This window comes from Marinomonas sp. AWM4_232 (assembly GCF_056158325.1).
Map to the genome: position 1 here is coordinate 1631716 of NZ_JBSWTA010000001.1, position 57671 is coordinate 1689386.

General features: G+C 46.9%; 49 protein-coding genes, 1 tRNA gene, 1 pseudogene and 2 riboswitches (2 of these 53 only partly in view). Of the genes and pseudogenes, 25 read left to right on the top strand and 26 right to left on the bottom strand.

All coding sequences use genetic code 11. The features are described from left to right. Together ACXAC1_RS07740 and ACXAC1_RS07745 are read left to right on the top strand one after the other, a co-directional pair. A protein-coding gene (locus tag ACXAC1_RS07740) for a DNA cytosine methyltransferase (protein ID WP_475060580.1) crosses the window boundary here: on the top strand, positions 1–161 show its 3' end. Its footprint begins 1006 nt before the window's first position; 161 of the gene's 1167 nt are visible here — the last part of the coding sequence; its start codon lies beyond the left edge, outside the window; it ends in the stop codon at positions 159–161. Positions 162–183: 22 nt separating this feature from the next. Next, a complete protein-coding gene (locus ACXAC1_RS07745) occupies positions 184–1794 on the top strand; it encodes a TIGR02391 family protein (RefSeq protein WP_475060582.1) in 1611 nt (536 codons plus the stop codon). 49 nt (positions 1795–1843) lie between these two features. On the opposite strand, the gene ACXAC1_RS07750 is transcribed toward ACXAC1_RS07745, so the two are convergent. Then, a complete protein-coding gene (locus ACXAC1_RS07750) occupies positions 1844–2710 on the bottom strand; it encodes a YicC/YloC family endoribonuclease (protein ID WP_475060584.1) in 867 nt (288 codons plus the stop codon). A gap of 133 nt (positions 2711–2843) precedes the next feature. On the opposite strand from ACXAC1_RS07750, the gene rph reads away from it, so the two are divergent. Both rph and ACXAC1_RS07760 read left to right on the top strand, forming a co-directional pair. Continuing rightward, positions 2844–3566: a ribonuclease PH gene (gene rph, locus ACXAC1_RS07755; RefSeq protein ID WP_228190748.1), complete on the top strand. Its 723-nt coding sequence runs from the start codon at positions 2844–2846 to the stop codon at positions 3564–3566. A 161-nt stretch (positions 3567–3727) separates the two neighbouring features. Next, positions 3728–4228 carry a hypothetical protein gene (locus tag ACXAC1_RS07760; protein WP_475060586.1) on the top strand — a complete coding sequence of 167 codons (501 nt, stop codon included), beginning with the start codon at positions 3728–3730 and terminating at the stop codon, positions 4226–4228. Positions 4229–4298: 70 nt separating this feature from the next. On the opposite strand, the gene ACXAC1_RS07765 is transcribed toward ACXAC1_RS07760, so the two are convergent. The 6 genes from ACXAC1_RS07765 to ACXAC1_RS07790 all read right to left on the bottom strand — a co-directional run bounded on the left by ACXAC1_RS07765 (position 4299) and on the right by ACXAC1_RS07790 (position 10757). Beyond that, positions 4299–4487 (bottom strand): YgaP family membrane protein, encoded by a 189-nt coding sequence (locus ACXAC1_RS07765; RefSeq protein ID WP_475060589.1) that lies wholly within the window; start codon positions 4485–4487, stop codon positions 4299–4301. A 154-nt stretch (positions 4488–4641) separates the two neighbouring features. Then, a complete protein-coding gene (gene ushA / locus ACXAC1_RS07770; RefSeq protein ID WP_475060591.1) occupies positions 4642–6255 on the bottom strand; it encodes a bifunctional UDP-sugar hydrolase/5'-nucleotidase UshA in 1614 nt (537 codons plus the stop codon). Positions 6256–6450: 195 nt separating this feature from the next. Beyond that, on the bottom strand, positions 6451–7560 hold the full coding sequence (locus tag ACXAC1_RS07775) for an ABC transporter ATP-binding protein (protein ID WP_228190751.1): 1110 nt from the start codon (positions 7558–7560) through the stop codon (positions 6451–6453). Between the two features lie 76 nt (positions 7561–7636). Continuing rightward, on the bottom strand, positions 7637–8518 hold the full coding sequence (locus tag ACXAC1_RS07780) for a carbohydrate ABC transporter permease (protein ID WP_199462726.1): 882 nt from the start codon (positions 8516–8518) through the stop codon (positions 7637–7639). Continuing rightward, positions 8511–9440: a carbohydrate ABC transporter permease gene (locus ACXAC1_RS07785; RefSeq protein WP_475060593.1), complete on the bottom strand. Its 930-nt coding sequence runs from the start codon at positions 9438–9440 to the stop codon at positions 8511–8513. Before ACXAC1_RS07785 ends, ACXAC1_RS07780 begins: the two co-directional genes overlap by 8 nt. 69 nt (positions 9441–9509) lie before the next feature. Next, complete coding sequence (locus ACXAC1_RS07790) at positions 9510–10757, bottom strand: ABC transporter substrate-binding protein (protein WP_133561743.1); 1248 nt, start codon at positions 10755–10757, stop codon at positions 9510–9512. A gap of 264 nt (positions 10758–11021) precedes the next feature. Between ACXAC1_RS07790 and ACXAC1_RS07795 the strand changes: the two genes are divergently transcribed. Genes ACXAC1_RS07795 through ACXAC1_RS07805 form a run of 3 tightly spaced genes read left to right on the top strand, consistent with a single transcriptional unit; the run spans position 11022 to position 14743 of the window. Beyond that, entirely contained in the window at positions 11022–12599 is a 1578-nt protein-coding gene (locus ACXAC1_RS07795; RefSeq protein ID WP_475060595.1) for a sensor histidine kinase, read from the top strand. Between the two features lie 22 nt (positions 12600–12621). Continuing rightward, the gene (locus ACXAC1_RS07800) at positions 12622–13011 is read left to right on the top strand and encodes a response regulator (protein ID WP_475060597.1); all 390 of its coding nucleotides are present in this window, start codon (positions 12622–12624) and stop codon (positions 13009–13011) included. A gap of 13 nt (positions 13012–13024) precedes the next feature. Beyond that, on the top strand, positions 13025–14743 hold the full coding sequence (locus tag ACXAC1_RS07805; RefSeq protein WP_475060599.1) for a putative bifunctional diguanylate cyclase/phosphodiesterase: 1719 nt from the start codon (positions 13025–13027) through the stop codon (positions 14741–14743). On the opposite strand, the gene ACXAC1_RS07810 is transcribed toward ACXAC1_RS07805, so the two are convergent. Beyond that, positions 14723–16189 (bottom strand): ATP-binding protein, encoded by a 1467-nt coding sequence (locus ACXAC1_RS07810; RefSeq protein WP_475060601.1) that lies wholly within the window; start codon positions 16187–16189, stop codon positions 14723–14725. The genes ACXAC1_RS07805 and ACXAC1_RS07810 overlap by 21 nt on opposite strands. After that, positions 16149–16910, bottom strand: coding sequence for a response regulator (locus ACXAC1_RS07815; RefSeq protein ID WP_475060604.1), 762 nt, complete (start codon positions 16908–16910; stop codon positions 16149–16151). The genes ACXAC1_RS07810 and ACXAC1_RS07815 overlap by 41 nt, the downstream gene beginning before the upstream one ends. 182 nt (positions 16911–17092) lie before the next feature. Here ACXAC1_RS07815 and ACXAC1_RS07820 point away from each other — a divergent pair, with 182 nt between their 5' ends. The 7 genes from ACXAC1_RS07820 (at position 17093) to ACXAC1_RS07850 (ending at position 26029) form a co-directional block, all read left to right on the top strand. Beyond that, entirely contained in the window at positions 17093–18061 is a 969-nt protein-coding gene (locus tag ACXAC1_RS07820; RefSeq protein ID WP_475060606.1) for a carbohydrate kinase family protein, read from the top strand. Positions 18062–18421: 360 nt separating this feature from the next. Then, the gene (locus ACXAC1_RS07825) at positions 18422–19783 is read left to right on the top strand and encodes an ABC transporter substrate-binding protein (RefSeq protein WP_475060608.1); all 1362 of its coding nucleotides are present in this window, start codon (positions 18422–18424) and stop codon (positions 19781–19783) included. Between the two features lie 130 nt (positions 19784–19913). Further along, complete coding sequence (locus ACXAC1_RS07830) at positions 19914–20924, top strand: carbohydrate ABC transporter permease (protein ID WP_133561757.1); 1011 nt, start codon at positions 19914–19916, stop codon at positions 20922–20924. A 2-nt stretch (positions 20925–20926) separates the two neighbouring features. After that, complete coding sequence (locus ACXAC1_RS07835) at positions 20927–22063, top strand: carbohydrate ABC transporter permease (protein ID WP_475060611.1); 1137 nt, start codon at positions 20927–20929, stop codon at positions 22061–22063. 104 nt (positions 22064–22167) lie between these two features. Then, positions 22168–23265 (top strand): ABC transporter ATP-binding protein, encoded by a 1098-nt coding sequence (locus tag ACXAC1_RS07840; protein ID WP_475060613.1) that lies wholly within the window; start codon positions 22168–22170, stop codon positions 23263–23265. Positions 23266–23296: 31 nt separating this feature from the next. After that, entirely contained in the window at positions 23297–24916 is a 1620-nt protein-coding gene (locus tag ACXAC1_RS07845; protein ID WP_475060616.1) for an alpha-glucosidase family protein, read from the top strand. Between the two features lie 42 nt (positions 24917–24958). Further along, a complete protein-coding gene (locus ACXAC1_RS07850) occupies positions 24959–26029 on the top strand; it encodes a LacI family DNA-binding transcriptional regulator (protein ID WP_475060619.1) in 1071 nt (356 codons plus the stop codon). Here the strand turns inward: ACXAC1_RS07850 and ACXAC1_RS07855 are convergent. The 12 genes from ACXAC1_RS07855 to ACXAC1_RS07910 form a co-directional block, all read right to left on the bottom strand. After that, entirely contained in the window at positions 26010–26708 is a 699-nt protein-coding gene (locus tag ACXAC1_RS07855; RefSeq protein WP_475060622.1) for a 3'-5' exonuclease, read from the bottom strand. The two genes, ACXAC1_RS07850 and ACXAC1_RS07855, sit on opposite strands and share 20 nt — an antisense overlap. A 9-nt stretch (positions 26709–26717) precedes the next feature. Continuing rightward, a complete protein-coding gene (locus ACXAC1_RS07860) occupies positions 26718–28571 on the bottom strand; it encodes a DUF294 nucleotidyltransferase-like domain-containing protein (RefSeq protein WP_475060625.1) in 1854 nt (617 codons plus the stop codon). Between the two features lie 12 nt (positions 28572–28583). Next, the gene (locus ACXAC1_RS07865; RefSeq protein WP_475060628.1) at positions 28584–29147 is read right to left on the bottom strand and encodes a TMEM165/GDT1 family protein; all 564 of its coding nucleotides are present in this window, start codon (positions 29145–29147) and stop codon (positions 28584–28586) included. A gap of 83 nt (positions 29148–29230) precedes the next feature. Beyond that, positions 29231–29328, bottom strand: a riboswitch (yybP-ykoY riboswitch). A gap of 85 nt (positions 29329–29413) precedes the next feature. Next, positions 29414–30997, bottom strand: a complete 1584-nt coding sequence (locus ACXAC1_RS07870; protein WP_475060630.1) for a BCCT family transporter — start codon at positions 30995–30997, stop codon at positions 29414–29416. 258 nt (positions 30998–31255) lie between these two features. Next, positions 31256–32425 (bottom strand): radical SAM family heme chaperone HemW, encoded by a 1170-nt coding sequence (hemW, locus tag ACXAC1_RS07875; protein WP_475060632.1) that lies wholly within the window; start codon positions 32423–32425, stop codon positions 31256–31258. After that, on the bottom strand, positions 32422–33027 hold the full coding sequence (gene rdgB / locus ACXAC1_RS07880; protein WP_475060635.1) for an RdgB/HAM1 family non-canonical purine NTP pyrophosphatase: 606 nt from the start codon (positions 33025–33027) through the stop codon (positions 32422–32424). The genes hemW and rdgB overlap by 4 nt, the downstream gene beginning before the upstream one ends. 10 nt (positions 33028–33037) lie before the next feature. Continuing rightward, on the bottom strand, positions 33038–33469 hold the full coding sequence (locus ACXAC1_RS07885; RefSeq protein WP_475060637.1) for a DUF4426 domain-containing protein: 432 nt from the start codon (positions 33467–33469) through the stop codon (positions 33038–33040). 15 nt (positions 33470–33484) lie between these two features. Continuing rightward, positions 33485–34075 carry a methionine biosynthesis protein MetW gene (metW, locus tag ACXAC1_RS07890; protein WP_475060639.1) on the bottom strand — a complete coding sequence of 197 codons (591 nt, stop codon included), beginning with the start codon at positions 34073–34075 and terminating at the stop codon, positions 33485–33487. Further along, positions 34076–35233, bottom strand: a complete 1158-nt coding sequence (metX, locus tag ACXAC1_RS07895) for a homoserine O-succinyltransferase MetX (protein ID WP_475060641.1) — start codon at positions 35231–35233, stop codon at positions 34076–34078. Between the two features lie 151 nt (positions 35234–35384). Beyond that, positions 35385–37277 carry a methyl-accepting chemotaxis protein gene (locus tag ACXAC1_RS07900; protein WP_475060644.1) on the bottom strand — a complete coding sequence of 631 codons (1893 nt, stop codon included), beginning with the start codon at positions 37275–37277 and terminating at the stop codon, positions 35385–35387. A gap of 94 nt (positions 37278–37371) precedes the next feature. Further along, positions 37372–37971 (bottom strand): 16S rRNA (guanine(966)-N(2))-methyltransferase RsmD, encoded by a 600-nt coding sequence (rsmD, locus tag ACXAC1_RS07905; RefSeq protein WP_475060646.1) that lies wholly within the window; start codon positions 37969–37971, stop codon positions 37372–37374. Beyond that, positions 37968–39254, bottom strand: a complete 1287-nt coding sequence (locus tag ACXAC1_RS07910) for a hypothetical protein (RefSeq protein WP_475060649.1) — start codon at positions 39252–39254, stop codon at positions 37968–37970. The genes rsmD and ACXAC1_RS07910 overlap by 4 nt, the downstream gene beginning before the upstream one ends. Positions 39255–39434: 180 nt before the next feature. On the opposite strand from ACXAC1_RS07910, the gene ftsY reads away from it, so the two are divergent. The 4 genes from ftsY to rpoH all read left to right on the top strand — a co-directional run bounded on the left by ftsY (position 39435) and on the right by rpoH (position 43471). Then, the gene (ftsY, locus tag ACXAC1_RS07915) at positions 39435–40745 is read left to right on the top strand and encodes a signal recognition particle-docking protein FtsY (protein WP_475060651.1); all 1311 of its coding nucleotides are present in this window, start codon (positions 39435–39437) and stop codon (positions 40743–40745) included. Between the two features lie 38 nt (positions 40746–40783). Continuing rightward, positions 40784–41455, top strand: a complete 672-nt coding sequence (ftsE, locus tag ACXAC1_RS07920; RefSeq protein WP_133561793.1) for a cell division ATP-binding protein FtsE — start codon at positions 40784–40786, stop codon at positions 41453–41455. Next, the gene (ftsX, locus tag ACXAC1_RS07925; protein ID WP_475060654.1) at positions 41456–42475 is read left to right on the top strand and encodes a permease-like cell division protein FtsX; all 1020 of its coding nucleotides are present in this window, start codon (positions 41456–41458) and stop codon (positions 42473–42475) included. Between the two features lie 129 nt (positions 42476–42604). Then, on the top strand, positions 42605–43471 hold the full coding sequence (gene rpoH / locus ACXAC1_RS07930; protein WP_475060657.1) for an RNA polymerase sigma factor RpoH: 867 nt from the start codon (positions 42605–42607) through the stop codon (positions 43469–43471). A gap of 160 nt (positions 43472–43631) precedes the next feature. Here the strand turns inward: rpoH and ACXAC1_RS07935 are convergent, their stop codons facing one another. From ACXAC1_RS07935 to metK, 5 genes are all read right to left on the bottom strand, one after another. Next, the gene (locus ACXAC1_RS07935; RefSeq protein WP_475060659.1) at positions 43632–44495 is read right to left on the bottom strand and encodes an energy transducer TonB; all 864 of its coding nucleotides are present in this window, start codon (positions 44493–44495) and stop codon (positions 43632–43634) included. A gap of 7 nt (positions 44496–44502) precedes the next feature. Next, positions 44503–45456: a glutathione synthase gene (gshB, locus tag ACXAC1_RS07940; protein WP_228190775.1), complete on the bottom strand. Its 954-nt coding sequence runs from the start codon at positions 45454–45456 to the stop codon at positions 44503–44505. A 159-nt stretch (positions 45457–45615) separates the two neighbouring features. Beyond that, a complete protein-coding gene (locus tag ACXAC1_RS07945; RefSeq protein ID WP_475060661.1) occupies positions 45616–47292 on the bottom strand; it encodes a TolC family outer membrane protein in 1677 nt (558 codons plus the stop codon). Between the two features lie 140 nt (positions 47293–47432). Further along, a complete protein-coding gene (locus tag ACXAC1_RS07950; protein ID WP_475060664.1) occupies positions 47433–48164 on the bottom strand; it encodes a 16S rRNA (uracil(1498)-N(3))-methyltransferase in 732 nt (243 codons plus the stop codon). Between the two features lie 51 nt (positions 48165–48215). After that, on the bottom strand, positions 48216–49379 hold the full coding sequence (gene metK, locus ACXAC1_RS07955) for a methionine adenosyltransferase (protein WP_475060666.1): 1164 nt from the start codon (positions 49377–49379) through the stop codon (positions 48216–48218). A 76-nt stretch (positions 49380–49455) separates the two neighbouring features. Next, positions 49456–49531: riboswitch (SAM riboswitch) on the bottom strand. Between the two features lie 211 nt (positions 49532–49742). On the opposite strand from metK, the pseudogene tkt reads away from it, so the two are divergent. From tkt to ACXAC1_RS07990, 7 genes and pseudogenes are all read left to right on the top strand, one after another. Continuing rightward, a pseudogene (gene tkt / locus ACXAC1_RS07960) lies at positions 49743–51743 on the top strand (transketolase). A gap of 68 nt (positions 51744–51811) precedes the next feature. Beyond that, complete coding sequence (locus ACXAC1_RS07965) at positions 51812–52846, top strand: type I glyceraldehyde-3-phosphate dehydrogenase (RefSeq protein WP_475060669.1); 1035 nt, start codon at positions 51812–51814, stop codon at positions 52844–52846. A gap of 29 nt (positions 52847–52875) precedes the next feature. Next, positions 52876–54039, top strand: coding sequence for a phosphoglycerate kinase (locus tag ACXAC1_RS07970; protein ID WP_475060671.1), 1164 nt, complete (start codon positions 52876–52878; stop codon positions 54037–54039). Between the two features lie 246 nt (positions 54040–54285). Further along, on the top strand, positions 54286–55353 hold the full coding sequence (fba, locus tag ACXAC1_RS07975) for a class II fructose-bisphosphate aldolase (protein ID WP_475060674.1): 1068 nt from the start codon (positions 54286–54288) through the stop codon (positions 55351–55353). Between the two features lie 90 nt (positions 55354–55443). After that, positions 55444–55528, top strand: a tRNA-Leu gene (locus tag ACXAC1_RS07980). A 115-nt stretch (positions 55529–55643) separates the two neighbouring features. Then, complete coding sequence (locus ACXAC1_RS07985; RefSeq protein ID WP_475060677.1) at positions 55644–56765, top strand: type 1 periplasmic-binding domain-containing protein; 1122 nt, start codon at positions 55644–55646, stop codon at positions 56763–56765. Between the two features lie 194 nt (positions 56766–56959). Then, positions 56960–57671, top strand: the 5' portion of a protein-coding gene (locus tag ACXAC1_RS07990) for a PAS domain-containing protein (protein ID WP_475060680.1). Its footprint extends 1631 nt past the window's final position; 712 of the gene's 2343 nt are visible here — the first part of the coding sequence; its start codon is at positions 56960–56962; its stop codon lies off the right edge, out of view.

Here is a 57671-nt window from a genome sequence, read left to right on the forward strand (position 1 = left end):
GTATTAGTTTAAGGCATGCTGCTAGGCTACAAACATTTCCAGATGACTATGTATTTTCTGGTGGATCGATGGCGATAGCGAAACAAATAGGTAACGCTGTACCAGAAAAATTAGGTAGAAAGCTTATTACAGAGATTGTAAGGCTGTTGAGCGCTTATTAAGTTAGTGTAGCACGGAGAAATTATGGATTATGAGCTGAAATTTGATCCAAGGACTATAGAACATTTAGGGGTGAAGATGTATTCCACTTTACCGCCAGCTTTAGGAGAAATAATATCAAATGCTTATGATGCAGATGCTGACTCGGTCAAAATTAAGTTTCATGAAGTAAACAAAAAACCTATCTCCATCATTATTGAAGATGATGGGCATGGGATGAGTGAACTGGATATTCAGAGTAAGTTTCTTGTCATTGGTCGAAACAGAAGGGACGATGATGGTGACACTCCCTCTAGAAAGCATGGACGTTTGCCTACAGGCAAGAAAGGGCTTGGTAAACTTGCTTTGTTCGGCCTAGCTAAAACCATAACTGTAGATACTGTAAGGGCAGGATTCAGAAATCGATTTGTATTGGATTGGGAATCATTGCTCTCCTCAGATGGTGTTTATAACCCTCGTATTGAAATTGAAAATCAGCCAACAGATAAAGCTAATGGAACCGTTATAAAGCTCTCGGACTTAAAGCGTAAAACTTCTTTCGATTTAGAGGCTGTAGCTGATAGTTTGTCAAAGATATTTATAATTGACTCGTCATTTGCTATTACGTTGCAGTCCGCTACTGGCGAGGAATTGTCTGTTGGGAATGAAAGAAAGTATAAGCAAATAGAACAGCAGTTCACATGGACAGATCAAGATATTCTAAAGGATGGGGAAGAATATTTTGGCAAGATTAAACTAAATCTAATTACTTCAAAGACTCCTATACCTCCTAGTTCAGGGCTTCGAGGCGTAACTCTGTTCTCACGGGGTAAATTAGTCAACGCTCCTGAATACTTTTCTGAGAGTACTTCTAGTCACTTTTTTCAATATTTAACTGGGTGGATTCAAGCCGATTTTATAGACCTATTAAATGAAGATGTTATTTCAACGAATAGGCAAGCAATAAATTGGGACAACCCAGAAATGGAAAAGCTAAGGTCGTATTTGTCCTCAGTTATTGCATTAGTAAATCGAGAGTGGAGAAAAAAGAGAGAAGAGAAGAAAGAGTCTGATTTTAGAAAAAATACTGGTATAGATAAGGAAAAATGGTTTTCTACTATGTCTAGTGAAGTTAGAAAGCCTCTTGAAAAGATTGTAGATACAATGGCCAAAAATGAAGAGGTATCTTCTACTTATGCTCCAGTAATTACTGCTTTATATGAAATTGTGCCTGAGTATCCTGATCTACACTGGAGGCATTTACATGACGATATTAGAGAACGCATAAAACCGTATTATCAACATGAGCAGTTTGCAGAGGCCGCTGATCAAGGGACAAAAATATATGCGCAAAAGCTAAGAAATTTGAGTGGATCTTCTGCTGATGGAACAAAACTCTCTAGTGTATTTGGTGGTGATAGCCCGAAAATAAAAGTTGCAGACCTTTCAACGGAAAGTGGTTACAACATACAACAAGGACAGTTACACCTTACAAATGGAGTTATGGCTGGTTTTAGAAACCCTATTAATCATGGGCCAATAGATGAGTTAGTGCCTAGTACATTTACGCAATTAGATTGTTTGAATATATTGTCTTTGATTTCTTACTTATCTGGACGACTTAACTATAGTCTAGAAGATGAGGACTCAGATTAAGAATAGATTGGCTGAATAGGGTGACTATCCAGCCAATAATGAGATAAAACTACTCAATATTCTGAATTTGCTCGCGCATTTGCTCAATCAAGACTTTCAACTCAACAGCGCTGTTCGTTGTCTCTACAACAATCGATTTAGACGACAGCGTGTTGGCTTCGCGGTTTAGCTCTTGCATTAGGAAGTCTAGGCGGCGGCCGATTGGACCTTTTTCTTTTAGCTGGCGGCGTACTTCTTTGGTATGGGTCGCTAGGCGGTCCACTTCTTCAGCGACGTCGGCTTTTTGCGCCAGCATAACGATTTCCGCTTCGACGCGCATTGGGTCTAGCTCGACTTTGGCAGCTTCTAGCTTATCCAGTAGGTTTTGTTTTTGCGCGGCGATGATGGTCGGTAGTTTCTCTTTTACATCGGCAACGATGGCGTCGATGCTGTTTAGGCGCTCTTCGATGATGGCGTTGAGTTGCTCGCCTTCGCGCTGACGTACACTGATCATGTCGTCTAGGGCTTTGTTGAACAAAGCGATTACCGCTTTTTTCACTTCGTCGGCATCGGCGCTTTCATCGCTTAGAATGCCTGGCCATTGTAGGATTTGCAGTGGTGATGGGGTCTTGATGCCATCAAACCAAGTGCCTAGCTCTTTCACGGCGTTAGCCAGTGCTTGGGCGTTTTCAGCGTTGATGTTAAGGCCTTTCGCCGCGGTGTCTTCGGCGTAGAAGCGTAGCTGGCATTCCACTTTACCGCGGTTTAGCTTTTTACGTAGGCTGTCACGGAAGCCAAATTCCAATTCACGGAATTGTTCCGGTAGGCGGAAGTGTGGCTCAAGGTAACGTTGGTTTACTGAGCGGATTTCCCAGCTGATGGTGCCCCAGTCGTATACGGCTTCTTGGCGCGAGAACGCGGTCATGCTTGCAGTCATGTTGATTCCTAACAGCGAAATAAAAGATGCGGTTAGTGTAACCTAAGACTGACTTTCCCGTCAGGATGGGCAGTCATTTTTGCCAAGGTTCGTTATAATCCCCACTTTAGAAACGAATAACAGTGAGACTTTTATGCGTCCAAGCGGTAGAGCAGCAGATCAATTACGTCCAATGAAGTTTACGCGTAACTTTACAAAGCACGCGGAAGGTTCCGTATTAGTGGAATGCGGTGATACCAAGGTGATTTGTACGGCAACGGTTGTGCAAGGCGTACCACGTTTCTTGAAAGGCAAGGGCCAAGGCTGGATCACAGCAGAATACGGCATGTTGCCACGCTCGACCCACAGCCGTATGGACCGTGAAGCAGCGCGCGGCAAACAAGGTGGCCGTACGGTTGAGATTCAACGTTTGATCGGGCGTTCTTTGCGTGCCGCTTTGGATCTGAAAAAGCTGGGTGAATACACGATCACGATTGACTGTGATGTGATTCAAGCCGACGGTGGCACCCGTACGGCGTCGATCTCTGGTGGTTTCGTTGCTCTAGCGGACGCAGTGAAAACACTGGTAGAAAGCAAGAAGATCAAAGAAAACCCAATCGTGTCGCAGATCGCAGCGATCTCTGTGGGCGTTTACCAAGGTACGCCAGTATTGGATTTGGATTACCCAGAAGACTCTAGCGCGGAAACGGACATGAATGTGATCATGAACGATAAAGGCGGCTTTATCGAGATTCAAGGCACAGCAGAAGGCGAAGCGTTCAGCGATGAGCATATGATGGGCATGCTGTCTGTGGCGCGTAAAGGCATCAGCGAAATCATGGAAATGCAGCGTGAAGCCCTGTTTCAAGAAGCTTAATCTATCGCTAGATAGGTAATCAAAGGGAGTGATATTCGCTCCCTTTTTTGTGCCTGTGAAATGCGCTCATGAACCGAATTGTTATTTGAATTGCGTTAACTTGTACGTTTTTTGATCGCTTGATTGTGCCATGCTTAATCCTTAAAAAACGGAGGCACGCAATGAACAATAAGAAAAAACTCGCGCTGATCGTTGGGCTGGGGTTCTCTCTGCCTGTGTTATCAGACTCTGGTTTAACAGGAAATTGGCAAATCGCTAATATGGACCAAGCGTCCAAAGACACAGCGGCTGCTATTGAAGGTGTCGTGAAAGAGATGAACTTCTTTGTTCGCGGTATTGCTCGTTCTCGATTAGAAGAAGAGGCGCAAGCGTGTCCAGAATGGCGTATTAAACGTGTCGAGCAATCTTTCTCTTGGCAATGTGAAGAGGGGGCGATGTGGACAGTAAATACCCAAGGTGACACCGCGTTAAAAGGCGACGACGGAAGGGATATTCGGGCGACGTTCACCCAGCTAGGAGACAGCGTTTCAGTGACGTTACGCTCTGAACGAGGTGTACGTACTCACCAGTGGCAGCGACAAGCAGACGGGGTGATGTATCGCTCTATTTTAGAGTCTGAGAAGCTACCTAAGCCCCTCGAATGGTCTCTTCAATATCGATAATCGCTTCACCATCACACATTAAAAAAAGCGAGCCGAAGCTCGCTTTTTATAAGACTGACTGCTACCTGTTTTATTTTAACTTGCAGGTGTTGATGCCGAGCAGTGTGTACAGGCCGCAGAAGTTAAAAATGCCCGTCGCGAGAATAATAATACCCACATATCCCCACATACCGACGACTCCGAAAAACGCCAGTGCGATCAGCGCTACACCCAAAACAATACGCAGTACTTTATCTAAACCACCTACATTTGATTTCATAACCGCTTCCTCTAGAAGTGTTGTTTATGAGAAAAGTATAAAGAGTCATTTAATATTAGGTAAGTCTAATTTTGTGTATTGCTGACTTGGATCAAAAAAGCCAAAGCGCCTTAGAGTGCGCTTTGGCTTTGTTATCGAGGCTTGAACGTTCGTATTATCGAATGATCGCGCCTGTTGGTTTGTAGTTGTTGATCATGATTGGCGAGTAATCTTTGATGTACTCAACCAGCACGTCAGCGTCTACGTAACCTGAGTTCACGTAGTTTTTATGATCAGTGACTTTCGGGTAGCCGTCGCCACCGGTTGCTGTAAAGCTGTTCATGGCAATACGGTATGTTTTGCCTGCTTCTAGTGCTTTGCCGCCGACTTTGATATTGGTCGCTTTACCGTCCATTAATACCAAAGACACGCCTTGGAATTGAGCAAAGGCACCAGAGCCTGCTTCTTTAGCCGCTGCTGCAGACAGGTAATCAGTCAGCTCTTCTGCTGTTAGATCAACGTAAGCTAGAGCGTTACCAAATGGCTGAACCTGTAATACGGATTTGTAAGTGATGTCGCCTGCTGGAATATCATCACGGATACCGCCAGAGTTCATGACCGCGACGTCTGCGTTCACTTTCTTCATCATGGCCGCGGCAATAAGGTTACCAAGGTTGGTTTCTTGTGAACGGACAATGCCACGTTCGCCGACCAATTTACCGTCGGTGAAGCCAATTTTGACCCCCAGTTTTTCTTGGCCGATGTCTTGGTAAGGCTGCAACATAGACAGCATGGTTGGGTCTTGGGCGATTTCTTTATCGATGAAAACACGCTCACTGGAACCGTCGGCTTTCTTCACTTTTTTCTTCAGGTTAACTGGGATCAGTTCGTAGTCTGACGCGACGATCATGCCGTCTTTAATGGTCATATCAAGACGACCCACGTATTTACCCCATTCGTGGGCTTGAAGAATCAAAGTGCCGCTCTGTACGTCAGGCTCAAACAGCGGGTTTTGCGAGTGGCCACCCACGATCACATCAATACCCGGAACGGTGCGCGCTAACGTCACATCACCTGGAGCATTACCACCATGGTTGCCGTTATCGTAGTGGCCCATATGGGTGACCGCGACGATCAGGTCCGCTTTCTTTTCTAGTACTGGAATCAGGTCTTGCGCCACTTCGATCGGTGACTTGATAGTCAGGCCGTCTAGGTATTCAGGGTTACCTATTTTAGCCGTATCGTCGGTAGTGAAGCCGACAACGGCTACACGTAGGTCATCAACAGTGAAGATCTTGTAAGCATCAAATAATGGCTTGCCCGTCTTATTGTCGATGATGTTAGCAGATAAGAATGGGAAGCCTGCCCATTCATGCTGTTGCTTCAATACGGTCAGAGGGTTATCAAACTCATGGTTACCTAGAGCCATGGCATCGTACTGCAGCATGTTCATGCCTTTAAAGTCTGGCTCGGCATCTTGTAAATCGGATTCAGGCACACCGGTGTTGATATCACCACCTGACAATAGCAGGGTATTGCCGTCTTCTAACATAACCTCTTCACGAATGTTGTCGATCAAGGTTTTACGAGCCGCCATACCGTACTCGCCATTACTGTTTTGCCAGAAACGACCGTGGTGGTCATTGGTGTGTAGGATGGTTAGGTGATATTCCTTGCCTTCTTGCCACATTGGGCTGGAAGCCATTTCGCTGTTCATGGTTGAACAGCCAGCCAAAGCGATCACAACACCTGATAAGGCGAGTGGCGCAATCAATCGATGTGCGTTCATTCTTTTGTCCTTTGCGTGAGTTTGTATTATTCAAGATTCCAACATGAGACGGGCGCTCACTTGTAAAACAATGTAACCCAACAAGATGACAACTGCGAGACCAAACCTGACCTTATGTACAAAAATGTCTTAAGCAGGCAAAAAAAAAGCCGGCTTGCGCCGGCGAAAAGTTCTGTGAGTCTTACCTACAAAACGTTAGTTATCAATACGTTGACCGTTGTCTTTGTCGAAGGCAACGGCTTTTGATGTATCAAACATCATCGCAATCGCTTCCCCTGCACGAGCTGGGTAAGCAGGGTTACAACGACAGTTCACTTCCGCGTTTTGAATGCGTGTCAGTACCATTGTGTCGGCACCCATTGGCTCTGTTACTTCCACATCAATGTCTGCTGTGACAACGAACTCTTTGCCTTCTTTGTGTGGCTGTGGCTCGGTGATCATCTCTGGACGAAGGCCCAGTAGGATTTCTTTGCCAACGTGTGCTTTGAGGCTGTCTGGTTTCGGGAAAGGCACAACGGTTGGTGTAGCCGCTTGTAGCTCCAGTGCGTATGAACCGTTTTGCTCAACCACTTTTGCTGGGATGAAGTTCATCGCTGGTGAACCCATGAAACCTGCCACGAACAAGTTCGTTGGGTTGTCGTAGATTTCTTGTGGTGTACCCAGTTGCTGTACTTCACCGTCTTTCATCACCGCGATGCGATCCGCCAGGGTCATCGCTTCGATCTGATCGTGGGTTACGTAGACGATCGTGGTACCAAGCTTCTGGTGCAGCTTCTTGATTTCAGTACGCATTTCCACACGAAGTTTCGCGTCTAGGTTCGATAGTGGTTCGTCGAATAGGTACATCTTAGGACGACGCGCTAGGGCACGGCCCATGGCCACACGCTGACGCTGACCACCGGATAGTTGCGCTGGTTTACGCTTCAACAGGTGACCGATTTGTAGCATCTCTGCAACGCGTTCCACTTCCGCTTCACGCTCTTCTTTTGGCACTTTACGCATTTCCAAACCGAATGAGATGTTCTCAGCAACGGTCATGTTTGGGTATAGGGCGTAAGACTGGAACACCATCGCGATGTCACGGTCTTTTGGGCTTGCGTAAGTAACGTCGTTATCACCGATTAGGATGCGACCTTCAGATACGTCTTCTAGACCGGCAATCGAGTTCATCAGAGTCGATTTACCACAACCAGAAGGACCGACCAAAATTAGGAATTCACCTGCTTCAATCGAGATGTTAATGCCTTTTAGGATTTCCGTTTGGCCGTAGCGTTTTTTTACATTATCAATCGTTAAACTTGCCATGATTCTTTCTCCAAATTCTTTCACTGGCCGGCGGATGTTGTCGCCGGCCGTCAACCTTTAAATTGAACCTTAAGACTTAGCCTTTCACTGCGCCCGCTGTTAGACCGCGAACGAAGTATTTACCCGCTAAGATGTAAACCACCAATGTTGGTAGGGCGGCGATGATGGCAGCAGCCATGTCGACGTTGTATTCCTTACCACCGAAGCTGGTGTTTACAAGGTTGTTAAGAGCTACCGTCACAGGTTGTGTGTCGAAGCCAGAGAACGCCACGCCAAATAGGAAGTCGTTCCAGATTTGCGTGAACTGCCAAATAACCGTTACGACGATGATTGGCGTCGATACCGGCAAGATAATACGGTAGAAGATAGTGAAGAAGCCGGCACCGTCTAGACGTGCTGCTTTCACAAGTTCTACTGGAATAGACTGGTAGAAGTTACGGAAGAACAATGTGGTAAATGCCACACCGTACACCACGTGTACCATGACCAAGCCAGTTGTCGTGTTCGCAATGCCCAACCAACCCAGAGTACGCGCCATTGGTAATAGGATTACTTGGAATGGGATGAAACAGCCCACTAGCAATGCTGCGAAGAACACATCGCTGCCTTTGAATTTCCAGTGCGAAATCACATAGCCGTTTAAAGCACCCAGCAAGGTAGAGATGGCAACGGCAGGGATAACGATCTGGAACGAGTTAAAGAAGTACGGCGCCATACCTTCACACTGGCTACCTGTGCACGCACCACTCCATGCCTTAGACCACGCATCAAAGTTCAGTGAGCTTGGCAGCGACAGCAATGTGCCGGAGCGGATTTCTTCTACGTCTTTAAGAGACGTTAACAGCATGACTAAGAAAGGCGCTAGGTAAACAGCTGCCATGCCTAAAAGGCAGACATATAGCGCGATACGAAGCACTTTATCTAACGTAGAGGTTTGGCGTTTTGCTACATTACTCATGACGCTCACCTCGTAATTCTGAGTACAAGTAAGGAACTAGGATGGCCAATACACAGCCCAACATTACCATCGCAGACGCGGCACCTAAGCCGATTTGGCTACGTGTGAAGGCGTGTGCGTACATGAAGTTTGCTGGTAGGTCTGATGAATAACCTGGACCACCATTGGTCAATGCGGCTACCAAGTCGAATGACTTGATCGCGATGTGCGATAGGATAACCAAGGCACTGAAGAATACCGGTTTTAGCGATGGCAAAATGATACGACGGTAGGTCGTAATGGTGCTTGCGCCATCTAGCTGTGCTGCTTTAATCATTTCACTGTCAACACCACGAAGGCCCGCTAGGAACAACGCCATGACGAAGCCTGATGCTTGCCATACCGCTGCGATGACCAAACAGTACACCACCATGTCAGGGTCAGATAACCAATTGAAACGGAAATCTTCAAAGCCCAACTCGATCATCATTTTTTCGATACCGTTGGTTGGGTTTAATAACCACTTCCAAGCGGTACCCGTTACGATGAATGAGATCGCCATTGGGTAAAGGTAAATCGTACGGATCGCCCCTTCTGCGCGGATTTTCTGGTCCAAGAAAATGGCCAGCATGACACCAAGAAATAGACAGATCAGAATGAATAGGCCGCCAAAGACACCCAAGTTTGATAGGGCTACCATCCAGCGATCATTCATGAACAAACGCTCGTATTGATCAAAGCCTACGAACTTATACGTTGGCAGCATACGAGAGTTGGTGAAAGAGAGTACGGCGGTCCATATCATGTAGCCGTAAATACACACGATGGCAGCAATAACCGTCGGTGCCATAACAATTTTGGGCATCCAATCAGCCAAACTTAGGCGTGCAGGACGACCAGCTGGAGTCGCTCCAGACCCAGCGTTGGCGGCATTTTTATTCATAATGGGTGCTTCTACTTAAGGGGGAGAAGAGAGGCTAACCTATTGGTTAGCCTCGTTTTTTAACACAAATTACATGCTTGCTTTAACAGCACGAGCTAGACGGTCAACGGCTTCTTCAGCAGTCATAGAGTCGCTGTTGTAGAAGTTAGTGACAACGTCGTAAATCGCACCTTGTACCATTGAGCTTACGGCCATGCCGTGCGCCATACTTGGTACTAGATCACCTGTTGTTGAGCTTGCTAGGAAGGCATCCATAGAAGCGTGTGCACAAGTGTCGAACTTATCACGAGGCATGTTTAGACGAGCAGGAATCGAGCCTTTGTTCAGGTTGAACGTTTCTTGGAAAGTTGGTTCAAGCATTAGCTTAGCAAGATCTTGCTGAGCACCTTGAGCGCTTTCGTCATCCACTTGGAACATTGCTAGAGAGTCGATGTTGAAAGTGAATTGGCCGCTTGTGCCTGGCGCTGCGTAACAAACGTAATCGATACCCGCTTTCTTGCCCGCTGCTGTGAATTCACCTTTCGCCCAGTCACCCATGATTTGCATTGCTGCATCACCATTGATCACCATAGACGTAGCGATGTTCCAGTCACGACCAGAGAAACCTGGGTCAACGTATTCGCGTGTTTTCTTGAATGTCTTGAATACATCGATCATGTCTGCGCCACGAAGTGTCGCATCATCAAGACCGACGAATGCTGCGCTGTAGAACTGAGAGCCTTTTGCCAAAGCGATGGCTTCGAACAAAGTAGCGTCTTGCCAAGCTTGACCACCGTGAGCAAGTGGCGTGAAGCCTGCTGCTTTGATTTTGTCTGCTGCTTCAAAGAATTGCTCCCAAGTGCTTGGGATTGAAGCGCCGGCTTTTTTGAAGATTTCAGGGTTCGCCCATAGCCAGTTTACGCGGTGTACGTTAACTGGAGCCGCTACGTAGTGGCCATCATATTTCATGACATCACTAACAACCTGAGGAAGAACAACGTCCCACTGGCCTTTTTCAGCAACAGCATCAAGATTGGTTAGGAAACCTAGGTCACCCCATTCTTGAATAGTAGGGCCTTTGATTTGGGCAGCCGCAGGTGGATTACCAGCGATTGCGCGAGATTTTAGAACGGTCATTGCAGATTCACCGCCGCCACCAGCAACAGCGAAGTCTTTCCAAGTGTGGCCTTGCTCTGTCATCAACTCTTTAAGAACGTTGATAGACTTCGCTTCGCCACCGGATGTCCACCAGTGTAGAACTTCTACTTCACCTGCATGAGCTGTCGCCGCAGCAACAGAAATGGCAAGACTAGACAAACCTAATGCAATTTTCTTCATGATTAGTAACCCTTGTTATTGTTATGGGACTTTCTGACTAACGTTTTATTTAATCTAGGTTATGTGCATAAAAAATGCTCACCTTAGACGGAGTAAATGTAGCAAACCTTATGCACGCAGGTCGTAAAGTAGAGCAACCAATTGTATCAAAGTCTTGCAAAGGTAAGATTTGTAACACTTCTTATGCTGCCTTAGTGACTCAAGAATCTTCATCTATACTCACATAAATGTGTCCGTCTAAGAATATGATGCCAAGGGGGCGCCATGAGCACGCCAATTCAGACAGGGGTCGATGTATTTTTCCTCATTTGCTACAGCGCATTGCTCTGGTGGCTTTGGCGTCTGAGCCGTGCTGAGTCGCGTCAATCCGATGTAACCTCCCTGCAAGGCATTTCGCTTGTATTAGTGATTTTATCTGTGACGGATGTGTTGCTGGGTACCACTCGCTACGGACAATTTGATTCGCTGTTAAACACCCTGACTGCCGGTATGGGGATGGTCTACATTGTAGGCGCCTGTTTAGTGGCTTTATTTGTGTTGATTAATAAGAGTGACCGACAGCGCTCCCAAGCACTGCAGGACAACAACTTGCGTTTGAAACAAGAGGTTGGAAGGCGTCAGGCGGTAGAGGAAAAGTTGCGCCAAGTGTCAGACTCCCTTGAGAACGAGGTTGCGCAACGTACCCGCGAGCTAGAAGACATCAAAGACCGTCTAGAGCAAGAAGTGTTAGCGACGGAGCAGGCTAACAAACGCATGACCAGTATTTTTGATGCGGCGCCCAATGGCATGTTGGTTGTAAACAAAGAGGGCGTCATTACCCAAGCAAATTCCATGGTGGCGTCGATTTTCCGGTGTGCGATAGACGATTTAATTGGTCAGTCGGTGGAGCAGTTAGTTCCTAATGAAATTCGCCACCAGCATGTGGCAGACCGACAAGAGTTCCAAGGTAAACCGTCCAAACGCAAAATGGGGGCCCGACGAGATCTCTTTGGAGCGCGGTTTGACGGTTCCTATGTGCCATTAGAGGTCGGGCTGCACCCCGTTGCACTGGATGGAGGGACTGAGATTGTGGCTGCGGTGGTTGATATCAGCGAACGCAAAGCCTACGAAAAGCGTATTCATGAGCGCAACGAAGCCCTTGAAACGTCCAACCGTGAGTTACAAGAGTTTGCGTTTATTGCTTCGCACGATTTACGGGAGCCGTTGCGTAAAATCATTTCCTTCTCGACCTTGTTACAAGAGGGTGAATACGGCGAGTTTAACGAAGAAGGGAAAGTGTTCTCAGGTTATATCGTTAATGCTGCCCAGCGCATGCGTGATTTGCTAACAGACTTGCTGATGTACAGTCGTGTGACCTCAAAAGCGAATCCATTTAAGAATGTCCAGATGAACCCTTTGGTTGAGGAAGTGCTGGATGACTTGCAGCTTGTTATTGATGAAACACAGGCACACATCGATGTCGCTGCGTTGCCAAACGCAGTTGCCGATCAGGTCCAGTTACGGCAGCTGTTTCAAAACTTAATTGGCAACAGTCTCAAATATCATGACGCTGACAGGCCACCACGTATTTCCATTTCTGGTAGTGAAGACGATTACTTTGTACGTTATGAAATAACAGATAACGGTATTGGCTTTAATCAGCAGTACTCGGAGCAAGTGTTTGAAATCTTCAAACGCTTACACGATAAACAGTCGTTCTCTGGCACCGGAATGGGGTTAGCAATTTGCCGCAAAATTGTGCAACGTCATGGTGGTACGATTGTGGCGAGTTCTACTGAAAACGTGGGTACGACCATGTACATTGAACTATCAAAACAGGTTACAAACGATGAGCAGTCATAACGACACATCAATGAGAATATTGATGTTAGATGATGACCCAGAAGATGCCTATTTAGTGAAAACCGCCATTAAAAGAATACCCTTGCCGCTGTCTTTTGAGTACTTTCAAACCAGTGAAGCGTTTTCCTTGTATTTGCAACAAGCTGTCTTGGAAAACGTCGAGGGGGAAGTCATAGTATTGCTATTAGATTTAAATATGCCCTGTAAAGATGGGTTAGATTGGTTAGAGGAACTTCGCTCAGATAGTTGCTATGAATCGCTCATCATAGTGGTTTTCTCAACTGCTAGCATGGCGGAAGATAGGTCAAAAAGTCTTGCATTAGGAGCCAACGACCATTTAGGCAAACCGGATACTGTTCAGGAGTTAGCCCATAGACTGACGGATTTATATCACCGCTGGATTGGACAATGAAGGTAGGGTAAAGATGGAGAAAGTGAGTTTATCAATTTTGGTCATTGAGGATGACTTGGAAGATTTCATTCTTTTGCGAACGTATTTGTCTCGAGCAACCCGTTCCCAGTTTGAGTTAAGCCATGCTCAGAGCTTCCAAGACGCCATGAAATACTTAGTCGAACAGTCGTTTGATATTATTTTGGCGGACTATTTTCTGGATGGCCACACAGCGACGGACTTGTTCAAAAATGTGAAGCTGATCGGCATTGATACCCCTATTGTCGTGCTAACAGGTATGGCTGCCACCGAGCTAGATGATGTGCTTATGCAGCTAGGCGCCTCGGACTTTATCCCGAAAGATGAACTCACCACAGCATTGTTAGAACGCAGTATACGTCATGCGATTGAACGCAAACGTGCGGAACAACAAATTTCCCAATTGATTAAGCGGGATCCTCTAACGGGTCTGGGGAATCGCTTAATTTTCGAAGAACATGCCGAACTTGCCATTGCTCGTGCCAAGCGCAATAAATCCAGTTTAGCGGTTGCCTTCTTAGACTTAGATCGTTTTAAAAATGTGAACGATACCTTGGGTCATCATGTGGGAGATTTATTACTCACATTGGTTGGGAAACGTATACAAGATGCGATTCGCGCCAGTGATTTTGTCGCGCGTATTGGTGGGGATGAATTCACATTGCTGCTAGATAATGTGCAGGATGTGGACAGCCTCAATGCCATTGCCAATAAAGTGCTAGCAGAAGTTACACGCCATGCAGTGCTAGATTGTAAGCACCTCGAAGTGTCGGCCAGCATGGGCATCGCTTTATACCCTGATCAAGGGGACAGTGTGTCTGAGTTAATGCGTAAAGCAGACATGGCCTTATACGAAAGTAAAAAGCAGGAAGGTAGCTGCCACCATATGGTGTTTAGTGACAGTTTACAGGCGCGTTTGCAAAAGGAAACACGAGTTGAAAATGGTCTGCACCAAGCGTTGGCTAATAATGAATTTGAACTGCATTACCAACCGATTGTTGAGCTAGATACACAACGAATCCAGGGGGTAGAAGCTCTGATTCGTTGGCGTCAGGCGGATGGGAAGTTATTACTACCAGGAGAATTTATTGAAGAGGTCAATCGTGTCGGCCTGATGGGGGCTTTGGGGGAGTGGGTCTTAGCAACGGCTTGTAAGCAGTTGCGAGCCTGGTTGGACAATGGTATTGATCTCACCATGTCTATCAACGTCTCTCCTCGGCACTTACGTCAAGCTGGTTTTGATGAATTGGTGATAGAGGCAGTAAAACGCTATCAAATTCCCGAAGGACATTTGATGCTTGAGCTGACCGAGGAAGTGTTTGTCGACAGCGGCATTTCCAGTCTCTATGTGCTGAATGAAGTCCGTAAAGTGGGCGTACGCATAGCGATTGATGATTTCGGTACGGGCTATTCATCTATGCGCTATCTAAAGAGTTTGCCAATTGATCGTATCAAGATTGACCGCTGCTTTGTCTCTGGTGGCGGTGGTGTTCATTTGTCTGACCCGATGATTACCCAAGCAATCGGCTTCTTGGCGGAAGGTTTGGACTTAGACCTAGTTGCCGAGGGCATTGAAACCCTTGAGCAAGTGGCCGCGCTGAAAGCACAGGGTTGTCAGAAAGGACAAGGGTTCTTGTTTGCAAAGCCATTACCCAATAGCGCATTGCTGGAGTTTTTAAGCAAGCAATCTAGCTTAGTGTCGGGGGAGACGTAAGCACACCTCTAGACCGCCTTGTTCACGGTTTCTCAGAGTGACTTCTCCACCATGGGCGCGGGCAATGTTTCGAGCAATGCTTAAGCCAAGTCCAACACTACCGGGGCGACTGCCTCGAGCCGTTGCTAATTGCGTATATGGCTCAAAAACACGATCGATTTTTGCATCCGGAATGCCTGGGCCGTTGTCACAAATGCGAATGCATAGTTCGCTGTCACTGTCTTCCAAGATCACATCAGCTTTGTGGCCATAGTACAACGCATTATCGATTAGGTTACCAAGACAACGCCTAATCGCGAGCGGCTTGCCTGTATAGGGGGCTTTTAACGTACCTTGGATCACCAGAGTTTGCGGCGTGTGCTGGGTGCTTTTTTGAATGTCATGGAGAAAGCGCATAATGTCTATTTCGACGCGATTTTCATGAATATCTGTCTCTTTAACACTCTGAATAGCTCCTTTTACCAGCATATCTAAATCTTCCAGATCTCGAATCATGGCTTCGCGAGAGTCGTCATCGTCGAGCATCTCTGCTCGGAGTCTCAGCCGAGTAATAGGCGTTTTTAAATCATGAGAAATCGCGGCAAACAGTTTCTCACGGTCGTTGAGATAGCGCTGAATACGTGCCTGCATATCGTTAAATGCGTGTGCAGTATGACGCACTTCTAGAGCGCCAACTTCCCGTAGAGGTTTAAAATCGCCTTGGCCAAAGCGTTCTGCAGCACGTGCCAGCACTGCCAAAGGGCGTGTTGTACGACGTAAAATCAAGAGCGTCAGTAGTAAAACAGTCGTGACTGAGACCACCAGTGAAAACACACGGTCCTGACTTAGAGGAGACGTTTCTTCTAAGAAGTATGGATCTGGCATCAGGCTAGCGAGGTATAGCCAATTTGAGTCATTGATCGGTATCTGAATGACAATAATAGGCGGTGTAAGCGGTTTTACTAAAAGACTGTGATGCCCCCAGCGCTCAGGTAAGTCCACCAGTCGAGTGTGGTTATTAATGACATGCAAATCGTCTGGGCTCGAAAACGCAATTTTGGCGTTGTTAATGCCCAACTGTTTAACCAAGGTGCTTTGCACCTCGTCTTTGACGATGTCTTTAAGGGGTGAACTGGGAATCGGATTGATGAGGATTTCTTCGCGATTTAAGGTAACGAAGAAGCGCGTCCCTCCCATATCCTGCAATTGATCAATGACAATATGGCGGTAATTCTGGGGCAGTGATGAAAAGTAGCTGACTGTTGCAGCGATGCGAAACGCCATATGTTTCGAGACTTCACGCACATTTTCACGGGTGTCAGCCTCGACTTGATGTAGCCAGATCGTGGAACCGATTAACTGCACAGCGGCCACACCAAAGGTCATGATGATGACAATTTGTCCTGTTAGGGATTGCAGCCATTGTTTAATCTTCAATAATGTCGTCATGATCGTTGGCGTCGACATGCGCCGTCAAAATATAGCCCTGTCCACGCACAGTTTTAATCAGCTGAGGCTGACGTGCGTCTTCACGTAAACGCTGACGTAAGCGGCTGACATGAACGTCAATGAAGCGGTCCAGTGGTGTGGTATCACGACCTCGCGTGTTCTCGGCAATATAGTCCCGAGATAAAACCGTGCCAGGGTTGGTGACAAACAACATAAGCAGGTTATAGTCCGCGCCACTTAATGGCTCTTTGACACCTTCCACCCATAATTCACGTGTTAGTGTGTCTAAAGTAAACTGAGCAAAACGATAAAAACGAAAGGACTCAGGAATTAGCTCAATAATCGGTTCTGGCGCTTCAGTAATATGTTCCATGCGACGATGAATGGCTTTGATGCGTGCCAACAGTTCACGAGGGTTAAAAGGCTTGGCCAGATAGTCATCGGCGCCAATTTCTAGGCCTATGATGCGGTCCATCTCATCTGAATTAGCGGTTAGCATAATGACGGGAACATTGGACTGAGTGCGAAGGGAGCGGCACACAGAGAAACCGTCGGCGCCTGGCAAACGTACATCTAAAATCACTAAGTCGACCCCAAGATCGGGGGTAAATGCGGCTAGAAAGGATTCGCCAGAATCGGCAGTCAGTACCTGATACTGGTTTTTTTCTAAGTAGGATTTGAGGAGTGAGCGGATCTCATCATCGTCATCCACAACATAGACGCATTTCGTTTTTGTCATAAAAACCTATTTTGAATAGTAAATAAGCAGATAAGGAAAAGAGTCTAGCAAGAAACCGTTTGTTAACCAACGGCCGAGATAATAGAGTCGGTAACCATCTGTGATCGCTATAATAGCATGTATCAGTAACATGTCTTGCTGGAATAAGTGGCGCATCTTAACAATAAGAGAGAGATAGTACGATGACTACAAAAGTAATGGCATTCGGGGAAGCCCTGATTGATTTCTTGTCGAATGGACAAACAGGCCTCGATGGATTGGAGTCGTTTGCGAAATACCCTGGCGGTGCACCAGCTAACGTTGCTGTGGCAGTGGCGCGATTGGGTGGCGATAGCCATTTTGCTGGCCAAGTTGGAGACGACTCGTTTGGCCACTTCCTGAAAGAGTCACTGGAGCATTACGGTGTCAAAACAGACAGTATGCTGATGACTAAGGAAGCGAAAACCGCTTTGGCATTTGTCAGCTTGGATGCAACGGGTGAGCGCAGTTTTGAGTTTTACCGTAATCCATCGGCGGACATGCTGTTTCGTCGAGAAGATTTCAAAAGCGAATGGTTCTATGCACCTCGTGGCGTGTTCCACACCTGTTCGAACACACTGACAGACAGCGATATCAGCTCGGCAACCATGGCTGGGATTGTGATGGCAAAAGCAGCCGGATGGATTGTCAGCATTGATGTCAACCTGCGCATTAACCTGTGGCCTGATCATCAGGTCGATACGGATCGAGTGATTGCGTGGATGCGCCAAGGTGATGTGATCAAAGCCAGCTTGGAAGAGCTTGAAGTGCTATCAAGCGAGCCCTTAGCGCTGATTCAAGAGCTATTAAAAGGTGGCGTGTCTTTATTTGTTCTAACCGATGGCGCTCAGCCTGTACGTTATTTTACTGCCTCAGGACAAGGTGAAATTGCGACACCCAAAGTGGATGTGAAAGATACCACGGCAGCCGGTGATGCCTTTGTCGGTGGCTTGCTGTATCAACTGGCTGAGCGTGGCGGTGATCGTGAGTCTCTGTCTCACTTTAGCCAAGACGAGCTAAAAGCGTGTATTCGCTTTGCAGTGGCCTGTGGCGCACAAGCCGTGACGAAGCCTGGCGCGTACCCATCATTACCGACGTTAGCAGAAGCGAATGCTTGCTTAGAACTTTTCTGATTCTACTTAAAGCATTAAGAAAAATTTAATCAGGAGAGGAGTGAGCCCGATAAAGTGCTACATTCCTCTCTTGCTCTACCGTTTTACATCCCCATATTTAGTTGTTTGATTTTTATACTTTTCCTTTAAAAGTCCACATTAAAAGTAGTAAAAGTATTACTTTTTTCTGCATATCTTCGTTAAAAGTCTATATTTAAGTTGTTTTTAAGATAGTTGTCGCCTTGAAGTTATAGGTCACTTTGACAATAATTTGCACATTCTTAATCCTTAAAGATGTTTTTTAAAATTAAGACGATTCAATCCTAACTGATAATAAAAACTATAGAGCACGCAAGGTTTGGTGCCCTTAAAGGAGTGAAAATGAAGAAGTCCACCCTCTCTACTCTTATCGCTTTATCACTTGCTAGCAGTACCAATACCTGGGCGAGCCAAGATGAACTCATCTTTAAACCAGGTGAAGACACACGGTTCAATTGGGCGAGTTTTGAGCAACTGAAGGCAACTGATCTTTCAGGTCAAGAGCTCACAGTGTTTGGCCCATGGTTAGGCTCAGAGAAAGAGCGTTTCGATAACGTTATTGCCTATTTTGCGAATGCAACCGGTGCAAAAGTTAGCTACGCAGGTTCGGATTCCTTTGAACAACAAATTGTCATTGATGCTCAAGCAGGCAGTGCACCGAATATTTCAATCTTTCCACAGCCTGGCTTAGCGGCAGATTTAGCGGCCAAAGGTCTATTGACACCCCTTGATGCAGAAGACGAAGCGGCGGTTAAGAAAGACTACGCTGCAGGTCAGTCTTGGGTCGATCTTGCTACGTTTAAAGACCAAGACGGCAATAACGAGTTTTACGGTGTATTTTACCGTGCTGACTTAAAGTCCTTGGTTTGGTACTCACCTGATAATTTCTATGATGCAGGCTATGACGTGCCTGAAACCATGGAAGACTTGAAAGCCTTGACCGAGCAAATCGCTGCCGATGGTGGCACGCCTTGGTGTATTGGTCTGGGTTCTGGTGCAGCAACTGGGTGGCCTGCGACCGATTGGGTGGAAGACCTTATGCTTCGTACACAGCCTGCCGATGTCTATGATCAGTGGGTTAAAAATGAGGTCAAATTTGATGACCCTCGTGTGGTGGGTGCAATCGAAGAGTTCGGCTGGTTTGCTCACAACGATGCATTTGTAGACGGTGGTATTAAAGCGGTTGCGGCAACAGACTTCCGTGACAGTCCTAAAGGTTTATTCGCGTCTCCGCCAAAATGTTACATGCACCGTCAGGCGTCTTTCGTACCAGCGTTTTTCCCAGATGAAATTGAGCTGGGTATCGACGCAGATTTCTTCTACTTCCCGTCTTACGCTTCTAAAGATTTGGGCAATCCAGTCCTTGGCGCAGGTACCTTGGTGAGCATCACTAATGACTCTGAAGCGGCTCGCGAGTTCATCGACTTCATGCGTTCTCCGATTGCTCACGAACTTTGGATGGCTCAAAAAGGCTTCCTAAGTGCGCACCTTGGAGCGAATCCAGAGCTTTACGCAACGGAAACGGCTAAGAAACAAGGTGAGATCCTACGTTATGCAACGACTTTCCGTTTTGATGCTTCTGACCTGATGCCAGGCAAAATCGGTGCCGGTGCATTCTGGACTGGTATGGTCAATTACTCGAATGGTGATAGTGCCGAAGCAGTCGCACAAGAGATTCAGAAAACCTGGGATGCACTGAAGTAATTGAGTTAGGGCGTTTGCGTCAAATCCTCTTGATTTGACGCATTCTTTTCGCCTTTTCGAAGAAGTTAGTCACTTCTTACCCTGTTTTTTCACCCGATACCATCCATCAATATAGTAAAACGGAGTCTCTATGGGACAGCTCGCTGTAGCGTTTGTGACCATGACCCTAGGTGTGCTGGCTTGTGCTGGCTACTTCTATGGCTCAAATGCACTCTTGGACGTTATCTTTCCCTCAAAAAATCGCCCACCTGAAGTGGTTGCGCGTAATCTGCGTATCGTCAATCAAGTGCGTCCGTGGTTGTTTTTAGGGCCAGCATTGTTGCTTTTGTTCTTTTACCTTTTCTACCCGGTCGTCCAGTCTGTGATCCTTTCTTTTTATGGCCGTACGGGTGAAGAGTTTGTTGGATTAGATAACTACCTATGGCTTTTTCAAAGCGGTGAATTTCTTGAGTCCTTTCGCAACAACATGTTGTGGTTGATCGTCGTTCCCACGTTGTCGACTTTTTTTGGTTTGATTATTGCGACGATGACTGACCGTATTTGGTGGGGCAACATCGCAAAAACGCTTATTTTTATGCCGATGGCGATTTCATTTATTGGTGCTTCCATTATTTGGAAGTTCATCTACGAATACCGTAGCGGTGGCGATGAGCAAATTGGTTTGCTAAATGCGCTCGTCGTGTTCTTTGGTGGCGAGCCTCAGACTTGGATTCAAATTCCATTTTGGAACAACTTCTTCTTGATGGTTATTTTGGTTTGGATTCAAACCGGTTTCGCGATGGTGATTTTGTCTGCGGCGCTGCGAGGTATCCCTGATGAAACCATTGAAGCGGCGGTACTAGACGGTGCAAGCGGGTTACAGATTTTCTTCCGTATTATGGTGCCGCAAATTTGGGGCACGATCGCGGTAGTTTGGACAACTATTACCATTCTTGTGCTCAAGGTGTTCGATATTGTACTGGCCATGACTAATGGACAATGGGGCACGCAGGTCCTTGCGAATCAGATGTTTAGTTGGCTCTTCCAAGGGGGAGGAGATTACGGTCGAAGCGCGGTTATTGCGTTGGTCATTATGATCCTTGTTGTACCGATTATGGTTTGGAACATTAAGAATGCGAACGCTGAAATGGAGGGCCGATAATCATGGTGACGTCAAAAAAAGGCTCTGCATTAACTATGGTGGTTCATGCGACGGTGCTTTTCCTCGTGATTATGTGGACGATTCCGACCGCTGGCTTGTTTATCTCTTCTATCCGAGACAAAGACCAGCTGTCAGTTTCTGGCTGGTGGACGGCGTTGTCTTCTTCTGAGCAGAAAATCGTGTACCGAACGCCCGATGCTGACTCAGAAATTCAAGAAAATGGTTTATACGTGCTACGCGGCAACCTGCTAGAAGGCGGAAGTGGCAAAGTCGTTAAGTTTGGTATTAGTTCGCTAAAACCTGAGGCATTTGAACCAGGAACAGAAACCCAAGATCGTCGCGGCGTTACCTTCAAGATTATGGCGAATGGCGATTACCAAGTAACGTCAGAGAAGTCATTCCGTCGCGGTGTACGTATCTTCTACACAGCCGAGGTGCCACCACGTTTTACGCTTGATAACTATCGTACGGTACTAAGTTCTGAGGGATTAGGGCAATCCTTCATTAACTCGCTAACGGTCACGATTCCGGCGACTGTGATTCCTATTTTGATTGCCGCATTTGCTGCCTATGCCTTGGCATGGATGAAATTTCCTGGCCGTGCTTTGTTGATTGCAGGTGTGGTTGGCTTGTTGGTCGTACCATTGCAAATGTCTTTGATTCCACTGTTAACGGCTTACAGTAAGATTGGTGCAATTTTCGGTATTGAGGCGAAAGGCTATGTGGGGATATGGCTCGCCCATACCGGTTTTGGCTTGCCCCTCGCTATTTACCTTCTGCGTAATTATATCTCGGGCTTGCCGGGTGAAATCATCGAGTCGGCACGAGTGGATGGCGCATCGGATTTTGTGATTTTCCGCAAGATTATTCTGCCTTTGTCGTTTCCTGCGTTGGCTTCGTTTGCGATCTTTCAGTTCCTTTGGGTCTGGAATGATCTGTTGATTGCAACGGTATTCTTGGGTAACACCGAAGAAAGCTTGGTTTTAACAGGGCGCTTGCGTGAACTTCTTGGGTCACGGGGTGGCAACTGGGAAATCCTCACAGCATCGGCGTTTATCACAATTATTATCCCACTGCTGGTGTTCTTTGGTCTGCAACGTTACTTGGTGCGCGGCCTGCTAGCGGGTTCTGTTAAGTAGAAAACAGCAAAAAAATAACTTGTGCCTTCCTGCTATTGGATTCGATCAGTAACAAGAACGGAAGGCATGACGCCCAAGTAGGGCGACAACGGAGCAAGATTAAGATGGCAAATGTAAAGCTAACCAATGTAAAAAAAGTCTACTCGAACAATGTCGAAGTCATGCGCGACATTAATCTCGATATTCAACAAGGTGAATTCATCGTATTCGTCGGCCCATCAGGTTGTGGTAAGTCCACGCTACTACGAATGATTTCAGGGTTGGAAGAAATCTCTGATGGTACGCTGGAGATCGATAACCAAGACGTGACGCAGGTACCTCCCTCTCTACGTGGTGTGGCGATGGTATTTCAAAGCTACGCGCTTTATCCACACATGACGGTGTACGATAACATGGCATTCAGCCTTCAAATTGCGAAGATGGATAAGCAAGAAATCGATGCACAGGTTCGCCGTGCCGCCGAGATGCTTCAGTTAACGCCTTATCTAGATCGTTTACCGAAAGCGCTATCGGGTGGTCAGCGTCAGCGTGTTGCAATTGGTCGCGCGATTGTGCGTCGTCCAAAAGTGTTCTTATTTGATGAACCGCTTTCCAACCTAGATGCGGCATTGCGTGTTGCAACGCGTATGGAAATTGCCAACCTGAAAGAAAGTATGCCCGATTCGACTATGATCTATGTGACCCATGATCAGATTGAGGCGATGACGCTTGCCGATCGTATTGTTCTATTGTCTGCGGGCAATATTGAGCAAGTCGGTTCGCCACTTGAGTTGTATTCGAACCCAGAAAACGTCTTTGTCGCGAAATTTATCGGCTCTCCTGCCATGAATGTTATGCCATGTGTGATCGCGTCCGCGGGTGAAAGCACAGCAGTGAGAGTCGCTGATAAATTCATAATACAAGCACCTATCGCTTCTCCTACCGAAGACAATGGCAAACCAGGTTTCTTAGGTGTTCGTCCTGAGGATCTTGTTCTGGTGCAAGACGGGGAAGCAGCCTTACTAGAAGGCGACGTGTCATTTGTCGAATCACTTGGCGAAGCGACATTGCTTTATGTGACAGTGCCGGGCGTAGAAGATGCCGTCATTTCTAAGCAACAAGGTACGGTTGATATCCATAAAGGCGACAAAGTACGCCTAACAGCATTACCTGAAAAACTACATCTTTTTAATCAAGACCAGCAATCTTATCGCTGCTTGTGAGCTTTTGATTAATCATTTATTGGAGACAGTTATGACAAGCAATCTGAATTGGTGGAAAGGCGGAATTATTTACCAAATTTATCCCCGCAGCTATATGGATTCCAACGGTGATGGTGTAGGTGACTTAAAAGGGATCACAAGCAAGCTCGACTATGTTGCGTCGTTAGGTGTTGATGCGATTTGGCTGTCACCAATCTTTACTTCACCAATGAAAGATTTTGGTTACGATGTCTCAGATTACCGCGATATTGACCCTATGTTTGGCTCGCTGAACGATTTCAAAAACATGGTCAATCGTGCTCACGAGCTAGGCTTGAAAGTAATGGTCGACCAAGTGATTAGTCACTCATCGGATCAACATCCATGGTTTGAAGAAAGTCGCCAAGATAAGACGAACCCTAAAGCGGATTGGTATGTTTGGGCGGATCCTAAGCCTGATGGTTCACCGCCAAATAATTGGTTATCTATCTTTGGTGGCAGTGCATGGAAGTGGGACAGCCGTCGTTTGCAGTACTACTTGCACAACTTCCTCGAATCGCAGCCTGATTTGAACTTCCATAACCCAGAAGTGCGTCAAGCAAGCTTAGATAATATGCGCTTTTGGCTAGATCTTGGTGTGGATGGTTTCCGACTTGATACCGTGAATTTTTACTTCCACAGTCAGGGCTTGGAGGATAACCCGCCTGTGCCACCTGGTGAGCCTAAAACGATGGGAGCGCCTCATGACAACCCATACACTTATCAGCGTCACGTATACGATTTAAGTCGCCCTGAAAATTTAGACTTCCTGAAAGAAATGCGCCGCATGATGGATGAGTACCCTGGTACCACTACCGTGGGTGAAATTGGGGATGACTTCCCGTTAGAACGAATGGCGCAATATACTTCTGGCGGCGATAAGCTCCATATGGCTTATACGTTTGACCTGCTCAATAAACCTCACTCACCAGAGTACATTCGCAATGTACTGAAGAATATGAATGAGATAGTGGGCGATGGTTGGCCTTGTTGGGCGCTATCTAACCATGATGTGGTGCGTGTGAGTTCTCGCTGGGGAGAAGGCCAAGATGCCCAAGCGTATCCTTTGATCGCCATGGCGCTGATTCTGTCCTTACGTGGTAGTGTGTGTTTGTATCAAGGTGAAGAATTAGGCTTGCCAGAGGCTGATGTGCCTTTTGAACGTATTCAGGACCCATATGGCATTCCTTTATGGCCCGTTTTCAAAGGGCGCGATGGCTGTCGTACGCCAATGGTGTGGGAAAACAGTGCTCAAGGCGGCTTCTCTTCTGTAGAGCCATGGTTGCCAGTGGATGCGCGCCATCTGCCAATGAGTGTGGCCGAGCAGGAAGCCAATACAGACTCTTTATTACATAAAGTACGTAACCTGATTAAATGGCGTCAGCAACAACCTGAGTTGGTGAATGGTGATCTGCAGTTGTTAGATGTGAACAATGAGCAATTGGTTGCGTTTGTGCGTAGCTATGAGGGCAGTAACGTAGCGGTCGTGCTCAATATGACGGGCGAGACTCAAGCGGCTCAACTGACAGTGCCATACGGTGAAGTCTTGCAAGGTCATGGTTTCTTATCGGTACTAAAAGCAGGAGAGCTGGAGCTACCACCTTATCAGGCGTGCTATGTTCGATTAGCTTAAAAATGGATATCAGGCGCTTATGGCGCCTGATATTGTGCGTTTATGAAAAATGAAAAGAAATTAACACTTAAAGATGTTGCGGAGCAATTGAACGTCTCGACAGCAACGATTTCCAATGCGTTTAATCGGCCCGACCAGCTGTCTGCCACGCTAAAGGAGAGTATTCTCTCTCGCTGTAAGGAGATGGGGTATTACGGACCCAACGCCGCGGCACGCAGTTTAAGAACCGGGCGCACGGGCATTGTCGGCATTGTTTTGTCTGACGAGTTGAGCTACTCACTTTCTGATCCTGTTGCCAACCAGTTTATTACGGGCATGGCAGAGGTATTAGAAAAGAACAATTACAATATGCTGCTGCTCTCTGCATCAGAGCTATCGTCCGACTCGCAAAGGCGTATGCAGTCTTCCATGGTCGATGGATTCATTGTGTATGGTTATAAATCGCAACAGTATCGCGATGCGCCTTGGCTAGATAAGAGCAAGAATGTGGTGGTAGTCGACAGCCATATTCCTGGTGCCACATCCGTAAATGTGACGAATGAGCAGGGCGCTTTCGATATTGCGATGCATGCATTACATCATGGTCCCAAATCGGTCGCGATCATGGGGCTTGAGTTATTAGAGACCGATCGTGTCTGTCGTATTTTTGATGATGAATTATTGGACGCTGATACATCGATTTCGATCCAACGTTTGCATGGCTATCGCCGAGCCCTCGAACAGAACGGCATGCCAATTTCCTCGGAACAGATTTGGAACATTCCACATAATACTCATAAATTAGCTTATCAAGCGGCGCGCGAGGCGTTAATGATGGCTAATCGCCCCCAACTGCTGCTTTGTATGAGTGACCGGATTGCTTTAGCAGCAGTCCAAGCCGCATTACATATGGGGGTGCGTGTGCCAGAAGAGTTACATGTGGTCGGCTTCGACGGTATTCCAGAGAGTGATACCTTTCACCCTTCCATCACAACCGTGCATCAGCAAACGGTAGAGAAGGGGCGTATCGCAGCAGAAATGTTTTTGGGCTTGCGCCCTTCGTGTAATGTGGAGCTACAAACTAAGTTGAAAGTAGGGTTGAGCTGCCCTGTTGTTAATAGCAGTACAGCTTAGTCAAATCTTGTTTGTTTAAATGTTGATGTGCTACTTGCGCTTGAAACAGCTCGGCACAGGAGACCGCGTCCATCAATGCTTGATGGGCGCGATAGCGAGGTAAATGATAACGTTGGCGGCAGGCATCTAAGCGCAGCGAAGGCTGTCGACCAAAGCGTTTCCACCAAGGTTTGTAGGTGATGTTCGCCTCCAGTGCCATGGTATCGATCATCGGAAATAATAACGGCTCCCCATAGTGCTTCATGGCGGCACGATACAAAAATGGTCGCTCAATGGCGGCACAGTGCACCACCACGATTTTCCCTGCGATCGCATCCAACACTTCATCCAGAAAGCTCGACAAGCGTGGCGCATCTTGGATTTCAGAATGGGTGATTTCATGAATAGTAACCGACTCTGCGGTCAGCGCAGAATGCGGTTTAGCTATCCAATATTGGGCGCTGCGCAGCTTGATGGCTTGCAATGAAAAAGACACCAAGCCAATGCTGACAATTTCATTCTCATCCGAATCAAGCCCAGTGGTTTCAATGTCCAAAGCGACCAAAGGCGCTTCCTCTAAAGGACAATCAAGACCCTTCACGCCGGCTTGATAAAAGCGCTTTAAGGCGTCGGATTGGGTGCTGCTGGCCATCTCTTGGTAGGCTTGCTGCCAGTTTTCTGGAAGATTGTCGAGCGTCATACGCTGTGGTTAGCCTTTTCCTGGGTAACGGTATTTTAAGAATTCTTGCTGTCGAGAGACAATGTTAAATGCGTCGCGTAAATGGCGCTTCTCAAATTCGGACAGGGTTTCTGGGTCCACTTTGTTATTTGGCTCCTCTCCTGCTTCGACCTGAGTTTTCTGGTTTTTGATGCGCACCATGCCGATCATTTCTAGGGCGAGGATGAGATCGCGAGCTCGCCCATCTGGCATCACGCCTGCCTCTTCGATGTCTTCTAATCGCTCAAACGTATTAAGCTTATTGGAACCCAGTGCCAAAGCGTGCACGCGGACTAAATCTGCAATGGGAGCGATGCCGCGTGACTTCAAGTTGAATGTTCGAGATTGTTTGCCTTCACCGTCTAGTACAAATTGACGGAAAAAGCCCAACGGTGGCGTACGTTGGTTCGCATTACGTGCCAGAGCCGATAAGAAGCCTTTATTGGTTTTTGCCAATTGACGAATATGGCTGTTTAACTGACGGGCTAAGGTTTTATCACCATAGATGCCGCGCAAATCGAAGAAAATAGACACGTGTAACAAAGCTTCGGCTTTAGGCTTTTCGATCCACTCGCCGAACGTGCGTTTCCAATCCGATAAAGATAAGCGCCATTTCGGGTTTTTCGCCATGATATCGCCGGTACACAAAGGATAGCCACAGCGATCTAGGTTGTCACAGACAAAGTCGCTTAATTCGCGAAAGTAATCCCCGTGAAGTGCCGGATCATAACGATCATGCAGAATCAGCGCATTGTCTTGGTCGGTGCTGATGATTTGTTCTTCACGAGCTTGTGAACCTAACGCTAAGAAACAGTAGGGAATCGGCGCAGGGCCCAGTTGTCGCTCCGCCAGTTGAATCAAACGCTTCACAAAGGCGACTCCGATATGGGACATGGCGTTGCCGATCATTTGTGTGTTGGCGTCCGCGTTAACGAGTTGCGTGAAGATGTGCGACATTTTCTTACTGATCGCGACCAAACCTTCGACGTCTTCTTGTTTGTAGATATCGCTGATCACATAAACTGAACCATGGCTTTCACGCTGAACCAGATCGCCAGTACTGATCACACCAACCGGTCGATCATTCTTGATGACAGGTAAGTGGTGAATGTTGGTGGCCATCATTTTCAACACGGCTTCCGCGGCGAAATCCCCTGAATCAATGGTGATGGGGTTTTGCGTCATAATCATATCGACACGAACATCGAGAGGCAGTCCTTGCGCGACCACTCGGTTTCGTAAATCTCGATCGGTCAAAATGCCCACAAGCGCATTATCTTCGGTGATTAACAAAGAAGAGACGCGCTCGTTGGCCATGATATTGGCTGCCGTTTTAATGTCTACCGTATGGCTGGCAGTAATGGGGGGACGACGCAGCAGAGAGTGCACCGGACACGTCATAAGAGACAGATCAGAAGACTGATTGTCCATGGCGGTTTTCAGGCGTACTTCGCGAGATAGCTCGAAAAAGTCAGAAAATGCGTCGAACTCACTGTAAAACTGAATAAACCATCGAGCGGGGATGCGGTACAACAAAGAGTCTTCGAGTGCACGCATGGTTTGTGATGAGCGCCCGCCACGTAGCAAAGAAGAGGAGCCAAAAATGTCCCCTTCATGCATACGACGCAGCAACTTACCACTTTTGCTTTTGTTCTCGATGGCGCCCGAGCGAATAAAAAACAGGGTGTCATTGCGTGCTTCGGGTGCAATGACCCACTCTCCTGCACGCACATATTGGATCTCAATATCTTTGACCATATCCTGCAAAATAGGCTCGTCCTTCAGGTCTGAGAAGGGCGCGTATTCGCATAAGGTATCCAGAATTTCTGAGAGTTCGACGTCCATTAAAATCCTCGTTTAGACGGCTGGGTAGAGAATGGCAGCTATGCCCATTAAGATAAACAATACACAGGCTGCGATACGGGTTTTCTTTGGATCAATACGTTTCAATAGCCATTGCCCAGCGTAAACGACAGGCACATTCGCTAATAACATACCGACAGTAGAGCCAATAGTTACCCACAATACAGAATGGTACTTGGCCCCTAATAATACGGTAGCGATCTGCGTTTTGTCGCCCACTTCTGCGATGAAGAACAAAACGAATGTAGCTATCAAAGCTCCAGATTTTAGGACGTTGCTTTCTTCACTGTCGTCTTTATCTGGGATTAAAATCCACAAACCCACGGCAATAAAGCTAGCACCAATTAGCCAGTTTAACCATGATCCTGGAATCCAATTGGTGATTTGTACCCCAAACCAAGCTGAGATCAGATGATTGATCACTGTCGCAGCCACGATGCCCAGTACAATTTGAAATTTAGAAGAAAAGCGTGCTGCCAAGAATAAAGCCAGTAACTGGGTTTTATCACCCATTTCGGCTAAAGCAACAGTGGAGATTGAAGTAAGGACGGCTTCCATTAGTCGTATCCTGCGGTGGGCGATTAAACATAAGACGAACCACTTGTGCCCACCTGAGCCAAGTATTCGTCTTAAGTCTCATCAATCCAAAGCTGGCAACTATGGACTTCTATGCCATGAGCTTGAGGCTCAATTATGTTGACATAGAATCTTCGTAAAAGAAGAAGATTACTCCCTTAAGAGGCGGCCAGTATAACCAAGCCGATGGCACAACTCAATCAAGTTGTGCCATCGGCTGATGTTTTTAAGCTTTGCCTAACGAAAGGTTATTTGACGAACTTAAGGTCTGACTTAAGTCCTTTGAACAAGCTAACACACATCACTAACAGTAGCAGAGTGAATGGCAGACCAATGGTGATCGCTGCAGCTTGAATGGCTGTTAGTGCTTCAGAACCACCACCCACTAGCAGAGCCACGGCAATGATGCCTTCTAAAACGGCCCAGAAGATACGTTGTGACATGGGCGCATCGGTTTTACCACCTGCGGTAATGCCGTCAATCACCAAAGAACCCGAATCAGAGGATGTGACAAAGAACACCAATACCAACACGATGGCGATGAAAGAAATCACAGAGGTCAGCGGTAGGTGCTCAAACATTTGGAACATTGCGAGTGATACTTCACCGATACCATCTGCTAGTGCACCTGTGCCCTGTTGCACTTGCTCAATTGCAGAACCACCGAAGATGGCCATCCAAACAACCGATACTAAGGTTGGTACAAGTAGTACAGCGATGATGAATTCACGAACGGTACGACCACGTGAAACACGTGCGATAAACATGCCTACGAATGGTGACCAACTAATCCACCATGCCCAGTAGAATACTGTCCAGCCGTGGTAGAAGGTTTCATCTTCACGGCCCACCATGTTACTTAGCGGTAGGATATTTTCGATATAACCCACTAACGTGGTACCCATGGCGCCAAAGATCGCACCAGTGTGGCCAACGATTAATACGAAAATAGCCAACAACGCAGCAATGATCATGTTGATATTGGAGAGCAGTTTTACACCGCCATCTAGACCACGTGCTACAGAGATAATCGCAACACCTGTCACCACTGCAATCACGGCGATTTGAGTGGTCAATGTATTCGGAATATCAAATAGGAAGTGCAGACCACTGGTGGCTTGTTGCGCACCAAAACCTAGTGAAGTGGCCAAACCAAAAATCGTTGCAATCACCGCGAGAATATCGACAAAGTGACCAAGAGCACCCCATACACGCTCACCAAAAAGAGGATAAAAAGCAGAGCGGATCGTGAGCGGCAGACCTTTGTTGTAAGCGAAGAAAGCCAGTGCTAAGGCGACTACAGCATAGATTGCCCATGGGTGAAGTCCCCAGTGGAACATGGTTGCGCCCATGGCGAGAGACTCTGCCTCCGGTGAACGGGCTTCAACATTAAGTGGCGTGCCATACCAGCCTGTGTAGTAAGCCACAGGCTCAGCAACACTCCAGAACATTAAGCCGATACCCATACCCGCTGCGAACAGCATACAGAACCAAGCAATGGTGGAGTGCTCGGCCTTGGCATCGGTGCCGCCAAGACGGATCTTACCCATTGGCAAGAAGATGAGCGCCAAACAGAAAAGCACGAAAATGTTGCCGGCAATCATGTAGAACCAATCAAAATTATTGATCGACCAACCACGTGCCGCCATGAGCATATCTTTCGCACTGTCAGGAAAGACAATAGAACCAATGACAAAAGCAAAAATGATGAAGGCTGAAATACCAAACACAGGATTGTGCACATCTAAACCGAGGAACTGTACGTTATCCTGACCGGCTTTATAGTCCGTATCGTACTCTTCCCGACCGACTGCCGGTTTCTCTTTACTCATAGTGTTACTTACTCCCAAGTGGTTAAGGCAGTAACAATTGGAATGAAGGCCGAGTCTCTTGGATCGGATTTATGTCTGCATTCCAATTGTCGCAGTGTCTATTCATTAGAATAGACCCTTATTTGAATCTAACTTCTACTTAGAGGTAGAAGTACTTCCATAACTTTTAAGCGCCTCTATTATGGGCGCTTTTAGTAATTCGTGGGGAGAATGGCAGTATATTAATTTGATGTCAAACAATCGTAAGGAGTGAGAATGTTAGCTCTCTAAGAATAGCTCGAGCAATTCATTTAAGAACAATTTGCCCTTTTCACTGGTACGGATGATGCCTTGATGCCAAGCATCCTGTTCTAATAATCCTAACTTGACCGCTTTCTGGCAAGATTCAAAAAGTTCTTTTGGAACAGTGTGATAGGCGTATTTCTCATAATCACTAAGTGGAAATTCTTCAAACAAACGTAAGCGGTTCATCATGAATTCAAGGGGCAGCTCTTCAGAAGCGATTGCCTCCTTGATACAAAGGGCTTCTGGCAGATTATTTAGGTAATGATTGGGGTGTCGGGTCTTTCGGGTACGAAATATTTCCCCATTTGTTAGTGTAATTTTTCCATGCGCACCCGCACCGATGCCGAGATAATCGCCAAAACGCCAATAGTTCAAATTGTGTTGTGCTTGACGTCCCGCTTTGGCATTAGCAGAAATTTCATACTGCGAATAACCATTTTTCTCAAGCAAGACGAGGCCTTCGTCTTGAATGTTCCAGAGGGTATTGTCTTCCGGAAGCGTTGGCGGGCGACGGTAGAATTCGGTGTTGGGTTCGATGGTTAACTGATACCAAGACAAATGCTCTGGGTTTAATTCAATGGCCAATTTTAGATCTTCAAGGGCCATTGCAACGCTTTGATCAGGTAGGCCATGCATCAAATCTAGGTTGATGTTATCGAATCCTGCCAGACGAGACTTATCCACAGCGGCGATTGCTTCTTCGCGATTGTGGATTCTTCCTAGGGTTTTCAACAGGTTTGGCTGAAAACTTTGGATACCGATCGACAAACGATTGATGCCTGCTTTACGAAAATGGGCGAATTTCTCTTGCTCGAACGTCCCAGGATTGGCTTCCATGGTAATTTCAGCGTTTTCGACCCAGTTCAGCTTCTCGCGTAGACGATCGAACAACTGGTAGTAGAAATCGGCGCTCATCAAGCTCGGTGTGCCACCACCAATAAACGCGGTTTGAATAGGACGATCGGCGACATAGGGCAGGTCCACCTCTAAATCGGCAATAAGCTGATCAAGGTAGGCTTGCTCAGGTAGCTTGCCTTGGTCTTCAAAGCGGTCGGCTTGGTGTGAGTTGAAATCGCAGTAAGGGCATTTACGAACACACCAAGGCACATGAATGTAAAGGCTTAAAGGTGGCAATTGGCTCATAGCATTTGACGGGCTTTAAACGCCTCAACCAGTTCTGCTAGCGCTTTAGCACGGTGGCTAAGTTGGTTTTTCACTTCTTTTGGCAAACTCGCTGAGCTACAGCCTTTTTCAGGGACAAAGAAAACCGGGTCGTAGCCAAAGCCCTCGACGCCTTCAGCCGATTCAAGAATGCGACCTTCCCATGAGCCATGGGCGATGATCGGTGTTGGATCGTCTTTGTGACGCATAAACGCGAGTACGCAATGGAAGCGAGCCGTACGTTGCTCTTCAGGAACATCAGCAAGCTTTTCGAGTAGCAATGCATTGTTGGCTTCATTGTTGCCATGCTCCCCAGCAAAGCGCGCGGAGTAAATGCCCGGTGCGCCGTTAAGAAAATCCACTTCAATACCGGAATCGTCAGCCAATGCTGGTAGACCAGTTTCGGCACAGGCATGGCGTGCTTTTAAGATCGCGTTTTCTACAAACGTTAAGCCTGTTTCCTCTGCGTCCGCGACTTGGAAGTCACCTTGTGGTTTTACTTCAAAGTTAAATTGGCTTAACAGGGCGTTAAATTCTTTGATTTTGCCGGCATTGTTGCTGGCAAGCACGATGGTTTGGCTCATAGGAATACCTTCAGTCCACGTAAAAGTGGCGTTGGAAATTCACTGTCATGGGGGCGCTGTCGGCGCTTAACTTTGCGTTAACAGTGAACTTTAAGATTTCATCATCGGTCTTGGTAAACGGTGCTAAATAGTACACCGCATCGCCTTCTTCGATTGTTATAAAAGATAGTGAGACAATTTGTCCTAATAAGTTTTTTACATTTGCACTGACCAGTGCCCGTTGCGATTGTGGTAACTCGCCTTGGCTTTGGGTCGTTACGGCAACGTTTAATAGCGCCTGACCCTTGGTGCGGGTCAGGCCATATTGATGGGCAATCTCGGGCGTTAGGAAAGTGGATTCAAAGGTGTTGTAGTGCAGTTGGTATTCACCAAACTGCGTCACTTGATCGGCTTGCACAGCGGATATCATCAAGGCGCTAACGACGCCTAATAACCATTTCATAACAGAGCTCCTAACTTAGCGGCTAACTTTAAAAATAGCAGTCTCGCTAAATAAGTTGGGCATTAAGCGAGTCCACCAGTGGTCGCGTAATTGTCCATCAACCGCGGCCCAGCGTTGTACTTTTAAGCCTTTTGACTGACATAAGTCGCGAAAATCTTTGTAAGTACAGAAGTGGATGTTTGGTGTGTCGTACCAGTTGTATGGCAAAAACTCAGACACCGGCATATGGCCTTTGATACCTAAGTGTACACGGTTGCGCCAGTGACCAAAGTTCGGAAAGGTAATGATCGCTTCTTTACCAATACGTAGCATTTCGTCTAACAGTAGGTCAGGACGACGGAATTGCTGTAGCGCATGGGCCATAATCACCACATCGAAGCCTTGGTCATCAAAGTTCTTCAGGCCTTCATCAATGTCTTGCTCTAGCACAGGAATGCCTTTTTCGATGCAGATGTTGATATTCTCAGCATCGATTTCAAGACCATAGCCGGTGACATTTTTATGCTCAGCAAGGTGACTTAATAACGCACCGTTACCACAACCCAAGTCAAGCACACGAGTATTGGGAGCAACCCAATCGCTGATTAATTCGAGATCCGAGCGCATTTAGGCATTCTCCTTTGGAAGGTGTTTTGCTGCTCGACCCAAGAAGCCACGCAGGGCTGCCATGTAACGAGGAATCGGAAATAGGAAGGCATCGTGGCCTTCAATCGCTTCGATTTTGGTGTAACTTACATGCTTTCCTGAGCGGATTAAGGCATCGACAATTTCTTCGCTGCGTTCTGGTGAGAAACGCCAATCAGTGGTGAACGATACCAATAAGAATTCACATTGCGCTTTGCTCAGCACCTTAGCCAAATCACCGCCTTCTCGAGCAGCCGGGTCAAAGTAATCCAACGCTTTGGTCATCAACATGTAGGTGTTGGCATCAAAGCGTTTGGTGAAGGCCTCGCCTTGGTAACGCAGGTAGCTTTCCACTTCGAACTCGACTTCGTAGTTGTACTGGTAAGTATCGTGACGCATTTGTCGGCCAAACTTATTGCCCATGGAGTCGTCTGACAAATAGGTGATGTGCCCTAACATGCGCGCTAAACCTAAACCGTTCGTCGGGATGGTTTGATGGTTTTGATAGTTACCGTCATGGAACTCTGGATCACGGCGGATCGACTGACGTGCCACTTCGTTAAATGCGATATTCTGTGTTGATAGCTTAGGTGCTGAGGCGATGATCGCCGCCCCTCGTAAACGATCAGGATAGCGAATGCTCCATTCAAGCACTTGCATACCGCCCAAACTGCCACCAACGATGGCAGCGAATTGCTGAATACCAAAACGATCGGCAAGGCGTGCTTGGGTTTCAACCCAGTCTTCCACGGTCACCATTGGGAATTCTGCTCCCCAAACCTTACCTGTTGCTGGGTTTACAGAAGTTGGCCCTGTACTACCGCAGCAACCACCTAGATTGTTCAAGCTAATGACAAAAAAGGTATTGGTATCGATAGGCTTACCTGGGCCAATCGCTGTATCCCACCAACCTGGCTTTTTGTCGTCCATGCTGTGGTAGCCTGCCGCATGATGGTCGCCGCTCAATGCATGGCAGATAAGCACTGCATTGCTAGCGTCCGAGTTCAGTTGGCCATACGTTTCGTAGATCAACTGATAATTTGGCAAGGTTTGTCCGCACGCAAGTACTAGAGGCTCATCAAAGTGTGCCACCTGAGGCGTGACAAGCCCGACTGAATCGACAGGAATGGTATCCGGCATAGGTTTAGCGTTTCCCAATGAAAGTTTGAACACCGCAGAACCGCGGCCTAACGCATTTTACGTAAATGGAGGCACAGTCTAGCGTTTGCGCAAGAGGGCTTCAAGCTGATGCAGGGAAAAGCCGCCCCAAGGCTACGGGGCGGCAGCATTGCTATGAGCTTTTGAGAGTGAACACGCGTGTTTTGTCGGCCAGTGTGTTGGCTAAGCCATGAATCTGCTGTGCACTATTAACGATGAGTTCAATTGAATGGCTGTCCTCACCTAACTGATGAGCGATTTGCTCCATTTCTGAACTCATCTGTACCGCTGTACTGGCCACATCTTGAATGGACGCGGCCATGTTGTCAGAAGCCTGCGAACTGGTTTGGGCATTATTCTCAATCACTCGAATCGCTTCTTCCGCTTCACCACCATTTTGTTCAATAACACGCAGGCGCTCTTGACCTTGCTCCATGGTGCTAATGGCTGTTTGAGTTGAGCTTTGAATCGTGCCGACAATATCGGTGATTTTCGAGGTGGCATCGACGGTTTTCTCCGCCAGCGAGCGCACCTCGTCTGCGACCACAGAGAAGCCTCGTCCAGCTTCTCCTGCGCGGGCTGCTTCGATGGCAGCATTCAACGCTAGAAGGTTCGTTTGGTTAGCAAGATCATTGATCATGCCGATGACATTATCAATATCTGAGGATAGTCGCCCTAGCTCATCTAATTGTTTGCCCGTTAGGTTAACTGCTTCCACGGTCCCATTGAGGTTGTCTAGCACCACACGAATCGTTTTCGCGCCCGCTTTGGCTGATTCGTATGTCTCGCTTGAGTGTTCACGTAATTCATCGGTAGTAGACGATAAGTGTGTGATCCGACTGGAAATATCGTCAGTGGCGACGGCCAGCGATTTTGTTCTGTCCGTGACGGAGTGGTTGTTGTCGGCAATGTTGGTGATGGCACCGTTGAGCTCATCGATCATGGTGCTAACGTTAGAAGTGGTATTGACCACCTCTGTTAATACGCCACCTAAGCCTCCGGTCATTTCATTAAGCGATTGGCTTAAGGCATCAAACTCATCGTTGCGTTTATGATTAATCGATGCCTGTGCCGTCATATCACCTTCTTTCACCTTGGTTAAATCAGAGATGACTTTCATTAGCGTGTTGCGAGCACTTCGACCAATACTCAACATCAGCAAAATAGAAACGATTGAGACGCCAACGCTAACGATTAAAAGTGTAACCAACGATTGCTGACTCTGTTGGTCTGACGCTAGTTCTGCTTCTTTAACATATTGGCCGATCAGTTCTGCGAGCTGGAATTGAGCTTCTGCGAAAGATAGCTTGTTCTCATCGAATTGAGCTTCTGCTTGCTGAAGTGCACTAAAAGCAGGCCCATACCCCATTAAGGCTTCGTTGTATTGTGCTGCGACGGGGCCTATCGAGTCGTTAAAACCAAAGTTATCTACCTTTGATTCAAAGCGGGCAAAACTTTTTTTAAAGTCTAGAAGAACCACCTCAGAAGGTTCGCTTAAATAAACGGCTTCAAACTTACGTGCATTGATGAATTCTTTTTTAAGCAGGCTGAGGCGCTCGATACTGGTTGAAATCTCATCGCCTAAGCGGGTGATTTCTCCCTTTAATCCAGACTGGTTGTCAAAGCCTGTAATACTTAGGTTTTCTGCAATCATTAAGAGGGAGTCAGCGTAGGCGCTGAGTTTGTCTTTCGAATCTTGTAGCGCCTGTTGAAGCTCGGGTTGGTTCACTAGGTGGATGTCTTTTTCTAAAATCTCCAAATCTTCATTTTTACGGCCAGATAGCATCGCTTGATAATCTGCGAAGTTCTCTTCATTTAAACTTCGCAACTGGTCTGCGGCTTCTAATATCCCCAGACTGATTTTATCCACCCCTGAACCAATGTCACCGTAAAGGCGGAGTTGTCGATTGGCTTCTTGCTGTGCATTCATGCCCTGGATCGCTACCCAAGTCACAAGCGTAAAACCAACGATAGCACATGCCAGCAACAGCATAAGCTTGGCTCGAAAAGACAAGTTATTCAACATACCGCATACCCTCATCATTTTTGTACTGCCTTGTTCAAAAGTAGAGCAGTTTGATTAGAGTATGCAAGCTTCGTGCACAGTTTATGGAGTTGAATTAAGCGGAAACTTGATACAGTGCAAACGTCAATTGTCCAGCACGCTTTTCTTTTTTGAGCTGCCAATTATCTGGGAGTTGACTCAACTGGGCTTCGCTTTCTCTCTCAATGTAGATGTAAGCATTGGCTGCTAACCAGCGCTCATCAAGTTTTGGCAGTACTTGCTCTAGAAGCCCTTTTCGAAAAGGCGGGTCCAAGAAGATGACATCAAATGGTACTGGATTGGTTTGTAAGAAACTTAAAGCATCCGTGTTATGCACGGCACCATTGCTCGCCTGCAAGGTGCTTAGGTTGCGCTCGATTTGTTGTGCAACGGATCGATTTAGTTCCACGAACGTGCATTCCTTCGCACCACGAGAGAGCGCTTCTAAACCCAGTGCACCAGAACCGCTGAATAAGTCTAAGCAGCGAGCGCCCGGAATCTCAAAGCTTAACCAGTTGAACACGGTTTCTCGAACGCGATCCGTGGTCGGGCGTAAGCCATCCAGCTCGATGATAGGCAACTGCCTAGAGCGCCACTCGCCACCAATAATACGAAGCTTGGAAGCGCTGCTTTTGCTGGCTGCTTTTGGGCGGGCACGAGAGGAAGATTTCTTCATAATTTAACTAACACTTCTTGGCGAGATGAAATAACGAGCAATCGGTCAATTGCAGCTTGATATTGCGACATTGTAAAAGAGTTTGCCACCTCACTGTAGTGTTCAGCGAAGGTAGCCAGATCCAATGGGGAGTCAGGGTAGGCGACACGGCTTCCGATTGCGCTCCACCAGGTGGGGTTTTGGCTCAGATTGGCCAGTTGAGCCAACAGCTGAGCTTTTAGATCAGAGAAGGCTTTGCTGTCTTGATAACTGGGTAGGGTATTGGGAAGGATCCAGCTGGAGTCAGGGGCTGGAGTGCTGGCATCAGCTGCCAAGACAGATTGGGCCGCTTGCAGTTGCCAAGTCACATAAGGTTGCCAAGGGGATAAATGCAGTTGCCACTGGCCGATGTTGCTGTGCAGCTGTTGTTTTTGGCGCTCCAGAGAGTCCTTAGCCCAGATTTGCAGTGCTAGCCAATCGGTAACGGATTGCAACGGAGTTAACGAAATCGCGCCATATAAGGCCTGTAGATCATGGTCACCAAGTACTGTAGTCTGAGGCTCTAAAGCATTAGCAAAAGAAGAATGTGTAGCCCTGTGCTCCATGGTTTGCGTCAGTTGATCAAGTGCCGTCTGCAGCTGTGATTGCGCGGACTCGGTTAAGGCGCCCGCGACGATAATATGTGAAACCGACTGTTTAATGTTGGCCAAATGTTGTTCCAACGTATCCGTTGTTAGGGGGCTGTTGGCGGTATCGGAAGTATCGTATTCAGGCCATAGCTGCATTAAAAGTTGTTGCGAAGCTGAGTCCGGTGCATTGTTGCGGGCTCTATTTTGCAGCGCTGAATACTTGAATTGAGTTTGATTTAACCAAGTATCCAGTACCTTCATGGTGGCGCTGAGGTACTGTGGTTGGTTGCTAAAGGATATTTGCAGCGTCTGTTGCTGCGCTGCGAAGTGGCTCTCAGCCTTGGCGGCTAATGGCGTTAAACGCTGATTAATAGTGGCGGTACTCAGTGGGAGAGTTGGGCCTGTTAATAATTCCCATGTTGCCTTCGTTAACGCTGAATATTGAGAGTTGGCATGAAAGACAATGGTCATTTCTATTTTGTCGCTACCAGACCAAGTGTCCTGTGCAACCCAATACACCGGAATATGACTGCTGGTTTGCCACGACCTAATGTTAGGCTGCTCTAACACGGTTTTGGGATCGGTTAGGTTGAGTAGCCAAACGGCCAATGTCGAGGCGACAATAATGACGGCCAGAACAGGACGGCTAAATAACGGTTTATCGCGATGAAACATGGTAAAAGTCGCTAAATGAGAAAGATTAGGTACATTTTTCCATGAAACTGGGGCTTTTTGCCATTAGGAATGATGCTAAAATCACCGCTTTTAACGCACCCATCGTCTAAAACGGCTAGACCTGCTTGAGACGTCGCGATTCAGTTACCCATCCATTGGGATCAATTTAGAGAGATGTGAATGGAACTTGTAGATCAGATTATCGCTTATTTAACCCCTTACTTTGGTGAATACGCTCGTTTTGCACCGATTGGCTTGGGTGTTCTACTGGCTATCATTGCTTTTTATATCAAGCGTTCAGTTGTGAAAAGCATGGATGCCGATATCAAAGCAGCGAAACAAAAGCCTGCAGAGCCTGTTGCCGAAGCAAAGGACGCTGCCGAGCCAGCGGATGAGAAAGCAGTAAGCCAGACCTCTGTGAAAGCTGAAGCGGATTCAACCGAACAGCCTATTGTGTCGGCTGACGAAGCACAAACCACAGAAGTCTCTAAGTCGGACGCAGCAGTTGAGCCATCAGCCCAGCCTGAGCCAGTAGCAGAAGTTGAAGTGCCAAAAGCCGCGGAGTCCGTGCCAGCGTTGTCTTGGTCTCAGCGTATTAAAGCTGGCCTTTCTCGTACCCGCGGTGGCTTTGGCTTGTCATCACTACTGATGGGCGGCAAAAAGGTCGATGATGATCTTCTGGAAGACCTCGAAACACAGCTATTAATGGCCGATGTGGGTGTAGAAGCAACGCAATCTTTGATTAATACACTGACAGAAAAACTGAACCGTAAAGAGCTGAAAGACACCGATGCTTTGATGGCGACCCTAAAAGGAGAGCTAAAAGACATTCTAGTGAATTCTGAAGAGCCATTAGATCCTACTGCTAAGCAAGGCCCATTTGTCATTTTAATGGTGGGTGTGAACGGTGTTGGTAAAACCACCACGATCGGTAAGTTAGCGAAGAAATACCAAGCGGAAGGTAAGAGCGTGATGCTGGCTGCGGGCGATACGTTCCGTGCGGCGGCGGTTGAGCAGTTACAAGTTTGGGGTGAACGTAACAACGTACCCGTTGTAGCACAGCATACCGGCGCGGATTCTGCTTCGGTGATTTATGACGCTATTGAGTCGGCTAAATCCAAAGGCGTGGATATTGTCATCGCAGATACGGCTGGACGTCTACAAAACAAAGCGAACTTGATGACTGAGCTGGAAAAAGTAGTTCGCGTCATGAAAAAGCTAGATGTTGAAGCGCCACATGAAGTGATGTTGGTGTTGGATGCAGCGACAGGCCAAAACGCACTGAGTCAAGCAAAGCTATTTACCGAAGCGGTAGGTGTATCGGGCATCACTTTGACGAAATTAGACGGTACGGCTAAGGGCGGTATTATCTTTGCCATTGCGAAGCAGTTTGGTTTGCCGATTCGTTACATTGGTGTTGGCGAGCAAGCTGACGATTTGCGTCCGTTTAAATCCCAAGAGTTTATCGACGCTTTATTTGATAGCGAGTAACAGGTAGATTTAGTCGATCAACCACAGGGGATGTTTGCGTGGAAATTGAGTTTCAGCGTGTAGGTAAGAAATACGAGAGCGGCCATGATGCCTTGTCGCAGGTGAGTTTCCACTTGCAGCAGGGTGAAATGGCATTTCTCACAGGTCACTCAGGGGCTGGTAAAAGTACCCTGATGAAACTCATTATGATGATTGAGCGCCAAACTACGGGCAAAATCTTGGTGGATGGCGTTGATCTACGTACGCTTGGCAAAAGCGCTATCCCATTTCACCGACGTCGCGTGGGGGTTGTCTTCCAAAACCACCAACTCTTATTTGATCGCAGTGTGTTTCATAACGTGGCGCTGCCGTTACAAGTCAGTGGCGCTGACGATGAGCAAACCGGCAAGCGTGTTCGTGCAGCGTTAGACAAAGTGGGTCTACTTGGCAAAGAAAAGCTTAACCCTATGGCGTTATCCGGTGGTGAGCAGCAGCGTATTGGTATCGCCCGAGCGGTTGTGAATAAACCGCAGTTGCTACTGGCCGATGAGCCAACAGGTAACTTAGATCCGCGACTCTCAGCAGAGATTATGAACTTATTCCAAGAGTTTAATCGTGTTGGGGTGACGGTATTGGTCGCCAGTCACGATCTAGCCTTGGTTGCGAGAATGCGTCATCGTGTTTTAACCCTTAATCAAGGGCGTATGGTTAATGATGGAGGGTTCGCTTAAATGGCCAAGCCTCCACAGCAGCGCCCAGCGCAACGAGGGGCGACCCGCCAAAGCCTCAGCAATAATCGTCAATCGGCGTGGCGCGCACCAAGCTTTGATTTCAAGCTGTATTTACGCCAGCACCAAGCCTTCCTAATTGAGAGCTTTACACGTCTAATCGGTCATCCCCTTGCAAGCCTGATGACCGTGATGGTGTTGGCGATCTCCCTCTCATTACCTGGTGGACTGTTTGTTCTATTGAAAAATGTGCAGTCAGTGACGGATCAATGGGAACAGCAATCGGTGATCTCGCTATACCTGTTTTCTAATTTAGAAGACACCGAAGCGTTGGCGCTTTCCCACCAATTATCGAGTCGTGCTGACGTAGAGTCGGTGGAGTACATCTCTAAGGAAGAGGGGTTGCGCTATTTTGAGCAGTCCAGTGGTTACGAGCAGATTATGTCAACACTGCCTGAGAACCCTCTGCCGATTGTGCTCAAAGTCATTCCCAAAGCGATCGTAGACTTGAATACGCTGCCTGAGCTGCAGTCTTTACGTGACCACCTACAAAGCTTGCCACAGGTTGAGCATGCGCAATTAGATGCCGAGTGGTTGCAGCGTTTGGCAACCATGATTAACTTTGGTCAACGCTTTGTGTACGCCATCTCTGCACTGCTAGTCATTGCCGTACTTTTAATTGTCGGTAACACCATACGCATGGCCGTGGAAAGTCGCCGCGATGAAGTGTTAGTGATGAAACTGGTTGGTGCGACGAACAGCTATATCCGTCGCCCTTTCCTTTACATGGGTTTTTGGTTCGGTGTACTGGGAGGTGTATTTGCGTGTTTATGTATTATAATTTTAGCGTGGTGGGTGAGTGCCCCAGCAGAGCGTTTGATTGAGCTGTACCATGCAGGCTTTGAGTTGCAAAGTTTTAATGCAGTCGAAATTATAATGTGTTTAACTATTAGCGCGTTTATTGGCGTGATCGGCTCTTGGATAGCGGTGAGTCGTCATATTCGCGATATTGAATTACAGTAAATGAGGAAGAAAAAGCGCGTTTGTATTGACGAATAACGCGAAAATCTCCACATTTACGGCACACATAGTGTGAACTTTGTTGCTAGTATTTGCTCATACTCAGTATGAACACGAAGAGGTGAAATAGAAATGGGTAAAGCTCTCCAGCCAATCGACATGATGACTCCAGGACAGAATCTTGAGTCGTATGTTCAGGCCGTTAGTACCATTCCGATTTTGTCAGCGGAAGAGGAACATGAATTAGCCGAACGTCTTTATTACCAAGGCGATCTTGAAGCTGCGCGCTCACTGGTCATGTCTCACCTACGCTTTGTGGTACATATTGCGAAAAGTTACTCGGGCTATGGCCTTAATCAGGGCGACCTGATTCAAGAGGGTAACGTAGGTCTGATGAAGGCAGTTAAACGATTCAACCCTGAAGTTGGGGTGCGTTTGGTGTCTTTTGCTGTGCATTGGATCAAAGCAGAAATTCACGAATTTATCTTGAAGAACTGGCGTATTGTGAAAGTGGCGACCACGAAAGCACAACGTAAAATGTTCTTTAACCTTCGTAGCGCTAAGAAAAGTCTTACTTGGTTGAGTAACTCCGAGGTTGAGTCAGTTGCCTGCGATTTAGGGGTAACGCCTGAAGTGGTACGTCAGATGGAAGGCCGTATGAGCTCCACTGATATGGCATTTGACGCTGGCAGCGATGACGATGATGACAACGCTTTCCAAGCACCCGCTAACTTCTTAGAAGATTCCAGCTATGACCCTGCGATTGTGCTTGAGCACGGTAACTGGGAAGCGGATTCCAACCGTCGTCTTGAAAGCGCGATGCTTGAGCTAGACGATCGTAGCCGAGACATTCTGATCAAGCGTTGGTTGAACGAGAATAAAGCAACTTTGCATGATTTAGCGGATGAGTACGGTGTTTCTGCTGAGCGTATTCGACAGCTTGAGAAGAATGCTATGAAGAAAATACGACTGGCCATGGGTGAAGCGGAATTTCACTAACCGCTACCGCGTTTACAGATACTGAAGAAGCCCTCCATTGCGAGGGCTTTTTTGTGCGCATATGGCTTTAGAATATCCAGCAAGTGTGACCCTATCTAAAGTACTTAGAGCACCTTAGCCGTAGAGAGTATATGCAGCGTTAAGCCTGTAAGTTTAACGCCTACTGGCTACGTAAACGGTCCCCAGGTACAAATTGCCAAGTACGAATAATCTCTAATTGATCCACTTCTTTTTTCAGTTCAGTTGGGAAGGTGTCGAAGGGTTCTGCTAAACGGACAATGCGCATCGCAGCGTCGTCGAGAATACGGATGCCGGATGAGTGCAGAATCTCAATATCATCGACATAGCCATTCGGTAGGATCGATACCGCAAGCCTGAGTTGCCCATACAGATGCTTCTGTTTCGCTTCTGAAGGGTAGTGAATATTACCTATTCGCTCAATTCGTCGACGCCAATCATCTAGATATTTTGCATCGATGGCTGACTTTGCTGAAACCGATGTCAGGCGACGAATACGAGGGCGTTTGGCATACTCCTGGCGCTGTTGATCGAGTAGTGCTTCAAGTGTCGCAATATCACTTGATAGGCGACTAGGGACCTGTGTTTTGCCTAAGAATTGTTCTTCAAGGGTTTTGTTTTGCTGCTCTGGTTCTTTGAGTACTTGGAAAACATCATTCTGATTTTGACTAGCGATCAAATCGGGATCGTTGACGGGCTCTGCGGAGGCCAATTCTGGCTGAACTGGTGGGGTGATATCTTGAACGGTATCAGCGCGAAATTGAGCCGTCTCCGTTGTGGTTAACTTTTGCTTGCGTAACTCTGTGCCGCTGGCCTGCTGGTTTGCTTGAGCGATAAAATCCGCTTCTTTCGGGGCGTCCGTCGTATGCTGCACTAATGTGACTTCAAGTGCTTTACGAGCCGGCGGCTGACCCAGTGAAAAGTCAAAGTTGACCAATGTTATCGCCAACAGGTGCAAACTGATGGCGATAAACAAGGTGACGGAGAAACGATCGGCTGTACGCATAGAGAAGTTAGTGTGTCGCTAAACGAGCCTCAATGGCATCCAATAATGTCATGCCAATGTTTAGGCCAAACTGTTCGTCTAATTGGCGTACACAGGTTGGACTGGTGACATTGATTTCAGTGAGATAGTCGCCGATAACATCCAATCCGACAAACATTAAGTCTTTCTCTTTTAGAGTCGGGATGACTTGATCACAGATCCATAGCTCACGTTCTGTAAGAGGGCGACCTTCGCCTCGTCCGCCTGCCGCAAGATTGCCACGAGTTTCTCCAGAGGCTGGAATGCGTGAAAGCCCATAAGGAATGGGTTTACCATCCACAATCAAAATTCGCTTATCGCCATCTTTTATCTCAGGAATGTATTTCTGCGCCATGATTTGCTCGGCGCCCATGTTTGTCAGTGTTTCGATGATAACACTGACGTTACTATCGTCTTCTTTCACGCGGAAAATAGAGCTACCGCCCATTCCATCAAGCGGTTTGAAAATAACGTCTTTATGTTCTTTGTGGAACGCTTTTAGTAAATCCGAGCGGCGTGTCACCAATACTTCTGGGCAGCACTGTGGAAACTGGGTAGCGAATAACTTCTCATTACACTCAAGCAAAGCCTTAGGGTTATTCACGACCATCGCGCCATCACGCTGAGCTTGATCTAGGATCATGGTTGCGTGCATAAATGGGATATCAAAAGGTGGATCCTTGCGCATTAAAATGACATCAAGCTCACCAAGCTCGATGCTCTGTTCTTCACCAAGATCGTAAAAGTGATCAGGGTCTTTATAGACGTTTAACAGTTGAGTGAAAGCATGGGCTTTGCCATTTTGAAGATACAGATCTTTGGCTTCCATATAGTAGATAGACCAACCTTTGTCTGCGGCCGCCCAAAGCATGGCTAGTGAAGTGTCTTTTTTGTAGTTAATCGTATGGATCGGATCCATCACAATGCCGAGTTTTATGGTCATAAAATTCGTTTCCTGTTTCGGCTACTAGGCATGAATTGCCTATACATCGGTTTATATAGGCATGAGTATAAGGACTCAGGGCGGGAAAGATAAGTATCGAGTAAGAAAATACCGGACAAACAGTGCGGTACGACAGCGTTGCCGTACCGCTTTAATCGATTACCAGCCTCCCGAGTTTTCTGTGGCATCAATGAAAATTACACCATCATCGCTGACACTGGTATTGCCTTGAGGGAAACTATTTGTTGCAGGTGCTTGATAAGAAGGAGCTGCGGCCTGTTGTGTGAAAGATGGTTGGCTCGTCGCAGGTGGCGTTCGGTACTGAGGCTGAGCTACTGGTGCTGCCTGATAAGCCGGTGTGTTAAAGGTTGCTGGCTGAGCCACAGGAGAAGTTTGAGTATTTACTGGTACAGCATTGGTTTCTTGTGTAATAGCTGGAGTGACTGAGCGGACAGGGGATTCGACAGGAGCTGTGATCTCAGAAGCTTTGACTGCGGTACGTTCCCTTGCAATTTGCTTTTGCTCGAAGCCTAATTCTTCTGGTTGATAAATGCGCAGTGCTCGCATTAAATCTCCCTTACTATTAAATAGTCTAAACTCGGCATAAAGCTCGTCATAATCAGCGTTAACGTAGTCTTGACGCGCTTCAAAAAGTTCATTCTCACTATCCAGAACATCAAGTAATGTTCGACGGCCTAGATTAAATTGCTGAGCATAAGCAAGCTGCGATTCTTTGGTTGCTGTGACGTACTGCTGTAAATAGTTTTTTGACCCTAAAGAAGCTTCATAAGCGGCCCAAGCGAGGCGGGCACTCAGTTCTGTTTCACGAATAGTGTTTCGCTTAATTTCTGAGGCTTGGATATTTTGTTGATTGGCTGCAGATTTTGCTCGCTTATCAGCACCACCACTGTATAAGTTGTAACTTAGTCGTAGCATTGCTGTTAAATCTTCATCGCTGCCTTCTGCACCATCTATATTGTCGTCAAAGGTGCGCTCTACGACAAAGTTTAGTTCAGGATAGAAGCTCGATTTCGCTCCTTCTAAGACGTGCTCGGTGGCTTTGACGTCCCATTGAGCTGAGTCGATAGCTGGGTTGTTTTTTAAAGCTTGATCAATGGCCTGTTCCAAGGTCTTAGGTAACATGGAGCGATCTGGCTCGGGGTATATTAGATCGGTAGGAGGCATCTCGCCGACAACGTTAACGTAGTTTGCTTCGGCTGCGCGAAGGTTGTCGATAGCTGACAATCGGTTTGCTTGAGCCTTTGCTAATCGCGCGGTGATTTGACTGAAGTCTGACTGGCGGCCGACCCCTGATTCACTAGCCGTACGAATTTGTTGGTAGATACGATTGTGTGTATCTAGATTGGTTTGGGCAAGTTGATATAGTTCACGATTTCTTAGTACGTCAGTGTAGGCCCGGGCAACTTCCAGAGCTTTGTTTTCAACTTGGATTAGAGCATTCCAGCGATTTGCTTCGGCTTCGGCTCTCAAACGCTTGACGTCATTTGAAGTACTAAAGCCACTAAAAATTGGTTGTGTAAGCGTTAGTGCTAACTCTCTTCGTGTCAAAGAAACATCTTCACCGCTGCCTTGATAATCATAGGTAGTTTCGTGCCCGATGCCAGCATTAAGATCTATAGATGGGTAATAGCCGTTTCTGCGTGATACTTCTGTGTTTTCTAGGCTTTCTCGATACAAAGCAATGGCTTGTCTAATTGCCGGGTTCGTCTCAACCGCTTTGTATGTTGCCTCTTCAAGGGTGATGCCCATGGCTGGAAGGGCGCATAGTGACGTAGCCAATACAATGCTACTTGCCAATAATTTTTGTCGAAACATGAGCTTCACCTGATGTAAGTAAAAGTAATTTGAGATAGCTGAATTTTTACACAATTCTAGAGTATAGTTTAAAAAATGAGCGAGTAGCTTTACATTGCTTGATCGTTACATTGCTAACGAAAATGTAAAAAAATGTAACTTTATATGTCGCCCCAGCGTATGTTTAATGCAGTTAGAGCTACTACAGGAGCGGTTTCTGTACGTAAAACCCTAGGTCCAAGAGCGATGGCCGAGAAATCGTGTTGTTTCGCCAAAGATACCTCTGCCTCTGATAAACCGCCTTCTGGACCAATGAGTAGGGCGATTTTTTTATTAGTTGGCTCTGAAAAGTCCCGCAATGGTTTAGCGCTGTGGTGGTGAAGTGTTAGCTTTAACATATCGTTACAATTAGCCACCCACTCTTCTAGCGGTACCGGAAAACATACTTCTGGTACCATGCCACGGCCTGATTGCTCTGCTGCGCTGATGGCCACTTGCTGCCAATGTTGCACGCGCTTTTCAAGTCGAGCATCATTCAGGCGCACTTCGCAGCGCTCACTGAATAAGGGCTGTATTTTATACACTCCAGATTCCACCGCTTTTTGTACGGCGTAATCCATGCGTTCTCCGCGAGAAATTGATTGCCCTATGGTTACCTTTAAGGGGGACTCATTATCCAGTGTGACAAAGTTTTCTACCGCAATTTGTGCGCTACGTTTTTCTACGTTCAACAGTTTTGAATTGTATTGGCCGCCTTGACCATTAAATATGATGATGGGATGACCTTCTTTCAGACGCAGTACTTTACAACAGTGTTGAAAAGCACCGTCGGGAAGGTCAAATATGGAGTGTTCAGCAAGTGGTAGATCGACGTGGATACGTGGAATGCGCATAAATAAAAAAGCCCTCTGTTGAGAGGGCTTTTATAACGGAAATCCGAGAGATTATAAACCGGCAGCTTTACGAAGTGCGTCGGCTTTATCTGTGCGTTCCCAAGTAAAGTTCTCACCTTCGCGACCGAAGTGGCCGTAAGCCGCTGTTGGCAGGTAAATCGGACGTTTAAGGTCAAGCATCTTGATTAGGCCTGCTGGACGAAGTTCGAAGTGTTCGCGTACTAGTTGAGAGATTAGCTCGTCATTTACTTTACCAGTACCAAATGTGTTGATACTGATAGAGGTAGGTTCAGCGACACCGATAGCGTATGACACTTGGATCTCACACTTGTCAGCAAGGCCCGCAGCAACGATGTTTTTCGCTACGTAACGGCCAGCATACGCTGCAGAACGGTCAACTTTTGATGGGTCTTTACCAGAGAATGCGCCACCACCGTGACGTGCCATGCCACCGTAAGTATCTACGATGATTTTACGGCCAGTCAGACCACAGTCACCTACTGGGCCACCAATGATGAATTGGCCAGTTGGGTTGATGAAGTATTTCGTGTCTTTAGACAACCACTCTTCTGGCAGAACCGGCTTGATGATTTCTTCCATTACCGCTTCGCGAAGGTCTGCTTGCTTAATCGCTGCGCTGTGCTGAGTGGAAAGTACCACAGCATCGATAGCACATGGCTTACCGCTTTCGTCGTAGCGGAATGTCACTTGGCTTTTCGCATCTGGGCGAAGGAAGTCTAGTGTGCCGTTTTTACGAACTTCTGCTTGGCGCTGTACCAAACGGTGTGAGTAAGTGATCGGTGCAGGCATTAGAACATCGGTTTCGTTGGTAGCAAAACCAAACATTAGACCTTGGTCTCCAGCGCCTTGCTCTTTTGCGTCCGCCTCATCGACACCTACTGCGATATCAACAGATTGTTTACCGATGGCATTAAGTACGGCGCAGGATTCCCAGTCAAAGCCCATATCTGAGCTGTTGTAACCGATTTCACGAATCACGCCGCGAGCGATGTCTTCGATATCGACCCAAGCATTGGTACGGACTTCACCAGCAACCAATACCATGCCCGTTTTCACGAGTGTCTCACACGCAACACGTGCTTCGGAGTCTTCTTTTAAAATGGCATCAAGGATGGCATCAGATACTTGGTCTGCGATTTTGTCTGGGTGGCCTTCAGAAACGGATTCTGAAGTAAATAAAGAATATTCTGACATGTTTGTGCCTCTATAAATGTAGATTCTAGAGCGCCAAACAGGCATAAAAAAACCCGCTTAGCTGAAAGATTTGCTAAACAGGCTGTCCTGCTTCTGTTTAGCTGATTTTATATAGCGTCCGCAAGCCGAAACAAATCGACGCTGTGGTACGGATGATGGACTAACAACGACTAAAATTCAAGCAATTAAGCGTTTAAGGTAGAGTGTTAGGGCTGCTTTTTTGCTATGATCTTAGCCATCTTTGTGCAATTTCATTCTCTTTGCTCATTTATTGGGCGTGCGTTACCCGAGGCCGTTGCAAGAACTGGGGTTAGCGTGGAGAATGAAACGACATTTCGTATATAAACCAGGAGTGGATAATCAATGCCGTCTCGTAAACAACTTGCTAATGCTATTCGCGTACTTAGTATGGACGCGGTTCAAAAAGCAAAATCTGGACACCCAGGCGCGCCTATGGGCATGGCTGATATTGCAGAAGTGCTTTGGAATGACTTTCTAAAACACAACCCAACTGATGCTAAATGGGTTGACCGTGACCGTTTCGTATTGTCGAACGGCCATGGCTCTATGTTGATTTACTCTTTGCTTCACCTTTCAGGCTACAGCCTATCAATTGAAGATCTGAAGCAATTCCGTCAACTACACTCAAAAACTCCTGGTCACCCTGAGTACGGTTATACGGATGGCGTTGAAACAACAACAGGCCCTCTAGGCGCAGGTATCAGCAACGCTGTCGGTATGGCAATTGCTGAGAAAACCCTAGCGGCACAATTTAACCGTGAAGGCCATAACGTTGTTGATCACAATACATACTGCTTCCTAGGCGACGGCTGTATGATGGAAGGCATCTCACACGAGGCATGTTCACTAGCGGGTACGTTAGGCCTTGGTAAACTGATCGCATTCTGGGATGACAACGGTATCTCTATCGACGGTCATGTTGAAGGCTGGTTCACAGACGATACCCCAAAACGTTTTGAGTCTTACGGCTGGCACGTGATTGCTGATGTAGATGGTCACGATCCAGAAGCGATCAAAGCAGCCATCGAAGCAGCACAAGCTGAAACGTCTAAGCCAACGTTGATCTGTTGTAAAACCATCATCGGTTTTGGTTAACCAAACAAATCCGGTTCTCACGACTGTCACGGTGCGCCACTAGGTGATGAAGAAATCGCTGCAGCACGTGAATTCCTAGGTTGGAAAGAAGCACCATTTGAAATCCCTGCTGATGTTTACGAAGGTTGGGACGCGAAATCAAAAGGTGCGTCAGCGCAAACGGAATGGGAAGCGAAGTTCGAAGCTTACAAAGCGGCTTACCCAGAGCTTGCAGCAGAATTTGAACGACGTGTAATCAAAGGCGAATTGCCAGCTGACTTCGCTGAAAAAGCGGCGGCTTACATCAAAGAGTGCCAAGAAAAAGGCGAAAACATCGCCAGCCGTAAAGCGTCTCAAAACGCGATCGGTACGTTCGGTGCAATCTTACCTGAACTACTAGGTGGCTCAGCTGACCTTGCGGGCTCTAACCTAACTTTATGGTCTGGTTCAAAAGGTATCCAAGAAGACCCAGCGGGCAACTACGTATTCTACGGTGTGCGCGAGTTTGGTATGAGCGGCATCATGAATGGTGTGTCTCTACACGGTGGTTTCATCAACTACGGCGCAACCTTCATGATGTTCATGGAATACGCTCGTAACGCAGTACGTATGTCGGCATTGATGGGTATTCAGAACATCTTCGTTTACACCCACGATTCAATTGGTCAAGGTGAAGACGGTCCTACTCACCAACCAGTCGAGCAACTGGCTAACCTACGTATGACACCAAACATGTCAGTATGGCGTCCAGCAGATGCAACAGAAACAGCGGTTGCATGGGCTGCGGGTATTCAGCGTCGCTCTGGTCCAACGTCTTTGGTATTCAGCCGTCAAGGTTTGCCAGCACTTGCTCGCACTGATGCACAAGTAGCGGACATCGCCAAAGGTGGTTACGTATTGTCTGATTGTGAAGGCACACCAGAACTAATCCTGATTGCGACAGGTTCTGAAGTAGCACTAGCGCTAGACTCTGCGAAAGCATTGTCAGAAAAAGGCACTAAAGTTCGTGTTGTGTCTATGCCATCTACGGATGCTTTTGATGCACAAGATGCGGCGTACCAAGAGTCTGTACTGCCTAGCAGTGTGACGAAGCGTGTTGCGATTGAAGCAGCGCACGTTGATTACTGGTACAAGTACGTAGGCTTTGGTGGTGCGATGGTGGGTATGCGTACTTTCGGTGAATCAGCACCGGGTGGCGACCTTCTAAAACACTTCGGCTTTACTGTAGAAAACGTGGTAGCCACAGCAGAGAAACTGCTGAACGCCTAACGGCTTCACAACGAAAGAGGAGCTTCTGGCTCCTCTTTTTTGTTGCTTTGATTTGATTTAAGAGAACTATGTTGCGAGTAGCGATTAATGGCTATGGCCGCATTGGCCGATCAGTGCTTCGTGCAATCTACGAAAACGGTTATCAAGACCGAATGCATGTGGTGGCGATCAATGAATTATCGGATATTGAAACGATCAGTTATTTGACGCGCTACGATACCACTCATGGCCGCTTTCCTAAGCCTGTATCGATTAAAGGCAGTAGCCTGATGATTGGTGAAGATGAGATTCAATGCTTCAGTGCAGCGACGCCTGAAGAGTTAAATTGGTCATCTTTAAACGTTGATATGGTGCTTGAATGTTCAGGTGCCTTTGCAGAACGTGAGCAGATTCAGCGTTTTATCGATGCAGGAGTGCCACGAGTGCTGTTGTCCCAGCCTGCCTCGGCAGATGTAGATGCGACGATTGTGTATGGTTTTAATCACGAAAGCGATGTCAGTGCGGAGCACTCGATTGTGTCTGCGGCTTCTTGTACCACAAATTGTGTCATTCCTGTTTTAGATACACTAGAAGCGTTAGCGGGGGTCGAGCACGGTGCAACGCAAACCATTCATTCTGCGATGAATGATCAACCTATCATTGATGCTTACAATACCAAAGATTTGCGCTTAACTCGTTCCGCAATGAGTTCAATCATACCAGTGAACACTGGCCTTGACCGTGGTATTGCGCGTTTGATCCCGAGCCTAGCGGGTAAGATCAGCTCAAATGCCGTTCGTGTTCCCACCATCAATGTCTCTTTGATCGATATGGTGGTGCGTACGAAGGAAGATGTGACCGCGGAGCAGGTGAATACTGCGTTGCAAGTGGCTGCTTCATCCAAGTACGCCAGCCTACTTGGTTACACTCAGGAAGCCCATGCTTCGGTGGACTTTAACCATGACCCACGCTCGGTGATCATTGATGGTACTCAGACACAAGTGGTCGATGGCCGCTTAGTGAAACTGCTATGTTGGTTTGATAACGAATGGGGCTACGCGAATCGTATGTTAGATGTGGCATGCTATTGGCAACAATTATTGGAAGACAGTGCTAAGCACTAATTGATTTTAAAAACGACGAGGAATCGTGCATGACCGTAATTAAAATGACCGATTTGGATCTTGCGAACAAACGAGTGTTGATTCGTGAAGACCTTAACGTGCCAGTAAAGGATGGCAAAGTAACCAGCGATGCGCGCATTCGTGCGGCGTTACCAACACTTAAGCTTGCGCTAGAGGCGGGTGCTAAAGTGATCGTAATGTCTCACCTTGGTCGCCCAACTGAAGGCGAGTACGAAGAACAGTACTCAATGCAGCCAGTTGCCGATCATTTAGCAGGTCTTCTAGGTCAAGACGTTCCACTAGTGAAAGACTGGTTGGATGGCGTTGAAGTCGAAGCGGGTCAGCTTGTCCTAGTTGAGAACGTACGTTTCAACAAGGGTGAGAAGAAAGACGATGAAGCATTGTCTAAGCAAATGGCTGAGCTATGTGACATCTACGTGATGGATGCCTTTGGTACGGCGCACCGTGCTCAAGCATCAACGCACGGCGTTGGTAAGTATGCACCGGTTGCTTGTGCCGGCCCATTGTTAGCAGCAGAGCTTGATGCCCTTGAAAAAGCGCTTGCCAAACCTGCGCGTCCAATGGCGGCGATCGTTGGTGGTTCAAAAGTATCCACTAAGCTAACGGTGCTTGAGTCTCTATCTGACAAAGTAGACCAGCTTATCGTTGGTGGCGGTATCGCCAATACCTTCCTAGCGGCGGCAGGCTTCCCTGTCGGTAAATCTTTGTACGAAGAAGATTTGATTCCGCAAGCAAAAGCGCTGATGGAAAAAGTAAACATCCCTTTGCCTGAAGACGTGGTTGTCGCAACGGCGTTCTCTGCCGATGCTAAAGCGACGGTGAAGGACGCGAAAGATGTTGCTGCAGACGATATGATTCTGGATATCGGTCCAAAAGCGGCGGCGAAACTTGCTGGTCTACTGGAAAGTGCTCAAACGATCATTTGGAACGGCCCAGTTGGCGTATTCGAGTTTGATCAGTTTGGTGAAGGTACCAAAGCGCTTTCTATGGCGATTGCGAATAGCGAAGGTTTTTCAATCGCTGGTGGTGGTGATACGCTAGCAGCAGTCGACAAATATGACATCGCTGAAAAAGTGTCTTACATTTCCACTGGTGGCGGTGCTTTCCTAGAATTTGTTGAAGGAAAAGTGCTCCCAGCTGTTGCTATGTTAGAGTCACGCACGCAAAATTAGTGTAAAGCTAAAAGCTTACACTTGAATAAGACAGGGAAAACCCTGCACGATTAGGTGCGTCATGATGACCATCTCATCACTATAATAACTAACACTTAGAGAGTGACCGGTCTGTCATTAGACAGAATGACAATATAACGATAAGGCGTAAAGCCACATGTGACACACATGCGCATGGATAAACATTAATGGGTGCTTTGTTATTAGCAAAGACACCAATCAACTTCATTGTCAGAGGAAACTTTTATGCCTTTAATTAGTATGCGTCAATTGCTGGACCATGCAGCAGAGCATGATTACGGCTTACCTGCGTTCAACGTGAACAACATGGAGCAGGTAAAAGCGATCATGGAAGCCGCAGACGAGGTAAACTCGCCTGTTATCATGCAAGCTTCTGCTGGCGCGCGTAAGTACGCAGGCTCTCACTTCCTTCGCCACTTAATCGCAGCGGCGATCGAAGATTACCCACACATCCCGGTAGTCATGCACCAGGATCACGGTACGAGCCCAGCAATTTGTCAACGTTCAATCCAGCTTGGTTTTTCATCAGTGATGATGGACGGCTCCTTGATGGCCGACGGTAAAACGCCAGCAAGCTATGAATACAACGTTGATGTGACACGTCGTACAGTAGAGTTCGCTCACGCATGTGGCGTCTCTGTAGAAGGTGAATTGGGCTGTCTAGGTTCTCTAGAAACTGGCCAAGCTGGTGAAGAAGACGGAGTGGGTGCAGAAGGTATTCTAGATCACTCACAGATGTTGACTGACCCAGACGAAGCATTTGAATTCGTTGAAGCAACCGGTATCGATGCCCTAGCGGTAGCGATCGGTACTAGCCATGGTGCGTACAAGTTCACTCGTCCACCAACCGGCGACATTCTGGACATCGAACGTATCAACCGCATTGCGGAAAAACTACCAAATACGCATATCGTATTGCACGGTTCTTCTTCAGTGCCACAAGACTGGTTAGAGATCATCAACGAATTTGGTGGTGATATTCCAGAAACTTACGGTGTGCCAGTAGAAGAAATCGTGAAAGCGATTCGTTACGGTGTTCGTAAAGTCAACATTGATACGGACCTGCGTCTAGCAGCAACGGGCGCTATCCGTCGTAGCTTAGCAGAGCACAAAGGTAACTTCGATCCACGTAAATACTTAACTGAAAGCATCAAAGCGATGAAAGCTGTGTGTATTGATCGTTACGAAGCATTTGGTTCAGCGGGTCAAGCATCACGTATTCATACGATTGATCTGGAAGAAATGGCGATTCGTTACGAGCACGGTGAGTACTCAAACGGTCGTCGTTTCTAATTAACAGGATGAGCGAGCGACTTTTTTAAATTTCTTTTAAAAAAGTGTTGACCTGAAAAATGGTTCACCTATAATGCTCGCCATTCCAAAGCGGGAGTGGTGGAATTGGTAGACACGCTGGATTTAGGTTCCAGTGCTTCACGGCGTGAGAGTTCGAGTCTCTCCTTCCGCACCAAATTTTAAAAAAGCCGAGTTACTTAGTGACTCGGCTTTTTTTATGCCTTTTTGATGCTTTCAATGTACCTTTGTTAAGTCTTATCGTTAGAATGTCCACTCTAGGAGTGGATTTGATGAGGCGACAGCAGTTGTTCCGTATTTTTCTTTGCTTTTTTATATCTGCCTTTTCTGTAACAAGTTGGGCTTATACATTTGCACAATCATCTTTGAGCTTGCAGCGTTTTTTAGAAGATAATCCCAGTCAATTACCTTTAATTGAACAGCTTTCTGTACGCGTTCATTCTCAGCCTATTAGGCTCATGACGGTGTATCCTGAAACCCAGAAAATTGCTGTTGTACTGCGAACATCGCCCAGTCAACCTGAAAATCAAGCTTGGTTATTTGCGTTTAAGCGTCGTATGCAAGAGCTTAATATCGACTTTAGAATGGATGTCTTTTATATGCCTCGTGACAAAGGCACGACCGTAGCGTTGAATAAATATACAAGTATTCAAGAGGCAGACTTCGATTATGTGATTATCGATAAGGTAGATGATCACAACCGGCCTTTAATCGAAAACCTTTTGCGCCAAGCTCAACAAAAGGTAATTATTTTAAACAGCTTTGCTCCCTATCCTGCTTGGCGTTTACATCCGCCATTGCTGTACATTGGGACCGATTTGACGTTTATGATGAACCGGTTGGCGAGTCTTATAGATAGAGCGCTAGATACTGATGCAATCATTGATTCAATCTCTTCATCTGAAGATGGCATATTGGCAAATCACTGCCAAATGTTTCTCAACGAACTCAGCGTATTAGGAAGATCAATACGTTATCGTTACCGTGTGAACGGTGAAGATGATGTGTCACGTATAGTAAATCTGCTAATCAATAAAATACCAGATGGTACAACTGAGCATTTCATTTTCTCGTGTACGCCAAGCACCAGTGAAGAGGTTGTTAATGCATTGATTTCAATGCCTTCAAATTTTACTAAAACGAATGCATGGCTTGGACAAAGTCGACTAGAATTTGCACATCAAAAAGGTGTTGTCCTGGTTACAGTTTTAGAGATGAAGGATAAAATGGCTATAGCTACTGCGGAAGCAATCAAGGCTGATATTGAATTGCGTTTGCTGCCAAGAGTATATGCTGAAACGGTCACTTTTCTTACTCAAGATATGGATCAGGAAACTCGCCTTTTAACATTTCAACAAGCATTACAGTACTCATTCCCCCTATGGCCACGTTGAGTTTAAAGAAGCGATTCTCGCGTTCAGTTGTCCCTCTATTTTTTGTGATAGGTTTTCTTCTATGCTCTGTCATATGGGCGGTGGATTATTATAATCAGCGTTATTATTCCAATGCATTACTATTACAAAAGGCACAGGCTGTCCACGTTGGATTTGAGTCCTATCTTGACCGAGCCAATTTTGAAGTGAAGTATTTGTCCGAGCAAATTGGTCATGGGAAGACGGTTGATAGTTTATTTCAGCTCCACGACATACTTTTTTTTGGCGGGCTAGACTTTTTCTATGCCGTTTTAGAAAACGGCCAAACGATGGATGACCCTCGCGCAAGGCTGTATACCCGAGATAATATCCTACGGTTAGTGGACCGAACACAAGTAGGCATTTGGCAGCATGTATCCAGTTCAGATAATGGTGAGTTGCTCGTCTTTAAAAAGTCCCTTGAAAATGACGAAGACGGCCTGAGTAAAGGGTATTTCTATGGATTCATTTCACTTAATAACAACCTTGCTTTGGCGAGTGATTTAATTGGCAGTGCCGAGGCAGATTATTTAGAAATAAATGATGTAGCAGGGCAGCCATTGTTAGTAGAGCAATTGAGCTCTTTTAATAATGATGGAGTGAGTATTAGCCATGAGACTACACTGTCTCTCCCCTCAATGTCTGAGAAACTTGCAGTTGAGCTAAAGTACTCAAGGCCATTAGTAGAGGCGTTTAGCAGCTGGGCTGTTATTGGAAGTTTGACTGTATTTCTTGGCTTAATAATGCTGTATTGGGGGATCCAATGGCATGCGCAAAGGTCATTGTTTGCACCAATTGCTGGTTTGCCCGCTTTAGGGCGCATGGATACTCTGAATTATAAAGAGTTTAAACCCTTGTTGGCTCAAATGAGCCACTTTCAAGTTCGAC

What these genes read in the sequence shown, in the direction of transcription:
- ACXAC1_RS07835 (WP_475060611.1), top strand. Translation starts at nt 20,927, where the DNA reads ATGGTGACGTCAAAAAAAGGCTCTGCATTAACTATGGTGGTTCATGCG.
- metW (WP_475060639.1), bottom strand. Translation starts at nt 34,075, where the DNA reads ATGCGCTCGGATCTCGAATTAATCAGCGATTGGGTTGCTCCCAATACT.
- hemW (WP_475060632.1), bottom strand. Translation starts at nt 32,425, where the DNA reads ATGAGCCAATTGCCACCTTTAAGCCTTTACATTCATGTGCCTTGGTGT.
- ACXAC1_RS07865 (WP_475060628.1), bottom strand. Translation starts at nt 29,147, where the DNA reads ATGGAAGCCGTCCTTACTTCAATCTCCACTGTTGCTTTAGCCGAAATG.
- ACXAC1_RS07745 (WP_475060582.1), top strand. Translation starts at nt 184, where the DNA reads ATGGATTATGAGCTGAAATTTGATCCAAGGACTATAGAACATTTAGGG.
- ushA (WP_475060591.1), bottom strand. Translation starts at nt 6,255, where the DNA reads ATGAACGCACATCGATTGATTGCGCCACTCGCCTTATCAGGTGTTGTG.
- ACXAC1_RS07780 (WP_199462726.1), bottom strand. Translation starts at nt 8,518, where the DNA reads ATGAGTAATGTAGCAAAACGCCAAACCTCTACGTTAGATAAAGTGCTT.
- rdgB (WP_475060635.1), bottom strand. Translation starts at nt 33,027, where the DNA reads ATGAGCCAAACCATCGTGCTTGCCAGCAACAATGCCGGCAAAATCAAA.
- ACXAC1_RS07800 (WP_475060597.1), top strand. Translation starts at nt 12,622, where the DNA reads ATGTTAGATGATGACCCAGAAGATGCCTATTTAGTGAAAACCGCCATT.
- ACXAC1_RS07810 (WP_475060601.1), bottom strand. Translation starts at nt 16,189, where the DNA reads ATGTCGACGCCAACGATCATGACGACATTATTGAAGATTAAACAATGG.
- ACXAC1_RS07760 (WP_475060586.1), top strand. Translation starts at nt 3,728, where the DNA reads ATGAACAATAAGAAAAAACTCGCGCTGATCGTTGGGCTGGGGTTCTCT.
- ACXAC1_RS07775 (WP_228190751.1), bottom strand. Translation starts at nt 7,560, where the DNA reads ATGGCAAGTTTAACGATTGATAATGTAAAAAAACGCTACGGCCAAACG.
- fba (WP_475060674.1), top strand. Translation starts at nt 54,286, where the DNA reads ATGCCTTTAATTAGTATGCGTCAATTGCTGGACCATGCAGCAGAGCAT.
- ACXAC1_RS07845 (WP_475060616.1), top strand. Translation starts at nt 23,297, where the DNA reads ATGACAAGCAATCTGAATTGGTGGAAAGGCGGAATTATTTACCAAATT.
- ACXAC1_RS07765 (WP_475060589.1), bottom strand. Translation starts at nt 4,487, where the DNA reads ATGAAATCAAATGTAGGTGGTTTAGATAAAGTACTGCGTATTGTTTTG.
- ACXAC1_RS07815 (WP_475060604.1), bottom strand. Translation starts at nt 16,910, where the DNA reads ATGACAAAAACGAAATGCGTCTATGTTGTGGATGACGATGATGAGATC.
- ACXAC1_RS07795 (WP_475060595.1), top strand. Translation starts at nt 11,022, where the DNA reads ATGAGCACGCCAATTCAGACAGGGGTCGATGTATTTTTCCTCATTTGC.
- ACXAC1_RS07970 (WP_475060671.1), top strand. Translation starts at nt 52,876, where the DNA reads ATGACCGTAATTAAAATGACCGATTTGGATCTTGCGAACAAACGAGTG.
- ACXAC1_RS07855 (WP_475060622.1), bottom strand. Translation starts at nt 26,708, where the DNA reads ATGACGCTCGACAATCTTCCAGAAAACTGGCAGCAAGCCTACCAAGAG.
- rph (WP_228190748.1), top strand. Translation starts at nt 2,844, where the DNA reads ATGCGTCCAAGCGGTAGAGCAGCAGATCAATTACGTCCAATGAAGTTT.
- ACXAC1_RS07790 (WP_133561743.1), bottom strand. Translation starts at nt 10,757, where the DNA reads ATGAAGAAAATTGCATTAGGTTTGTCTAGTCTTGCCATTTCTGTTGCT.
- ACXAC1_RS07945 (WP_475060661.1), bottom strand. Translation starts at nt 47,292, where the DNA reads ATGTTTCGACAAAAATTATTGGCAAGTAGCATTGTATTGGCTACGTCA.
- ACXAC1_RS07900 (WP_475060644.1), bottom strand. Translation starts at nt 37,277, where the DNA reads ATGTTGAATAACTTGTCTTTTCGAGCCAAGCTTATGCTGTTGCTGGCA.
- ACXAC1_RS07750 (WP_475060584.1), bottom strand. Translation starts at nt 2,710, where the DNA reads ATGACTGCAAGCATGACCGCGTTCTCGCGCCAAGAAGCCGTATACGAC.
- ACXAC1_RS07950 (WP_475060664.1), bottom strand. Translation starts at nt 48,164, where the DNA reads ATGCGCATTCCACGTATCCACGTCGATCTACCACTTGCTGAACACTCC.
- ACXAC1_RS07910 (WP_475060649.1), bottom strand. Translation starts at nt 39,254, where the DNA reads ATGTTTCATCGCGATAAACCGTTATTTAGCCGTCCTGTTCTGGCCGTC.
- gshB (WP_228190775.1), bottom strand. Translation starts at nt 45,456, where the DNA reads ATGACCATAAAACTCGGCATTGTGATGGATCCGATCCATACGATTAAC.
- rpoH (WP_475060657.1), top strand. Translation starts at nt 42,605, where the DNA reads ATGGGTAAAGCTCTCCAGCCAATCGACATGATGACTCCAGGACAGAAT.
- ACXAC1_RS07885 (WP_475060637.1), bottom strand. Translation starts at nt 33,469, where the DNA reads ATGAAATGGTTATTAGGCGTCGTTAGCGCCTTGATGATATCCGCTGTG.
- ACXAC1_RS07830 (WP_133561757.1), top strand. Translation starts at nt 19,914, where the DNA reads ATGGGACAGCTCGCTGTAGCGTTTGTGACCATGACCCTAGGTGTGCTG.
- ACXAC1_RS07860 (WP_475060625.1), bottom strand. Translation starts at nt 28,571, where the DNA reads ATGGACGTCGAACTCTCAGAAATTCTGGATACCTTATGCGAATACGCG.
- ftsX (WP_475060654.1), top strand. Translation starts at nt 41,456, where the DNA reads ATGGCCAAGCCTCCACAGCAGCGCCCAGCGCAACGAGGGGCGACCCGC.
- ACXAC1_RS07870 (WP_475060630.1), bottom strand. Translation starts at nt 30,997, where the DNA reads ATGAGTAAAGAGAAACCGGCAGTCGGTCGGGAAGAGTACGATACGGAC.
- ACXAC1_RS07985 (WP_475060677.1), top strand. Translation starts at nt 55,644, where the DNA reads ATGAGGCGACAGCAGTTGTTCCGTATTTTTCTTTGCTTTTTTATATCT.
- ACXAC1_RS07840 (WP_475060613.1), top strand. Translation starts at nt 22,168, where the DNA reads ATGGCAAATGTAAAGCTAACCAATGTAAAAAAAGTCTACTCGAACAAT.
- metX (WP_475060641.1), bottom strand. Translation starts at nt 35,233, where the DNA reads ATGCCGGATACCATTCCTGTCGATTCAGTCGGGCTTGTCACGCCTCAG.
- ACXAC1_RS07820 (WP_475060606.1), top strand. Translation starts at nt 17,093, where the DNA reads ATGACTACAAAAGTAATGGCATTCGGGGAAGCCCTGATTGATTTCTTG.
- ftsY (WP_475060651.1), top strand. Translation starts at nt 39,435, where the DNA reads ATGGAACTTGTAGATCAGATTATCGCTTATTTAACCCCTTACTTTGGT.
- ACXAC1_RS07785 (WP_475060593.1), bottom strand. Translation starts at nt 9,440, where the DNA reads ATGAATAAAAATGCCGCCAACGCTGGGTCTGGAGCGACTCCAGCTGGT.
- ACXAC1_RS07850 (WP_475060619.1), top strand. Translation starts at nt 24,959, where the DNA reads ATGAAAAATGAAAAGAAATTAACACTTAAAGATGTTGCGGAGCAATTG.
- ACXAC1_RS07805 (WP_475060599.1), top strand. Translation starts at nt 13,025, where the DNA reads ATGGAGAAAGTGAGTTTATCAATTTTGGTCATTGAGGATGACTTGGAA.
- ACXAC1_RS07965 (WP_475060669.1), top strand. Translation starts at nt 51,812, where the DNA reads ATGTTGCGAGTAGCGATTAATGGCTATGGCCGCATTGGCCGATCAGTG.
- ACXAC1_RS07935 (WP_475060659.1), bottom strand. Translation starts at nt 44,495, where the DNA reads ATGCGTACAGCCGATCGTTTCTCCGTCACCTTGTTTATCGCCATCAGT.
- ACXAC1_RS07825 (WP_475060608.1), top strand. Translation starts at nt 18,422, where the DNA reads ATGAAGAAGTCCACCCTCTCTACTCTTATCGCTTTATCACTTGCTAGC.
- metK (WP_475060666.1), bottom strand. Translation starts at nt 49,379, where the DNA reads ATGTCAGAATATTCTTTATTTACTTCAGAATCCGTTTCTGAAGGCCAC.
- rsmD (WP_475060646.1), bottom strand. Translation starts at nt 37,971, where the DNA reads ATGAAGAAATCTTCCTCTCGTGCCCGCCCAAAAGCAGCCAGCAAAAGC.